The organism is Chryseobacterium turcicum (genome assembly GCF_021010565.1).
Taxonomy (GTDB): domain Bacteria; phylum Bacteroidota; class Bacteroidia; order Flavobacteriales; family Weeksellaceae; genus Chryseobacterium; species Chryseobacterium turcicum.
Window position 1 is genome coordinate 807,400 of the sequence record NZ_JAJNAY010000002.1, and the last position, 57,671, is coordinate 865,070.

Consider the following 57,671-nt stretch of genomic DNA (forward strand, 5'->3'; position numbering starts at 1 on the left):
TCAGAATTTTTCGATGAAAAATGGAAAGTCATCAACGAGAAAGATATTATGATTTCCGAAAGAGGAATCAGTAAAATGTATCGTCCCGATAGAATTTTAAAAGGTGATGAAGGTTATATTATTGTTGATTTTAAAACCGGAATGGAAACTGAAAAGAATGATAAACAAATTGAAACCTATCAATCTGTTTTAGAACATCTGGGAATGAAGGTAATTAAAACACAACTAATTTATCTTTAATAACTATTTTTTAACCGCATAAGCGACAAAAGATTTTAGTATGATATAAGCTTTTCAAAAGCAAGCAAAACAAATGATAAAATGAGACTTTTACATTTTGTAAACTTTTGAATTTCTATTTTTCCAATCATTTCTTTTGATACTTTTGCAGTTAAAAGAATTTCGGCGACACTTTTGGTGCCGCCGAAATTTTATAATATTAAAAATATTTTAAGCTGTAGGATCTGCTACAAAAACTCTTTTCGCCAATTCCTGATCAAATAGGTATAATGCAGAAGGATTATCGCAAACCATTTTGATTTTCGTTACATACTGAGAAGCACTTGCCTCCTCTTCTACCTGCTCAATAATAAACCATTGCAAGAATGAAGTTGTTGCAAAATCTCCTTCTTCATTTGCATTTTTTACAATGTTAAAAATACTTTTAGTTACCGTCTTTTCGTGCGCCAAAGCTTTTTCAAAAATATCAGTTGCATTCTCAAACTCATGTGGTGGTTTTGCGATTTCACCTAAGATAATTTCGCCACCTACATCATTTAAGTAATCAAACATTTTGTCGGCATGCATCAATTCTTCTTTGCTTTGAACTCTGAAGTAATTGGCAATTCCGTCAAGATCTTTTGCTGAAAACCAAGCAGACATAGAAAGATAATATTGAGCCGCATATTGCTCGTGCGCGATTTGTTCGTTTATTAGCTGTGCAATTTTTTCACTTACCATAATAAAAAATTTATACTCAAAATTACGCATTAAAAGGCAAATTGAAAAATTTTCACAAAATTTAGATTTAGATTGAATATAAAAAAGGACAGAATTACTTCTGCCCTTCTAACATTAAAAATCAAAATTACAAATTTTCACATTTGCTTAAATTGAAGCTCCAGACTGAGGTTTCGCCATCATTTTTCTATCGTGTTTCATACCTCTTTCTTTCATCATCGCTTTTCTTTCTTCCATTTTAGCTTTTCTTGAAACCTGCCATTTATCATATTGTTCAGGAGATAAGATAGTTTTCATCTCATTATCCATTTGCTGTCTTTTGGCTTTCATTTTTTCCATTTTAGCCTTTCTTTCGCCTTTGTTTTTTTCAAACTCGGCTTTCATATCAGCTTTACGCTTTTCTTGTAGGTTTTTTATTTTTGCTACCTGAGCTTCATTCAGGTTGAGTTCTTTCTGCATTTCATTTATTCTTTCCTGCTGCTTCAGCTCCATTTTTTTATGCATTTCTTCTCTGTTGATTTTTTTATCCTGAGGATTTGCTTGTTGTGCCATTGCAAAACTTCCTGTTACGATAAAGGCTGCGGCTAGTACTAATTTTTTCATGTGCTTAAATTAATTAATTGTTTTGTTATATCTTTTTGATACAAAATCTCGCAACAAGTTAAAAGTGAAATTCATAAAAATTGTTAAATTTAATTATTAATTATTCGTTAATTTTTTAAAATAAAAAAGAGAGTAGATAATAAAATCTACTCTCAACACCACTCAAATATAATATATAAAAATTAATTTCTTACTAAATTCCCTCGGAACCCTGAATTTCTTCCTTCACTAGAATTATTCTGTTGTCTCGGTGCATTATTTTGCTGTCTCGGGCTCGAGTTTTCTCTTTGTGGCTGAGATCTGAAGCCTCCATTTCCATTATTTCTTGGGGAATTGCTTTCAGGTCTTGGTGACGCTTCTCTTGGTCTTTGGCTTCCCTCATTTCTTCCATTATCATTTCTGAATCCGCCATTGTTTCTCACTCCTCCATTTCCATTATTGTTTCTAATTCCGTTGTTCCCGTTATCATTTCTTACGCCATTATTAGAATCTGAATTTCTAAAACCGCCAGAAGAACTTCCTTTTCTTACACCACCAACATCTCTTGATCTTACAATATTCAATGTTGGGTTATCATTTCTGCGGAAGCTACCTCTGTCTACTCTATAAATATTAATATTCACATTTCTATATCGAGGCATTACCCTGTATGTCGGAACATAATGCGATCTTCTATAATTTTGGAAATATATAATCGGGCTAGAACCGTGATAATAATTGTTTTGGAAAACTACAAAAACTCTTGGCCCCAAAATTCTTTCCATTGCATAAAATCTGTCATAATACCATCTGTCTGGGTTGTAACGGTAAAAATTATTCCACGAAGCAAAACTTGAGTATAAATTATTCAGATACATAATCTGATCAATTTGCCAACGGTTTAATCTGTGTTGCGCAAAAAATCCGTTCCAGTTGATATTGATGATACTCTGTCTGTAATCGTTGTAATAGCTCTGATAATAATCTGTAGGATAATAATCCTGAGGATAATTGTAGTAATAATCATCTGGAAAATAATTTCTGTCATCATCATCATTGTAGTATCCATCATTATTTCCGTAAGATCCATCGTTACCCCACCCATTATTTGGGTACTGCTGAGCAAATGATAACGTTGCTAAACTTAGTGCAAATCCTATAAATATATTTTTCATTGGGTTAATCATTAATTGGGTTAATCTCAGAACTTTCATTCTTATCTTTTGGATGTAGATAAAAAAAAGAAGTTAAATCAAGGGATAAAACTTCTTCTTAAATATTTTTAATGAATTGATTTTCAGACCTATAATTTTAATTATTTTCTACCACTTTCATGAATCCAATTTGAAATATTTTGATTAAACTCTAAATTATCTGTTAAATTCTCAATATTTATATGCATTCTGTAACGCCAATAGTGTGGAAATACTGCAGGATTATTAATTCTCTCATTATCAATCTTTGGATTGACTAAATTCTCATCCATTGCAAAGAACTCCTGAATTGGAAAAATCGCCAACATCGCATCGTTGTAAAGATGCTGCTTCATGATAATTTCAGCCAAATAAGGCTCTAAATCATCAGGCGCTTTTCCCTGTTGATTCAATTGTTGGTTAAAATAAGTTTGCGTTACCTGGGGGTTTTCTTTCCACCATTGTCGAAGCGTAGAGCTATCGTGAGAAGAGGCCGTTACCACATTCAAATATTTTGCTTTTTTAGGATTATAAAACGGAATATTCCCTGAAGGCATTCTCTGAACTTTTAGCGCAACAATCGCCAATTCATCCATCACTTCAGGGATACAATCGGGAATCATTCCTAAATCTTCACCGCAAATCAACATATCTGTTGCATTTAAAATGACAGGAAGTTTTTCCATTGCTTTTTGTTTCCACAAATAGTCTTGTCTTTTAAAGAAATAATCCTGATAAAGCTCGTAAATAGACCTTCTTTCTCCATCAGAAAGATATTGATATGATTCTGTTTTAAAAGCATTAAATCTTGGATGATAAACCGTTTTCCCATTTTTTTCTTCAGTTAAAAACAAAACATTTGCACATAGTGAAGTCAATTTTTCAGAAATATCTTCAGGTTTATCTTTAAAATAATCAACTAATTTTCTTTGAGTATTAAACTGTTCTTTAAATTGATAATTTCCGTTAGAGTTTTTATTGATAAACTCTAAAGCTTTAAAGGTTTCTTCTCCAAAATATTTCCACAAAATCTCATCATTGATAAACGGGTTACAATATCTTTCAAAATCGAACGGAATATGTCTCGCTTTAAATTCATCAAAAAGTACCGGCACTGCAGGATAAAAATATCCTAAAATACCCTGAGTCGCAGAAATAGGCATTCTCCAAATTCTGAAAAACCCTAGAATATGATCAATCCTCATCGCATCAAAATACTGTTCTAAAGCTTTGAATCTGTTTTTCCACCATCTGTAATCGTCTGCTTTCATCGCCTCCCAATTGTAAGTCGGAAATTCCCAATTTTGTCCGATTTCTGTAAATTGATCTGGCGGAGCTCCAGCCTGAAAATCCATACCAAACAAATCTGGTTCTGCCCATGCTTCTACAGAATATCTGTAAATTCCGATTGGCAAATCTCCTTTTAACGAAATTCCTAAACGATGAATATAGTCAAGAGCATCTTTCAACTGTTTATGAAGCTGAAACTGTACCCATACATGCAGCATTGAAGCATCATAATCTTTATTTTTTGGTGAGAAAAATGGTGAAATTTTACCTGCTATATATTTTTTGTGGGTTTTCCATTCTGTAAAATTTGGGGTTTTATATTTGTCTCTCAACACACAAAACGCAGAATAAGGCAAAAGCCATTCTTCATTATCTTTTATGAATTTTTTAAAATTTCTGTCTTTATAAATCTTCTCTTTTTCAATAGTAAAAATAGTTTTAAGATATTTCCATTTTGCGGAAATCACCTTTTCGTAATCAATTAAATCTAAAGAATTTAATGCTAATTTTTCAGCTTGGTATTCTTCAACTAATTCATTCGGTAAACTAAAATATAAGCTTTCAATTGAAATATACTGCGGATGTAAAGCGTAAACGGAAACTGCGGCATAAGGATACGAATCTGTCCATGAATAATTAGCAGTGGTATCATTAATCGGTAAAACCTGAATAATTCCTAAAGAAGTTTTGCTTGCCCAATCTGCCAGTTTTTTTAAATCTGAAAATTCTCCTACTCCGAAACTATTTTCGGTTCGTAATGAAAATACAGGAACTGCAACTCCTGCATCGTGATACATTTGATAAGACTTAAACCTGAAATAATGATTGGCAACAATCTGCAAAACATCTTTCTGCAGATTAGGAATTGTTGATCTGTTTTCACCGTTTTCTATATCAATTATTTTTCCTTCTGTTTGATTGAAGATTGCATATTTATATTGAATCAACTGAATTTCCGGAATATCAACAGAGGCTTCCCAAATTCCGAAATCTGTCTGAGATAGATGAATAGCATTTTCATAGCTCCAATTCCCTAAAGAAGCCGTATTTCCTATTAAAACAATTTCCCAATTCGGATTATAAATAGGTGCTTCAATTCTGAATACATGAGTATGTTTTTTTAAAACTGCAATTTTTCGTGGAATGAATTGACTGAGTTTATTTCTGAGAATTTTATTATTCAAATAATTTTCAGGAAAATTTTTGTTATTCCATTCATCAAAAATTAAAAACTCTTTGTAGTTATGAGAAAAATTCAAATGATGCTGAACAAATTCTTCACGCAAAACATTTCCTCTTTCATCTTTGAGTTGATATTTATATACCATTGATTTCGAAAAAAAATCTACTTCACATTTCCATAAATCGTCAGCATAAAACATCATATAACTTCGATTGGCAGAATCTTTTTCATCAATAAGCAATTCTAGTTTTTCGCCGGGTTTTGCATGATATTCAATATTAAAATATAATTTCATCGATGTCTATTTTCCTTAAAAATACGCTTAAAAATTGAAAAACAAGCTGTTACAATATCAAATATTCATTAAAAAACCTTTCCTCAATATTGAGAAAAGGTCTTAAAATATTATAAAAAAGTGAATTTACTTAGTTACTAAAATTTTCTTAGACAATAAGTTTTTACCAGATTCTCCTGTAATGCTCACTACATACGTTCCGGTCACCAAATTTCTAAGGTGAATCTGTTGATTAAGGCTTCCATCTTTTACCAACAAGCTTGTATTCAACACCGATTTTCCGGAAACATCAAAAATATTCAGTTTGATATTTCCTTTTATTGCTTTATCATTTACATTTACGGTAATCGTCTGCTCATCAACTTTAGTTGGGTAGATATCAATATTTGCCAACGTATTGACAACGGCAACTCTATCATTCGCAAAATATTTACTTGCCAAATCATAAATATGCAGATTTTGCTCACCAAGAAGTTGTTTTGCTTCGAGATTATTAAGATTTAGTTCATACAAAGCAGCTCCTTTTGCACTTGCAATCACCACTTTTCCTTTAGAATTTACAGCAGCTCCATTCACAGAATATGCTTCGGGTAGACCTGTAATTTTTCCAACGAATTTTGCTTTTAATTCTTTAGTTGAAACTTTAAATACATTTCCAGATGCTGAAAAAACGTAGAAATTATTATCGGCATCGGCAATCATATCACCTCCAAAACCAGTTTCCATTGCCGTGAATGAATTTTTACCGTTTGAAGCATCATCCTTAATAATCCCAAGGTCATTTACCACATACTGATTATTCTTTTTACTTATTTGAATAAATTGTGTCCCTGAATTATTGATGGCGTAAATATTACCATCATAACCATTCGTCATTCTTGTAATATGTGAATTGATATCGCAAGATGTCACTCTCGCAACAGAATTTTCAACTAAAGTAATCTCTTTTGTTTTTTGATTTAAAACATAAATATTAGATGAAAACATAGGCATATACACCAAATTATTGCCCGAAGAATCATAAGCTAAAGCCGCCAAAGTCATAGCCTGAGCATGATTATATGAATTTTTGTCTTCAGTAATTGAAGCTTTTCTTGATTGAGAAACTACTTTTGCTTCTGAAGAAACATTAAAAATGCTTTCACCGGAAGTTCCATCTGAATTCATCGTACGGAAATCACTGAACTCAATTCTTGGAGAATTTTTACCTGTCAAAGCAAAAAAATCTTGCTGTGCATTGATTGTATTTCCAAGTAATAGTAAGATAATAGGGAATAAATGTTTTTTCATGTGTTAATTTTTATTTGTAATTGTTTTAGTCTTACTAAGTTAAATAATTTTCTTGAATAAGAGAATAAAAAAACTCTCAAAACAAAAGTAATGAGAGCATTATATTTTTCGAGCAAACCGAAAATAAGATTTTATCTTTTTTCAATACAACACATCATTCAAAATATTTATTCTTTAATGAATTTTCTATAATGAAGAACGCCTTGATGCAATACAGAAACAGAATATACTCCTTTGCTAAGTCCTGAAACATTTATTCTATTATCTGCACTTTTTCCCTGCCAAATTAATCTTCCGGAAAAATCCCAAATAGAAAATGAATCTAATAAAATTTTTGATTTAATATGCAGATAATCCCCTGTAGGAATAGGGTAAATGGCAAAAATATCAGAATCATTTCCTGTTCCTGGTTGAGGATTGCCCGGATTTTGGGGAGTTCCTGGATTCTGAGGAGTTCCTGGATTTTGAGGATCAATTGGTCTTCCAGCTAATTTTACGATTCTCCAATAATCATCCCATCCACCTAAACCATCCCATCCAAAAGCAAAAGTGGCATCAATTCCTTTTGACTTTACATTTCCTCTACCTATATTATTAATAAGAACCCATGTAAGACCACCATCAATACTATATTTAGACCCCCTTAAGCTTCCTGGATTATAGCTCCCAGATACAGCAATTAAAATATCAGTATTGGGGATTTTTTCCAAAAAGGTTTGTCGACCAAATCCAGGATCTCCTATGTATTGTTCTGTTAAAAAGCCATCCGTCGTTTTATATAGTTTTCCAGTATTGTAATCTGTAAAATATGCCGTATTAGCATCAATAATTGCAAAATGCCCTAAACTTTTACTATCAACATCATAATGAGATGAAGTATAAGGTGTTTGTGTTACCGTCCATGTTGTGCCCTTATCATTAGTTTTAATCATCTCACCATCACTAGAGCCAAACCAAAAAGAATCACCCAAATCATCTTTTATATATCTAGGAATTTGATTAGGTTTTGAATTCGTAAGCAAAGCACCTCCTTTCGGAATCCATGTCACTCCACCATCTGTAGTTTTAAATATCTCGATTTTTTTAGCACCATTAGTATTCATATCTGGATAACAAACCACAATTCCGACATTTACATCCCAAAAATGTACATAAGTTAATCCTGTAGCAAAGTCTTTTATTGGAATCCAAGAATTACCTCCATCAGTTGTTCTGTATAGACGGCCTCTTCCTATATTATTCTGGAAGGTAGTTCCTAAAAAGGCAACATTTTCTGAAGCTGCAAAAAAATCTGTAACTCTAAAATTATAGTCATTGTATTGAAATACTGCGGGTATCGCATTCCAAGTAGCTCCCCCATTCGTACTTTTTGTGAAGGCTACTTTGCCATTAGTATTCCAATAATTAGCCCAAATAACCTGCTCGTTAACAATACTGTAATGAATAGAAACATTGTCGACACTTGAAGGATATACTGTATTCATTTTCTGCCAACTAAATTGAGAAAACAATACCAGATATGAAAAGAGCAAAAGAATAAAAGAAAATAGTTTTTTTATCATAGTTAATAGTTTTAGTTGATATTTCTCAAAGCTAATAAAAAATCCCTTTCAAATGATTAATTTGAAAGGGATCTAAATTTTAAGAATAAGAAGACTAAGAAATAGAGTATGTAGTTCCCTCTCTTCCGTCTTTTAGCTCAATTCCTTCAGCCAGAAGTTTATCTCTAATTTGGTCTGAAAGGTCAAAATTCTTAGATTTTCTTGCCTGATTTCTCAACTCAATTAAGACTTGCAAGGTCTGATCTAATTTTTCATTATTATTTTCTTCAATATTTTGTAGTCCTAAAACATCAAAAACGAAAGCATTTATTGTTGATTTTAAATCTTCTAAATCTTGAGTAGAAATTGTCTCTTTTTCATCTTTTAAAGCAAAAATAAATTTCACAGCTTCAAATAAATGAGCAATCAGAACCGGTGAATTAAAATCATCGGTTAATGCATCATACGCTTTCGTCTTCCAATCCTTCAGATTAAAGCCAGATTGTTTTTCATCATTTGGAGTGATTGAATTTAATATTTTTAACGCTTCCATCAATCGGCTGAAACCTTTTTCACTTGCCAACATGGCATCATTAGAAATATCTAAAACACTTCTATAATGTGCCTGTAAAAAGCAAAAACGAACAATCGCAGGATGAAAAGATTTTTCAAAAAAATCATTTTCACCAGAAACCAACTGCATTGGTAAAATATAATTTCCTGTTGACTTACTCATACGCTGAGAATTCATTGTCAACATATTGGCATGCATCCAGTAATTTACCGGAGAAGCTCCATTGCAAGCTTTTCCTTGGGCAATTTCACATTCGTGATGCGGGAATTTTAAATCCATTCCCCCTCCATGAATATCAAACGTTTCACCTAAGTATTTTGTACTCATTGCAGTACATTCTAGATGCCATCCCGGAAAACCTTCTCCCCAAGGAGAATTCCAACGCATGATGTGCGCAGGAGAGGCTTTTTTCCACAATGCAAAATCTTGAGGATTTTTCTTTTCACCTTGTCCGTCTAAATCTCTTGTGTTGGCAAAAAGTTCTTCGATATTACGTTTTGATAATTCTCCGTAATTCAAGCCTCTTGCATTATACTCCAATACATCAAAATAAACCGAACCATTACTTTCGTAGGCAAAACCTGTTTCAATTAATTTTTGAGTTAGTTCAATTTGCTCTACGATATGCCCCGTTGCTGTAGGCTCAATATTCGGTGGCAATAAATTGAACATATCTAAAACCTTGTGAAAATCGACAGTATATTTCTGTACAATTTCCATAGGTTCTAATTTTTCTAAACGGGTTTGTTTAACGAAACGGTCATTATTCACATCTCCGTCATCGGTAAGGTGACCTGCATCGGTGATATTTCTTACATATCTTACTTTATACCCAAGATGAGTTAAACTTCTATAGATAAAGTCGAAAGAGAGGAAAGTTCTCACATTTCCCAAATGCACATTGCTGTAAACAGTGGGTCCACAAACGTACATTCCTATATTTCCTTCTAAAATTGGTTTAAATATTTCTTTTTCGCCTGTAAGCGAGTTATATATTTTTAATTGCATTTATTTTTAATTAAAAGATTTAATGATTTTAAGATTCAAAAATTAGATAAAACAAATTGTGTCACAACAAATAATGGTTGTGATGAAAATCTTGTTTGAAACTTTTTTAAATTTTATCATTATTTTATATTTTAATAATCCAGTTTTGCATGACTTCCTACGTAATGAAGGAATTCTTGTCTTGTAATAGGATTGGTTCTGAAAATTCCGCTTAATTCTGCAGTAATCGTAGAACTTGCTGTATCTTTTATTCCTCTGCAATTTACACAAAGATGTTTTGCATCAATAATACAGGCTACATTTTGTGTTCCCAATGCATCTTTTAATGCATCCACAATCTGCATAGTCAATCTTTCTTGTACCTGCGGCCTTTTCGCATAATAATCAACAATTCTATTAATCTTTGAAAGGCCTATTACTTCACCGCTAGAAATATAAGCAACGTGCGCTCTTCCTATAATCGGTAAAAAATGATGTTCACAGAATGAATAGACTGTAATATCTTTTTCCACCAACATCTGGCGATATTTGTATTTATTTGAAAAGGTAGAAATTCCTGGCTTATTTTCGGGAAGCAAACCTCCAAAAATTTCATTAACATACATTTTCGCAACTCTTTTCGGAGAATCTTTTAAAGAATCATCAGTCATATCAAGACCCAATGTTTCCATAATTTCACCAAAAAGCTCGGTAATTTTTTCTATTTTTTCCTGTGGCGATTTCTCAAAAGCATCTTCACGGATTGGCGTATGCTCTTTCCCTGTAAAAATATCATCATCGTTATCGGTAAAATCAACCATTTTAAATAATTTTTCAACAAAAATACGGATAAAATCTTTTCGGCTATTTCAATTTATGCTTAAAAATATTACCTTTCGGTTTTATTCTGCTAAAAAGTTATGATTACTGTTGAAGAAGTACAAAATACCCATCAAAAAAAGGAATTTCTCGATTTCCCCGCAAGACTTTATCAACACGACAAAAACTATATAAGACCTTTAGACAAAGACATTAACGATGTTTTTAATCCTGAAAAAAATAAGTTTTACAAAAACGGAGAGTGCATAAGATTTTTATTTAAAAATAAATCTGAAACGGTAGGAAAAATAGCTGTCTTCATCAATACATCCTACGAACAAAATCAACCCACCGGTGGAATTGGATTTTTCGACTGTATCAACCATCAGGAAACTGCAAATTTTATTTTTAATCATTGCAAAAACTGGCTTCAGGAGAGAGGAATTGAGGCAATGGATGGCCCAATCAATTTTGGAGAACGCGATAAATTTTGGGGACTTCTTATGGAAGGTTTTATCGAACCTTTATATTGCATGAATTATAATTTTCCTTATTACAAAGAGCTTTTTGAGAATTATGGATTTAAAATATATTTTGAACAGCTTTGTTTTTCGAGACCCATTTTTGCAGAAGTTTCAAGAGTTTTCACGGTAATGCATGCAAAACACAGCAAAAATCCTGAGATTTCAGCAAGACCGATGAAAAAAAATAATCTTGAGAAATTTGCAAAAGATTTTACCTTAATTTATAATAAAGCTTGGGCTTCACACGGTGGAGGAAAATGTTTGGAAGAAGTAAAGACCTTGAAAATGTTTAAAAGTATGAAACCCATCATCAATGAACATATTTCTTGGTTTGTATATGAAAATGAAAAACCAGTTGCCATGTGGATGAATATTCCCGACCTTAATCAATGGTTTAAGTATCTGAACGGAAAATTTGGAATTATTGAAAAATTAAAATTCTTATGGGTTAAAAAGTTCAAAAAGAATGAAAAAATGGTGGGTCTAGTTTTTGGAGTTGTCCCTGAATGGCAAAAAAAAGGCCTTGAAGGATATATGATTTGGGAAGGTACACAACATCTAAGAAAACATACCGATTTTACAACCACTGAGCTACAATGGATTGGTGATTTCAATCCTAAAATGATAAAAATAGCAGAAAATCTTGACACTACCGTTACTAGAAAATTGGCAACATACCGCTATTTGTTTGATGAGAATAAGGTGTTTGAGAGACACCCTATTTTGTGAAAATTTTCGGTAATACGTTTTGTTTGATACTACCGAAAATCTTGATGATTAACTCATACAACACGTATTAAATGCTGTACTAATACATTTATTTAAAATAGCTCACCCGCTACTTTCTTAATATTATCACTTTTTCCCATTGAGTAAAAATGCAAAACTGGCACTTGAAAATCTAATAATTCTCTGCATTGATTGATTGCCCATTCAATACCTATTTGTTTTACGGCTTCGTTATTTTTTGCGCTCTCAACAGCATTAATCAAATCTTCAGGTAAATCTATTTTGAAAACCTGTGGTAATAATTTCAGATGTTTTTTCGTCGCAATAGGTTTAATTCCGGGAATAATTGGAACAGTAATCCCCATTTCTCTTGCTTTAGTAACAAACTCAATATATTTTTTATTATCAAAAAACATCTGCGTTACAATGTAATCTGCACCTGCATCTACTTTTTGTTTCAGCCACTTTAGGTCATAATTCATTGAAGGAGCTTCCATATGTTTCTCGGGATAACCGGCAACACCAATGCAAAACTTGTTGTGCTCATCACAAATTTGCTCATCATTATGAAGGTATTTTCCGCGTCCTAAATTATTGATTTGATTGACTAAATCCATTGCACTGGCATGACCACCCAACGTTGGCTCAAAATACTGATGCCCTTTCATTGCATCACCACGAAGAGCCATAATATTGTCGATTCCGAGATACATACAATCTACCAAAAGATACTCTGTTTCTTCTTTTGTAAAACCTCCGCAAAGCAGATGTGGAACCGTATCTACATTGTATTTATGTTGAATAGCTGCACAAATCCCCAAAGTTCCGGGGCGCATTCTGGTAATTCTTCGCTCCATTAAACCATTTCCTTTGTCGATATAAATATATTCTTCTCGGGAAGTCGTTACATCAATAAATGGCGGTTTAAATTCCATTAAAGGATCAATGTTTTTATATAAATCTTCAATCCCGATTCCCTTTTGAGGTGGAACAACTTCGAGGGAAAATAAAGTTTTCCCATTGGCATTTTTTATATGATCTATGATTTTCATTTAATAAATAATAGTAAGTTTTAATTTTTTAAAAGAACTTTTAAATTCCGTCTGCTAAATTTGGAGAAAGCCATTTTTTTGCTTCTCTCAAAGAAATACCCTTTCGTGTGGAGTATTCTTTCACCTGCTCTTCTGTAATTTTTCCTAAACCAAAATATTTGGCATGTGGGCTTCCGAAATAGTATCCAGAAACTGCTGCTGTTGGGAACATCGCTAAGCTTTCAGTCAGATAAACTCCAATATTTTCTTTCACTTTCAACAAATCCCAAATCGCATGTTTTTCCAGATGATCAGGACACGCAGGATAACCAGGAGCAGGACGAATTCCTTTGTATTTTTCGGCAATTAATTCTTCATTACTTAAACTTTCCTGATTGGCGTAACCCCAATATTCGGTACGAACCTTTTTATGTAAAAATTCGGCGTAAGCTTCCGCAAAACGGTCGGCGATTGCTTTTACCATGATAGCATTATAATCGTCATTATCTTTTTCGTACTGATTCGACAATTCATCAGTTCCAAAACCTGTCGTCACACAAAAAGCGCCCATATAATCGGTTTTTCCGGTACTTTGAGGAGCAATAAAATCACTTAATGCCAAATAATCTTTTCCTTTTGATTTTTGAACCTGTTGTCTTAGCGTTAAAAATTTAACTTGCTCCTTATTATTTTCATCATAAATTAAAATATCATCCGTTTCATTGGAGTTAGCTTTAAAAATTCCGAAAATAGCTTTTGCTATTAATAGCTTTTCATCAACAATTTTCTTTAAAATTTTCTGCCCGTCTGCAAATAATTCTTTGGCTTGTTCACCCACAACCTCATCTTCAAGAATGTTTGGATATTTCCCGTGCAAATCCCAGCTTCTGAAAAACGGAGACCAATCAATAAAAGGAATCAATTCTTCCAAGTCCTGATTTTCAAAAACCTGAACTCCTAATTGATTGGGGGTAAATATTTCTTCGTTGTCCCAATCGATTTTAAATTTATCGGCTCTAGCTTGTTCCAGAGAAACATACTCTTTATCAACCTGCCTGTTCAGAAACTTTTCTCTAAAATCTGAGTAATCAGTTTTTAAATCTTCCACATATTCTTTATTACGGTCGCCCAACAAAGAACTCACCACATTTACCGCTCTGGAAGCATCATTCACATGAACGACAGCATTTTTATATTTTAAATCAATTTTAACTGCAGTATGCGCTTTTGAAGTAGTTGCACCACCGATTAATAAAGGAAAATTAAGGTTCTGACGCTCCAATTCTGAGGCGATATATACCATTTCGTCTAAACTTGGGGTAATTAAACCACTTAAACCGATGACATCAACCTGATGTTCAATGGCTGCCTGAATAATTTTTTCTGCAGGAACCATTACGCCCAAATCGACAATTTCATAATTGTTACAGCCCAAAACTACACTCACTATATTTTTACCTATATCGTGAACATCCCCTTTTACGGTTGCCATTAAAATTTTTCCGTTGGCTTTTTGTTTTTCGTCTTTTTCAGCTTCAATAAAAGGTTGCAGATATGCCACTGCTTTTTTCATGACACGGGCAGATTTTACGACCTGCGGAAGGAACATTTTTCCGCTCCCAAAAAGATCTCCTACAACGCCCATTCCAGTCATCAAATTGATTTCAATAACGTGAAGTGGTCTTTCAGCCTGCTGTCGTGCTTCTTCTACATCTTCTTCAATAAAACGGTCGATTCCTTTCACCAAAGAATGCGTAATTCTCTCCTGCAATGAATGAGTACGCCATTCTAATTCTTCAACTTTTTCTTTTTTTACCGACTTATTTCGTTCAGAATAATCTAAAAGACGCTCTGTAGCGTCATCTCTTTTATCAAGAATTACATCTTCAACGAGTTGTAAAAGTTCTTTATTAATTTCATCATAAACCTCAAGCATTGCCGGATTTACAATTCCGATATTCATTCCGGCCTGAATGGCGTGATAAAGAAAAACTGAGTGCATCGCTTCTCGTACTGTATCATTTCCTCGGAAAGAGAACGAAACATTCGAAACACCACCACTTACTGAAGCATAAGGAAGATTTTGGCGAACCCAACGTGTAGCTTCGATGAAATCGATTGCGTTTCTGCGATGTTCTTCCATCCCGGTTGCCACAGGAAATATATTTAAATCGAAAATAATATCTTCAGCAGGAAATTTAACCTCATCAACCAAAATATCATACGATCTTTTGGTGATTTCGAGCCTTCTTTCGTAATTATCAGCTTGCCCTACTTCATCAAAAGCCATCACAATAACGGCAGCTCCGTATCGTTTGATTGTTTTTGCGTGTTTTACAAACTCTTCTTTACCTTCTTTTAAACTGATAGAATTTACTACACATTTTCCCTGAACAACCTGCAGACCCGCTTCCAAAATTTCCCACTTGGAAGAATCTACCATGATTGGAATTTTGGAAATATCCGGTTCAGAACCGATAAGATTCAGGAATTTAATCATGGAAGCCTTTCCATCAATCAAACCGTCGTCAAAATTAACGTCCAGAATCTGAGCGCCACCATCAACCTGATCTCTGGCAATATCTAAAGCTTCAGAGAATTTTTCTTCTTTGATTAACCTTAAAAACTTTTTTGATCCGGCAACATTCGTTCTTTCACCAACGTTGATGAAATTACTTTCGGGAGTTATAATTAAAGGCTCTAAGCCCGATAATCTTAAATATTTCATAGTTTAATTTATCAATGTATCAATGTAACAGTTTACCAATTAGACTCTTTATTTTATTAAGAACAAAACTGATTGTTACATTGATAAATTATTAGATTGCTACATTAACTCTTCTTGGTTCATATTTATCAACCAAATCAGCGATTGCTTTGATATGTTCTGGCGTTGTACCACAACATCCACCGATAATATTGATTAATCCTTTTTCTACATATTCTCTGATTTGCTCTGCCATAAATTCGGGAGATTCATCATATTGCCCGAAAGCATTGGGTAAACCGGCATTAGGATATGCCGAAATATGGAATTCAGAATTATGAGCTAAAGTCTCTAAATAAGGCGTTAATTGGTTTGCACCCAAAGCGCAATTGAAACCTACGCTCAATAAATTAAGATGTGAAACGGAAATCAAAAATGCTTCAGCGGTTTGTCCGCTTAACGTTCTTCCTGATGCATCAGTTATGGTTCCTGAAACCATAATTGGAATTTCAATTCCTCTTTCTTCCTGAATTTCGTCAATGGCAAAAAGTGCTGCTTTTGCGTTTAATGTATCAAAAATAGTTTCTACCAAAAGAATATCTGAACCTCCGTCTAATAAAGCTTCGGATTGTTGTTTGTAAGCAAGCCTTAATTCTTCAAAAGTGATTGCACGAAAACCAGGGTCATTCACATCCGGACTTAAACTTGCCGTTCTGTTTGTTGGACCAATAGAACCCGCTACAAATCTTGGTTTATTCGGATTTTGAGCAGTGAACTCATCACAAACTTTTCTGGCAATTTTTGCAGATTCGTAATTCAGTTCGTAGACCAAATCTTCCATATGGTAATCTGCCATCGCAATTGTAGTTCCCGAAAATGTATTGGTTTCCAAAATATCGGCTCCAGATTCGAGGTATTTTCTATGAACTTCTTGAATAGCATCTGGCTGCGTTAAAGAAAGTAAATCGTTATTTCCTTTTACAGGATGTTCCCAGTCTTTGAAACGTTCGCCGCGATAGTCTTCTTCTTCAAATTTATATCGTTGAAGCATTGTTCCCATAGCTCCGTCGAGAATTAAAATTCTTTCGGATAATGCTTTGTATAATTGTTCTGAATTTTTCATTTTTTTCATTTTAATAGGATTGCATCCTATTCTGATTTAAATCGTCCTTTCAGGACTTTTTATTTATTTCAAACTTTTTATAAGCCTTGTCAAGGCTGGTTTTGCGCTGAATCTTTGCAGCCCGGCTTGAGCAGGAGTCCTTCGACAAGCTCAGGATAAATTCAGGCGGATAAGCTGCCCAAATTAATTTAAGTTTTGGCTAAAGCCTTTCTTTATACATCTTCTAGAATGGGCTAAAGCCCATCCCTACTGAATTAATCTAATGCCTGTTTTAAATCTGCAATGATATCATCCACATTTTCTAAACCTACCGAACAACGAACCAAACCTGCTGTAATCCCGACCTCATTTCTTTCTTCATCAGAAAGTTTGGAATGCGTTGTGGAAGCAGGATGTGTAACGATTGTTCTGGTATCTCCCAAGTTTGCAGAAAGCGAACACATTTTTATTTTATCTAAAAATTTTCGTCCGCCTTCAATACCACCTTTGATTTCGAAAGCCACGATATTTCCGCCCAGTTTCATCTGCTTTTTTGCGACTTCATAGCTTGGATGAGATGGCAAAAAAGGATATTTCGTTAATTCTACATTCGGATGGTTTTCTAAGAATTGAGCAACTTTTAATGCATTTTCACAATGTTTTTCTACTCGGATTGCCAAAGTCTCTAAACTTTTAGACAAAACCCAAGCATTAAAGGGAGACATTGCAGGACCTGTATTTCTTGCGAAAAGATAAATTTCACGGATTAAATCTTCTCTTCCAACTGCTACTCCACCTAAAACACGACCTTGACCGTCAATTAATTTTGTAGCGGAATGCACCACGATGTCGGCTCCATATTTTATCGGTTGTTGTAAATATGGCGTTGCGAAACAGTTATCCACAATGAAAATAAGATTATATTTCTTTGCAATCTGTCCGAAAAATTCTAAATCTAATACTTCAATCGCCGGATTGGTTGGCGTTTCCAAGTACAAGATTTTTGTATTGGGTTGAATGTATTGTTCTACATTTAGGGCATCTTCTGCTTTAAAATACGTTGTTTCAATATTCCATTTTGGGAAATATTTTGTAAACAATGTATGAGTAGAACCGAAAACCGACTGACAACTTACGATATGATCGCCTGAATTTAACAACGCTGCAAATGTTGAATAAATCGCCGCCATTCCTGTAGCGAAGGCATAACCAGCTTCTGCGCCTTCCATTTTTGCAATTTTATCTGTAAATTCTGTAACATTGGGATTTGAAAATCGGCTATACAGATTTTTAGATTTTTCATCAGCAAAACTTGCTCTCATATCTTCGGCATCTTCAAAAACAAAGCTTGAGGTAAGGTATAACGGCGTAGAATGCTCATCAAACTGAGTTCTTTCGGTTTGGGTTCTTATAGCAAGGGTTTCGAAATTTTCCATATTTTTTGAAAATGTAACAATGTATCAGTCTAGCAATGTAATAATGAGATGCTTCGACAAGCTCAGCATGACAATTGTAATAAATATTGGTAAACTGCTACATTATTAAATTGTTATATTAATTATTATTTTGTTTCACTAAGTCTTAAAATATCTCCGAAAACTCCTCTGGCTGTAACTTTTGCTCCGGCACCGGCTCCCATGATGACGATTGGGTTTTCGCCATAACTTTCGGTGTAGATTTCAAAAATAGAATCTGAACCTTTCAGTTGTCCTAAAGCGGAACTTGCAGGGACAGAAATTAGTTTTACATCGAGATTGCCTTTTTCTTTTTGTAAATCTCCGTGCAAGTCTCCTACATATCTTAAAACGTGACCAGGCTCTTGGTTTTTCTTAATCTTATCGTATTCTTCATCCAACTCTTCCAATCTCGAAAGAAATTCTTGTTTTGATACGGAAAGTAAAGCTTCAGGAACTAGATTTTGGATGTTGATATCATTAAATTCATTAATTAAATCTAATTCTCTCGCCAAGATTAATAATTTTCTTGCTACATCATTTCCTGATAAATCTTCCCTTGGGTCTGGTTCTGTAAAACCTTTTTCTAAAGCTTCGTTAACGATGGTTGAAAACTTATCATCTCTCAAAGAGAAGTTATTAAAAACATAACTTAATGTTCCTGAAAAAACACCTTTTATTCTCGTAATATTTTCACCGGAAAGGTGTAAAAGTTTTATGGTATCTATTAATGGCAAACCTGCGCCAACATTGGTTTCATAAAGATAACGCTTGTTATTTTTGTTCAACGTATATCTTAGTTTACGATATTCTTCAATGGGAAGTGTATTGAAAATTTTATTGGAAGAAACCAAATCAAAACCGTTTTCTGCCAATGCATGATAGTTTTTCACAAAATCTTTACTCGCTGTATTATCAACAACAATAAGATTTTCGAGCTGATTTTCTTTAGAGAAATTAATTAACTCTCCTACTTCAGAAGTTTTTTCAGAAGCAAAAACCTCATCGCTCCATTGATTATCAAAACCTTTTTTGTTAAAAGCTATTTTTCTTGAATTGGCTACCGCAACAACTTTAAGATGTATATTTTTTCTGCGCTTAATTTCTTCCGAAGAATGTAAAACCTGCTCTATTAAAGTCTTTCCTACATTTCCGTGACCAATAATTGCCAAGTGAACTGTTTTTGGTTTTTTGAAAATTTCAGACTCAATGATATTTTTAGTTTTCTCATCCTGAGAAGAAGTCACAACAATATTAATACGTTTTTCACTTGAGTTTTGGTTTAATAACAACGGAAAAACGTTATTTCTTGCCAATTCTGAAAGTATTTTATTTAAATCTTCTGCCACAAAACCGATGACAGAAACATTATTGATGCTGTAAATCTGAGTAACTTTTCCTGATTTTCTTTCTGTTGCAAATTCTTCAATCAGACAGTTTACTGCTTTTTCAGAATCATCTTCATGTACAAGAATTGACAATCCGTTTTCTACTGCCTGCTGAGAAATTATTCCTACACTGATACGGGCAAATGTAAGGGCTTTGAAAACTCTTCCATCGATTCCTATTTCACCCAAAAAATCTTGTCCTTCAAATTTGACAATTGACCTGTTTTTTAAAAACTTTATTTCGTTTGCATTACTTTTCATCTGTAACCTTTTTTATTTCTTCGTAAGACGGAATTACCTTAAACTCCTTTTATCTTACAAAATATTATTTATGATATTATTTAATTGACTGTATTCCATTAAGAAGGCATCATGCCCGTGAACTGATTTGATCTCGTGATAGAAAACATCATCTTTATTCTCCCTTAGCTTTTCAAAGCATTGTCTGATTTCAGAGGCAGGAAAAAACAAATCTGTATCTACAGAGATCATGTGCATTCGTGCCTGAATTTTCTCCAATCTATTTTCGTTTGCATTAATATTCATCAGTAAATGATTCATCAGTTTGTAAGATTTTAAACTAAATCTTTCGGCAAGAGATTCTCCATGATAATTCAGCCAATCTTCAGATTCTAGCTGTTGCTTTTCCGCATTGTATTTATTTTGAAATCTATTGTTTAAAGATTGAGGTGTTCTGTAGCACAACATAGCATGAATTCTGGCTTTTTGTAGCGGCTTATCATTTCCATTCAATAAAAATTTTTGAACGAGACATTGAGCATGTAACCAATCATGAGTTTTAGAATCACAAGCAATTGGAATAAAAATTTCGGCTAAATCTGGCTTTTTCGAAAGCATTTCCCAGCCGATTCCACCACCCAAAGAGCCTCCAATCAGAGCGTATATGTTTTTAATGTTTAAAATTTCAAGACCTTTCAGAAATACATTTGCAATATCTGAAGGTGTAAAATCTGAATATTCGTCAATAAAAAAATCATCATAACCGTTTCCGGGAATATTGAAACAGAGTATCGTATATTTATTTGTATCAATCACCTGATTTTCATCAATCAGTTGTTTCCACCATCCTTTTTCTCCGGTAACATTTGAGTTTCCAGTTAAGGCATGATTTACCAAGATAATGGGTGCAGAAAACAACTCTTTCCCAAAAAGCTGATAGCTTAACGGGATATGGTATTCTCTCTGAGAATCGGTTTTGTACAAAAAGTTAATATGTTGCAGTTCTGTTTTCAAATTATATATTATTAAAAATAAATTTGAAAATGCCATGAGAATGGCTGAAAAGAACTTCAGTAAGTTATCTGTCCAAAATAAATTATTTGGTAGAACGTAGCACCTTCTCTGCTTGCACAAAGGGTTGCTAAGGTTTCATAGGGTCTATATCCCTCAACCTTTCTTGATAACATTTTCAATATGTAAATGAACGAATGGTGCAAAGGTAAAACTTTTTCTTTTAAAAATTAAAAAAAATTAACAAATAAGATAAAACTTAATCCTAGTAAGGTTTTGAGAAGATTGTTAAGAATTATTCAGATTTAAAAAATTGGAAATAGTGAGCAAAAAAAATTAACTTAGCCATGAAAATGGCTGAAAATGAACATCGAAAAGCAAAGATTACAAGATAAAGATTGGAAAAACTGGGGCCCATATGTAAGCAACAGACAATGGGGAAATGTACGTGAAGACTACAGCCCCAATGGAGATGCTTGGCATTTTGCCAACCATGATATTGCAGAAAGCCACACCTATCGTTGGGGAGAAGAAGGCATCGCGGGAATCTCGGACCCAAAACAATTATTCTGTTTTGCGCTTTCATTTTGGAATAAAAAAGATAAAAGAATAAAAGAACGCTTTTTCGGATTGAGTAATCCTCAGGGAAATCACGGCGAAGACATTAAAGAAATTTTCTACTATCTTGATAATACACCTACTCACAGCTATATGAAGATGGTGTATAAATATCCTATCAACGAATTTCCTTATGACGATATCGTCGCAGAAAACGGTCGACGCACAAAAAACCAACCCGAGTATGAACTTTTCGATACCGGAATTTTTGATAAAGATGAATACTTTGACATTTTCATAGAATACTGTAAATCTGATGCCCATGATATTTTAATACGTGTTACCGTTTGTAACAGAAGCAATCAAGCTGCACCGATTGTTATTTTACCAACAGCATGGTTTAGAAACAATTGGAAATGGGGTTATAATGAGTACAAAGGCCAAGTAGCAGGTGGAAAAGAAGGCTGTATCGATGTTCTTCACGACAGTATTCCCATCAAAAAGTTTTATTCGAAAAATAAGAATGCAGAACAGGTTTTCTGTGAGAATGAGACGAACAATCCTAAACTTCATGGCGCTCCGTTTGTAGAAAACGCTTATTACAAAGATGGAATCAACGACTATGTTATTCATCAACAAAATACCGTAAATCCAGAAAAAAAAGGAACAAAAGCCGCGTTTATTATTGATGAAATTATCGAAGCCGGGCAGTCTGAAGTTTTTGAATTTAGATTGTCTCCTTACGATATGGATGATGCTTTTTATCAGTTTGATGACATCTTTAATGCAAGAATAAATGAAGCCAATGAATTTTACGACGAAATTCAACAAGATATATTTAATGACGATGAAAAGAATGTACAGCGACAGGCTTTTGCAGGTCTTCTTTGGAACAAACAATTCTATCATTACAATGTCGGAAAATGGCTGAAAGGTGACCCAAATTATGAAGCTCCGAGAGATTTTAATCATTATGTAAGAAATACGGAGTGGGAACATCTTCACAATAAAGATATCATCTCAATGCCCGATAAATGGGAATACCCTTGGTACGCGACCTGGGATTTGGCGTTTCACTGTGTTCCGTTTGCTATAATTGATGCCGATTTTGCTAAAAACCAATTGCTTTTGTTGACCAAAGAATGGTATATGCATCCCAATGGGCAAATGCCGGCTTATGAATGGAACTTAAGCGATGTCAATCCGCCTGTGCATGCTTGGTCATGCTTCAGAGTTTTTAAAATTGATGAAAAAACAAACGGAAAACCCGACCTTTTATTCCTTGAAAAAGTTTTTCAAAAGCTATTATTAAATTTCACTTGGTGGGTAAATCGAAAAGATAAAAACGGTAAAAATATTTTTGGCGGCGGGTTTTTAGGTTTAGATAATATCGGTGCTTTTGACCGAAATATGGAACTGAAAGATGGTGAACATCTTGAGCAAGCCGACGGAACAAGTTGGATGGCGATGTATGCACTCAACATGATGCGAATTTCTATGGAACTCGCTCAATATTATCAGGTTTATGAAGATATGGCCATTAAGTTTTTTGAGCACTACCTTTATATTGCTGAAGCCATGGAAAATATGGGAGAAGGCAAAGAGGGTCTCTGGAATGAGGAAGACGGCTTCTTTTACGACGTTTTACAGTTGGCAAACGGAGAAAGCGTTTCTCTAAGATTGAGAAGTATTGTAGGTTTAATTCCTTTATTTGCCGTTGAAATTATCGACCATCATTTGCTTAATAAAATGCCTAATTTCCGTGAAAGAATGGAATGGGTTTTAAAAAATAAGCCTGAACTGACGTCTTTAGTATCTCATTGGGATGAAGAAGGAAGTGGCAGAAAACATTTGATGAGTATTCTCCGCAAACAGAGACTTACAAAGGTTTTGACGAGAATGTTGGATGAAAAAGAATTTCTAAGTTCTTATGGAATTCGTGCGATGTCTAAAGTGTATGAAGAAAATCCTTTTGTTTTTACGGTTCACGGCAACAAAAATGTAGTTTATTATACGCCTGCAGAGAGCGACAGCAGAATGTTTGGAGGAAACAGTAATTGGCGCGGACCGATTTGGTTTCCTATCAATTTTCTGATTGTAGAAAGTTTACAGCGTTTCCATTTTTATTATGGAAATAGTCTAAAAGTGGAACTCCCTACAGGAAGTGGCGAAAAGAAAAATCTAGATGAAGTTGCCCAAAATATCAGCGGAAGACTCTGCTCTATTTTCCTGAAAGATGAAAGTGGACAACGGGCTTTTAACGGCGGGAATTATAAATTTAATTATGACCCACACTTCAAAGATTATATTACGTTTTTTGAATATTTCCACGGTGACAATGGTCGCGGTGTAGGGGCATCACACCAAACTGGATGGACGGCAACAGTGGCAAAACTAATGAAGCCAAGATTAGCCTAATCTATTGACCATACACGATTTAAATCCAGAGAAGATTCCCTCTGGGTTCTTTAATACAAAACAATAAATAATTACTATTTTAATGCTTTTTATTAAAATTCATCAATTTTAACAGAAAAAAACCAGCAAAACACTACTATTTAAGTATATTTACACCAATTACTAATAATCAACATATTTATTATGAAAAGAAAACTACAATCTGTTTTTTTGATGGCTTCACTTGCAATGTCCTTTAATCAAGTAAAAGCACAAGAATATCAAATAATACCTATACAAAGTGGATTTAATGCAGATGTGATTGCAAATGGTGTTGGAACGGCCTTAAGCTCTACCAACAACGACGTAGATGGTGTAAGTTATGCGTTTCTATCACGCGATTTTCAATTAACATCAACAAGTACAGCGCTAACGTACGGTTTACCCATCAATAGAATCATCAATACTGCTGTAGCTTCTACCAATGGATTAAGTTATCAACTGGCTCCCTACAACGGAAACAATTCTCTTCGCCTTACCAGCACCACAACTTCCGGAACACTTACTTTTGCAAATCCTACGCCCGCAATTAATTTATATATGCTTGCAACCGGAGGAAGTGGAGCAACAACTGTAGACGCTGTCGTTAATTTTTCAGATACTACAACCCAAACATTTACCGGAATAAGTATCTCTGATTGGTATGGTGGAAGTAATTACGCAATACAAGGAATAGGACGTATTAACCTCAACAACAATAATCTAGAATCAGGAAGTGGAACTAATCCCAGGTTATACCAACTTCCTTTAGCAATCAGCACAGCAAACCAATCAAAAAATATTACTAGTGTAACGATAACAAAAACGGGTACAGGAGGATTGCCAAATATTTTTGCTTTTTCGGCAGATGTATACAATTCTTGTCAATCGCCTACAAATATCACTTCTACAACCACCCCTACCAGCGCCACATTGAGTTGGGTACCTCCATCAAGTACTCCTTCGTCAGGATATGAATATTACTACTCTACTTCTTCAACGGCACCTACCGCTACGACAACACCTACAGGTTCTGTGGCAACAGGAGTAACCTCTGCTCTTTTAAACAGCTTAACAACGGGGCAAACATATTATTTCTGGGTAAGATCAAACTGTGGCTCTATAAAAGGATTCTGGAAAATGAAAGAATTTATTCCCGGACAAGTTTCTGCCACGTTTACTTCTAACGATATCAACACCGCATTTGCAAGTAACGAACCCACAGTATCGTCTACATCAAGTTGCTCAGGAACATTATCTTTAACGATTCCTAGTGGTTATAAAATTGCGTCCACAAAAGTTAATTATACAATGACTGCTCTGGCAGGTGCTTATATGTCTGAGCAAAAAAGCTTATTGATATGCACTACAAACAATACTACAGAATCTACAATATCATCTGCTTCAGGGTCTTCGGGAGGAACTTTCACCTACGAAAGAACAGGTCTAAATTTAGCCAATGATCTTGTAGGAACAGTAGATTTCCAATTGCACGCATGGAGAACTTGGGGTGATGAAAATTTAGGATGTAATGCCTCTTATAATAAAGTTAATAATGGTACTTGGACTGTAACAGTTACTTTAGCACCTCTTAATCTATCAACAAGTGAAATAAAGGCAGAAAAGAAGAATCTAATCTCACCAAATCCTTTCAGCCAAGCTATAAACATTAAAAACTATGAAAAGGTAAAACAGATTGTTATAACAGACGTTTCTGGAAGAAATATAAAATCTATAAACAATCCATCATCTTCAATTCATTTAGGTGATTTAAGATCTGGACTTTATATTTTAAATATGACAATGACAGATGGGACAGTTGAAAATGTAAAAGTCATTAAAAAATAATATTTAACATTCATTAAAAAAGGCTGTACATTTTATAATGTACAGCCTTTTGTTATTAAAATAGTATTTAAACTTTCTCTCCGTTTACAAAAACTTCGTAAGCAATTTCTACATTGGGCTCTAAGGTTTTTGATACAGAACAGTATTTTTCGAAAGATAATTCTGATGCTTTCAATGCTTTTTTAGGGTCGATATTTCCTTCCAACAAAAACTTTACAGTAATTGATTTGAATGGTTTTGCATCATCCACAACAATTCTTTCCCCTTCTACTTCAGCTTTGAAATCTGTAATTTCCTGTCTCTGTTTTTTCAGAATAGAAACTACATCAATTCCACTGCATCCTGCGACTGCCATCAAAACGCTTTCCATTGGTGACACCCCTTTTGCGCCTGGTTGAGATGTATTATCTAATAAAATTGAATTTCCCTGAGCATTGGTACATTCAAATAAAAAATCGTCGTTGAGTCTATTAAGTGTTATTTTCATTGTTGCTTATTTCTTATTACAAAGTTATAAAAAGCTTCTATTCTAGCTAATAAAATTATATTTACTTATCAAATTATAAACTATTGAGCTTCTTTAAAGTGACCTTATTTTTTCTAATGAAAACTTGATAATCACCATTTTTCCTCCTTTCCCAGTTATAAATTATTATGTTTTCAGGATTAATACCGTTTCTAAAAGAAAGTTCTTTATTTTCCCAATTGTTAAAAAACACAGGCTCTCTTAATATAAAATTATTGTTATTTTCTATTTCATTATAGATATCAAAATCTACACAAATAACCCCTTTATCTATTTTATTATTATCGAGTTCAACCTTAATCGTTTTAAAAATATTATTATTAAAATCATTTGCATAAATCCACGAATTTTTAACGCCTAAATTGCTTATCATTAAAACTAAACTGGAAATAGAAAATACAAGAGCTATCCCATTTTTTTTGACTTTAGTTTGCCCTAAGAAATACAGAAGAAAGCATATGGCTGATGTCGTTAAAAACAATCGTACAGCGCCTAAATTGCGATTCTCAAACCCGAATAAAGTCGGCATATAAGTTGAAAAAACAAAAATTCCAAAACTAAAGATAAAACCACAAAATGTTACCATTGCAACTTTTTTTAGTTTTTTTGAATTGAGATGGAAATCAAAGGATTTTAATAAATTAAAAACACCATAAGAGATGAGTAAAGCTATAGCCCACTCAAAAACATTTATCTTCCCAATATTGATAAAACTTCTATAAATTGCAACAAAGTAATCTCTAAAAATCATTTTTCCTGACCAGATTATAATTTTGAAGTTTCTTTGCATATCAAAAATACTAGAGACCGAATCTCTTTGATATGAATTTGTAAAAAAGTAAACCTGTGCAAATTTTCGATAAAAAAAGAGTAATCCTAAAGTCAATAAAGCATATATTATTTTCTTTTTATTTTCTTTAATCAATAAAATATTGATTAAAATTCCCATAAAAAATATCTCATACGATAATATGGAAAGTATAAATAATAGTGAGCTGAGAACTAAATTTTTCTTAACTACGATAAAATAAATACTCAATACATAAAAAATTGTAGCCACATTAGAATTCAACATGATGGGTGAAAACTGTATCGACGTTCCAATAATTGAGACTGCATAAAACAGAATGATTAAACAAGCAACCTCTTTGGATAAAATTTTGCTTAAGACAAAATAAATAGTGAATATAGACAAAGGAAAAAAAAGCAGCCCTAAGAAATATATCTGATTATTATTTTTTGAAAAAAAAGCAATGGTACCCGTTATAAAACCAGATACAGGCCTTGCAGACATTGTAGAAGAATCGATATACGAAATAATGTATTCAAAATAATTCTGGTGTATGTCTTTGGATGAATATAAAATACTTAAATCGTCTGCCAATATAACATTTGAGCTATAGATTGCGTACAATGTATAAAATACATAAAAAAAGAGCATAAAAAACAAGAGTATAAAACTCTTTTCATAATTAACTTTATTCATTCTTCAATTTTTGTGTTTAAACTATATTGGCTACAAAATCCCTCGTGCTTTTATCTCAAGATATTTATTAATTACATCAACATTTAGATTTTCGGGAAGAGTGTAAACTGAATAAATACCGTATTTTCTTAATTCTTGAATAATGAGCTTTTTTTCAAACTCAAATTTTTCGGCGATAATTTCATCATAAATCCCCTGCGTAGTTTCCGGATTGGAATGGATGAGTTTTTGAATTTCAGTATTTTTAAAGAAAACTACCACCAGCAAATGGTTTTTGGCAATTCCTCGAAGATATTTCATCTGTCTGTTTAGTCCATCCAAAGTTTCAAAATTGGTAAAAAGCAAAACCAAGCTTCTCTGATTAATCGAATATTTTACATCTTGATACAACCTGTTGAAATCACTTTCAAAGAAATCAGTTTTAATATTGTACAAAGATTCTGAAATTTTTCTTAGTTGCCCAGATTTATTTTCGGCAGGAATTTTATTTTCGGCTTTCTTTGAAAAAGTCATCATTCCGGCACGGTCTCCTTTTTTCAGAATAATATGAGAAAGCGCCATCGTGGCATTGATAGAATAATCGAGAAGACTTAAACCGTTGAAAGGCATTTTCATCGTTCTTCCCTTATCAATTAGCATAAAAATACGCTGTGATTTTTCGTCCTGAAACTGATTCACCATCAAACGATTGGTCTTTGAGGTTGCTTTCCAATTGATTGTTCTTACATCATCACCGGGAACATATTCTTTAATCTGCTCAAATTCCATCGTGTGCCCAAGTTTCCTGATTTTTTTGATTCCGCCTAATAAAAATTCGTTCTGAAGCGCCATCAACTCATATTTTCTTAAATGAATAAATGACGGATATGAAGCTAAAGAAATATCTTTTTGAAATATAAATCTTTTAGACACGAAACCAATTGGCGATGAAGCATAAATATTTAAGGCTCCAAAATTATACTCTCCTCGTTCTTTTGGTTCTAAAAAATATTGAAATAATGTATTTTTTCCGGACTCAATTTGCTTTCTGATTAAAAAATCTCTCTTTTGAAACTGAAACGGAATTTCATCAATAACCTTTACATTGATTTTAAAACTGTAATTATTTTTAATATCAACTTTCACCGCATTTTCATCACCATTTGATAATTTTTCAGGTAAAATTCGCTGTGCTAAAACAGTATCTTTCTGTCTGAAAACAAGTAAATAATCAATAAAAGTTGTAAGGAAAATCAATAATAAAAATATATGACCCAAAATCATAAAAAATGGAAAGAAAAATCCCAAAATATAAAGCATTCCTACACCGATGAGTGCGAAAAAAAAACGGGTATTGATGTATAGGTTTTTCAAGGTTTTAGGTTTTTTATTTCTCTAATTTGTTAAGCCTTTAGTATTTAAAATTAATCTAAGTTTTTGTAATTCCGGTAGGAATCTCAATAAATTTTGTAGAGATGCTTTCAGCATGACAAACATTATGTTTATTGATATTCTGAAATTATCATTCCTTGGAACCTACCTGGGAATCTCTATTCCTTCCAAAATCTGACGAATAATTTCATCAGCAGTTAAACCTTCCATTTCTCTTTCAGGCGAAACGATTACTCGGTGTCTTAAAACTGCATAACTTGCTTCTTTAATGTCTTCCGGTGTTACAAAATCTCTGCCTCGCAATGCTGCAAAAGCTTTTGAGGCTGTTAATAATGCCAGACTTGCTCTTGGCGAAGCTCCTAAATATAAAAACTGATTTTCTCTCGTATTAATGATAATTTTAGCAATGTATTCAATCAGTTGAGATTCAACAATGATTTCTTTCACTAACTTCTGGTAATTATTGAGCTGTTGCGCTGTAATTACTTTATTAACGGCTTCAGTTTTATCTTCGAGTCTGTTATCGTGTTGATTTTTGATAATCGCAATTTCCTGTTCAAGATTGGGATATCCTACATTAATTTTGAATAAAAAACGGTCAAGCTGAGCTTCCGGAAGTCTGTAAGTTCCTTCATGTTCGATAGGGTTTTGAGTCGCAATGACAAGAAAAGGCTCATCCATTTCATAGCGTTTTCCGTCTATGGTAATTTGCTTCTCTTCCATTACTTCAAACAAAGCCGCCTGAGTTTTTGCAGGAGAACGGTTAATTTCATCAATCAGAATAAAGCTTGAGAAAATAGGTCCTTTTTTAAACTCAAATTCAGAATTTTTCATGCTGAAAATCGAGGTTCCCAAAATATCTGAAGGCATCAAATCTGGTGTAAACTGTATTCTGCTGAAATCTACATCAATTGTTTTTGCCAATAATTTTGCGGTAATTGTTTTTGCAACACCGGGAACTCCCTCAATCAAAACATGTCCGTTAGAAAGCAAAGCCGCCAAAAGGTGCTCAACCATATTTTCTTGACCTACTATTACTTTGGCGATTTCTGTTTTTACTTTATTTAAACTCTCACGAAGCTCTATCATATCGATTCTCGATTGAAATTCTTCCTGAGTTTTTTGTTCTTTATTTAAATTAATAGAATTTTGATTTTCTAAATTTTGTTCTTCGTTATTTTCCATTTCTTTTGTTTCTATTTTGAAAATAGTTTCGCTCCTACGGAGCTTATACTTTGTGTGGTTGATGTTTTTCTACAAAGGTCAGACTCCTACGGAGTCTTTTTATTCACCTAATTTTCTATTTTACCGTTTCAGTCTATATAGGTAACGAACTCCGTAGGAGTTCAACCTTTGTAGCAAATATTACAATAAGATTATGGAAGCTCCGGAGGAGCGACACCTTTAATCATCATAAAATTCAAAAACGTATTCATCTTTATAATCAATTTCAAATTTTGTTAAAAACTCGATATATTCTTCTTTAAAAGACTGTTTCTCGTGATGCTTTTTCTGATTCAAAATATATTTCACAACAGAATCAACCTGACTTTTGGAATAGGAAAATGCACCATACCCTTCCTGCCAATGAAATTTTCCTATAAACCAATTTTCTTCATTAATAAGTTTTGAAGAATTAGATTTAATATCTCTCACAAGATTAGGTATCAAAACATTCAGATTATTATATCCAACTAAAATATGAATATGATCAGGATTTGCATAAATAGCTAATAGCTTTTGATGATTATTCTGAATAATTCCTGTAATATATTTTTCTAAATGTTCCCGAAACTCTTCACGAATCTGCCTTTCTCTACCCTTTACGGCAAAAATTAGCTGAATAAAAATTTGAGAATAGGTATTCGCCATTATTGAAAATTTTAATATTATAGATTGTTTTTAAGGTTTCACTCCTACGGAGCTCTTTTCATATCTCTCAATTTTTTCTACAAAGGTTAGACTCCTACGGAGCCTTTTCCTATTCTAAATATTTTTATACATTTAATTTTATCTAAAAGCGACCAACTCCAGAGGAGTTTAACCTTTGTAGAAAATGTTACCCAACATGAGCGAAGCTCCGTAGGAGCGACACCTTTACCCATCATAAAATTCAAAAAAGCAGCCATTTTTATAAATTTAATATCCCATTTTTTTCCAGATTTCTATTCTACGGAAAATTCTCTATCAACAAATCATTTCAAAATATCATCTAAAAGACTGTTTATTCTTGCTAAATCTTCTTTGACAACACTTGCGTAAGGGTCTTGTGCTTTTTTAATCAAAACGATTGCTTCATTAATCATTTCTTCAGATTTTCCCGTTTTTAGCTTAAGTTTTTTCGCAAACTCTTCATCCAGATGTTGTGTATCAATTAAAAAATCTAGTCTTACTTTATTTAAAAAATATTGCGCTTTTTTAGCCATCATATCGTGAAAATCTCCTTCTTGCAAATAAAGATTCCCTATACTTTTCACAAAATCAGCGGAAGTATTTTTCAATGGCTCAATGATGGGAACGATTCGCTGTTTTCTTTTTACATTAAAGAAAATAAATAAAATCAATCCTCCTAAAAACACCCACCAAGCGTATTTCAAAGACTGATTAGAAAGTATAAAACGCAATAACGAACTAGATTCTTTGGTATTACTTTCTACAAACCACAAAGTTTCTCTGTCACTTAAATATGAAAAAACACTTTGGGCATATCGTACATTTCCTGATTGTAAAAGATAATAATTCGTTAAAAAAAGTGGCTCACAATGCACATAAACGTTTCCCTTTCCGAATGGTGCTTTGATGAAATTTGCCTGGTCTTTATTATTTTCTTCAACTGTTTTTCCTAAAACCTGAACATTGAGTCTGATATAAGAAAAACCTCTTCCCGATGGAAATTTATCTAATCTAATAAAATCATTCTGATATTTTTTGTCGGTCAGTTTCAAAACATTTTGGTCTTCATAAGAAATTTTTGAACCATAAAATCCAATTGTATCTGAAATATTTTTTGGAATTCGGTTGGCAATAATCATTGCATCAGAACCTTTAGAAACCTCATCCAAAATCTTAGCCCATGATTCCTGGTCCATTTCGCTTTCTATGATAAGAATATTGTGTGGCTTTTTGTCTTTTTCTGCATAATAATTGTAGGGAGCAACTTCAATTTTCGTCAGATTATTTTTAAATAAATCTTTTATTTCTTTATTAAAAACAAAGAGCCCGAAAGGTGATTTCTGATTGACATCAAAATTTTTTCGCCAGTCTACAACTTCCTTTTTATTAACTTCAAACAATGCTATAATCACCATGATAATGATGAAAATAAGAGCATATATTTTGAACGTTTTATTCATTTTAAGAAGTTTTAATTAAGGTTTAAATCCTTGAAACTGGTTTTTAAATTTACTGTAACTTTGCTCATCAATACTGAATTCACCATACCAAACGTAATCGAAAATATACGAAAGGTCATAAAATTGGTTTTTCAAATGTGCAGCTTTAAGCTCCGCAACGTAATCTTTATTTGTTTTTTCGGGATTCCAAATGATGAGTTTTTTATCACTTAATTTTTTAAGAATAAATAAGAACTGATATCGAACTGCAGAACGGTAATCTCCGCTATTTTCAAATTTTGCAATACTTTGGGGAAAATTGATTTCGTGAATATTTTCATGAAGTTCTTCTTCAAGAATCTCTACTTTTTTATTCTTTTTGCCAAAAAACAAACTTCCATTGGTACTAATTATATATTTAACGATGAAATAAAGTAAAAAACCAACCAATATAATAGCAAAAAGACGGATAACAACCCATGTAATTTGCGAAGAAGTCTCTAAACTGGTATCTCCGAAAATACTTTGCAATAGTCTAGCTAATTTTCTTTTAAGCTTGTCAAAAAATGATTCTTTAGGTTTTGAGGTGGTATAATCAAACTCCTTTCCCTTGTATCTTGAAGGTAGATTTTCTTTAAATTTCTTTGGAAAAACAGTATTTTCAGTTTGAGGATTAGCATTTAAAACAGAATCTGCAACGTACATATTTTTGTAATGAGAAGTCTCTACAGAATCTTCTACATACATTTCAGAAATATCATCATCTTCGTATTCCTGAGACTTAAAGGTCGCAAGATTTAGAAAAATCAATAAAAAAAATAGAAATTTATTCATTGATACCGATTGTTTCAATTTCTTCCAACTCTACTTTTTGATGAAAATCTCTTCTGCTGTCGTAATACATTAATCCTGAATTTACATAAAGCATATTCGACAAAAAGAAAGATACCAACATCGAAATTCCATACATTACAAACATCATGACTCCAAAACTTCCAGCGAATGGATTTTGCTCAAAATTGGCATCTGGCGCAGTCGTAGTAATTTTCAGCATAAAGAAAATCATTGGTATTGCCGTAAAAATAGTGGTAATCACATACAGAATAATTGAAATAACAACCGTAGAGCCCCAATATTTCCAGAATGGAGATTTTTCTCTTCCATTTGTATATGAAAATTGTGACCGAATAGAATAGCTTAAGCTTTCAAAAAAACCTCTTTTACTATTAAAATAATCATACATCAAAAATGTTATCACATTAAATAAAACCGGGTAAATAAGTAAGATGAGAAAAAATCCGATAACAATTAATATCATCGCATAAGAGATTCCCATTATAATAAATGAGAGCGGTGTCACAACGAAAATCATTCCCAGACAAAGCTTTCCTATTTTACCGGCATTTTTCTTAAAATCACCGAGAATATCATCCGTTTTTATTTTCAATTCTCCTTCTGCTAATCTTTTAAGATAAAAAACCGGGAAAAGATAATTGACAATCATCATGATTAAAAAAAGTAAGAAAGTAATCACTCCCATCACCGCAAACATTCCGATATTTTCTTCAAAATAAGATTCAAAATAATAGCTTTCTCCGCTCATATTTGACCCAAAAATCGGCATCAACAGTTCCCTGTAACCAAAAACAAATAGGGTAACCATCAAAATAAGCAAAAGCCCATTTAGCAAAATGTAGTTTTTGAAATAGTTTTTCCCATATAATTTGAAAAACGTAAAACTGTCACTGATAAATGTTCCGAAATCTCTTTTTTTATAAAATTGCATCATTGATAGTGTTTTTTACTCTTCGGTTAACAATATGTGGATAGATAAAATAATAAAAGCCGATAATTCCCAAACAACCAAAAATGATGAAAAGATTAAGCGACAAAGGCATATTTAAAGCATACCTCGTAACATAACCTTCAATAATTCCGGCACAAATGGTAAAAGGAACTGTACTTAAAAATATTTTGAATGAATTTTTAAATCCGTTTTTAAAAGAATTAAATCTTGAAAGTGTTTTAGGAAAAAGAATCGATGTTCCGAGAATCAAACCACACATTCCTTCTACCACCATACTGAAAATCTCAAACACACCATGCAGCCAGATTCCTCTTGCACTGTCTCCTAAAGCGCCATGCTGATAGAAAAAATATTGAAAAGTTCCTACCATGATAGAATTGTGCATAAGAAGATATAACGTTCCGAGTCCACCAAAAATGCCGTAGATATATAATTTCGCTCCAACAATAATATTGTTAAAAGTAATTCCTATGGTACTTCCCCAAGTTGAACCATCCTGATAAACACCTACTGCATTTCCGTTTTTGATATTTTCGATGGTCATATTCACGTATCCTTCACTTAAGATAAGATTTGCAAAATCATTGTCATATCTCGCCGAAAGAACACCAATGAGCATAAAAAATATAAAGAACAAAAATGAGTAGATTAAATATCTTCTGTTTTCGTAAACAATTAAAGGAACTTCTGTTTTAAAGAAATAAATCAGTCTGTTTTCTTCAACTCTTTTTGTTTTATAAATTTTCTGAAAAATCTGAGACGAAAGATGATTAAGATAAACCGTTGTATTACTTTTGGGGTAATAAGTCTGAGCAAAAGAAAGGTCGTTGACAAGGTTGATGTACAACGAAGACAGGTCATCAGGATTTTTTTTAATTTTCCCTTGAACAACCTGCTCAATTCCCAACCATTTTTCTTTATTTTGTTTAATGAAATAAACTTCTCTCATAATTGTAAGGCTAAAATAATAAAAATTATGTCTCAAATTGCGATAAATACCTCCCAAAATGTAAATATTAATTTTATCACCGCAAGTATCGGAGAACGAATGATAGCCTACATTATAGATACTCTCATCAAAGTGGCTTATCTTATAATAACGTTCTATTTATTTTTTAACGTTTTCAATTTAGGATATATTTTAGATGGTTTAGATTCCTGGTCTCAAAATGCTATTTATATTGTTCTCACTTTACCTGTTGCACTTTACCCACTAGTTTTGGAAAGCTTAATGGAAGGACAAACGCCCGGAAAAAAAGTAATGAAAATACGGGTGGTAAAAATTGATGGTTACCAAGCGAGTTTCGGAGATTATCTGATTCGTTGGGTTTTCAGATTAATTGATACAACTTTTGCGGGAGTTGTCGGTTTAATTTCTATGATTGTCTCTAAAAACAACCAGCGTTTAGGAGACATTGCTTCCGGAACAGCCGTAATCTCCCTTAAAAACAATATCAATATTTCTCATACGATTCTTGAAAATATCAACCACGATTACATCCCCACTTTTTCGCAGGTGATTGGATTAAGCGATAATGACATGAGAATTATTAAAGATAATTATTTAAAAGCTCTCAGGATTGACGACAGGCAGGTAATTACAAAGCTTTCAGACAAAATAAAAAACATTCTCAAACTAGAAGTCGACCCCACAAAAATGACCGAAAGACAGTTTATTGGAATTATCATTAAAGATTATAATTATTATACTGGAAAAGACAGTTAGTTAATTGTTAATTGTCAATTATTAATTGTCAATTAACAATTACTCTATTATTGCAAAAGAGACCAAATTCCGACACCAATACCTGCATAAACAGCAATTGTAATAATATCAGCAATAGGCTTTGAAAAGCGTTTTTCAGCAATTTTTTCGCTGTCGATTTGATTCTTATGAAATTTCAGAATTTTTTTATGGCTATTTGCCGAGTGTGCCACTAAGCTATCACCTTCCCAACGGTCAACTATTATCTTATAAGCCTTACCATCAACATCAATTCTAAAATTTTTATTCGGTACAAGTTTCTCCTGAACATTTATTGGAGCTGGCGCTTGAGGTGAACTCAGCTTTTGGGATTCAGCTTTTGTACTTTTCATTTCTAGTGGAGTAACATCAACGCTTGCTAGATTCTTTTTAGATTCTTTCTTGGTGTCGATTGTGTTATCCACAGGTTTTTTAACTTGGTAAGTATAGCAACTCACAAGAGAGAATAGTATAATGATAAGGTAAAATTTCTTTTGCATGAGTCAAATTTAAGAATTAAACGGAATATTCAGGATTTTCTTTTACAAGTTCTGTCTTTAAAAATTGATTCATAATAAATTTTGTGTGTTTTATTTTAATACAAGACAAAAAATCTAAAATTTCTTTTAACCGCAAAAGTATCAAAAGAAATGATTGAAAAAAGTAAAATTCAAAAGTTTACAAAATGCAAAACCTTCATTATTTTTTGTTTTGTAAGCTTTTGAATAACTTATCCAGCATAAAGTCTTTTGTTTCTTTTGCGGTTTAAAAAAATGTCATGTACTAAAGCAAAAAGATGAAGTGAAACAGATTGACAATTCACTTAAATCTATTTCTTAATAGACATCAAAATATTCACGGTGCAGTTTTTGTAGTTTTAAATTCAATTAAAATATAAACTATGAAATTCGTAAACAACAAATCTGGAAATGGCGGTGTAATAACACTCAACAACGAAATAAAAGAAGTAGGTAGAGTAACTTATACCATTTTCCCTGACGAAAATAGACTAATCATTTCTTTCGTACTGGTACATCCCGAATTTGAAGGTCGCGGAATGGGAAAATTCTTAGTAGAAGAAGCCATTAAATTTTCAAGAGAAAACAACTGGAAAGTTTATCCACATTGTTCTTACGCAAGAGCTGTAATGAGAAGGATGAATGATGTAGAAGACATTTTTTTACAGGATTAATACGTCATTGAGCAAAATATCTTCGATATCATCGGGATAATTAACCTGAAAATGAAGGTCTGATGCAACCCAGTTTGTAATTTCTTCTCTATCTAAAATTTTAGAATTTGGAATTCCCATTTTGTCTAAAGCACAGGCGTTACACTCTTGTTCGTACTGATTATGAATGGGAATTACAAACAGTTTTTTGTCCATAAAAAGTGCTTCTGCCGGAGTTTCAAATCCTGCATTGCATAAAATTCCATCACAGTTCTCGAAATATTTTAAATACTGAATTTCATCAATCGGAAAAATCTCAACATTTTTCACTTTTCTCTGAAGTTTACTGTGTTTAGAAAAAACTTTCCATTCTACAGGAACTTCACTTAAAATCTTAATGATATTTTCATCTGAAAAACTAGGAAGATAAACCACATAAAATCCTTTTTTATCAGGATTAAGATTTCTTATTTTTTTTCTGATAACGGGTTTTTTAATTTGCGGATGATAATTTTCAAAATGAAAACCTATTTTTCTTTCACTCGGAACATAATATTTTAAAATTAATTCTCCGAAAAAATCTTTTTTTGCAGGTTTTGGAGTTTCTTTAAAACTCATTGAAGCCTGATGACTCAGCTCAATCATATTGAGATTTTTTGTTTTGCAAGCCCATCCTGTCAATGGTTCATAATCATTGATGATTAAGTCGTATTTCGTTAAATCAATTTGTTTAATCGTTTTAAAAGCTTCAAGGAAGTTATTTTCTAAAAGGATTTTTTTATAGGAAATTCCGCCTGTTTTATTGTAAAGCAGAGAAATCCCTTTATGTTGAAAGTTAATCGGAAAATCGGCCTTTAATTGAGATTGATGCCCACTGATAAAAGTATCAACAGAAGCATATTTTTTAAGAATAGGAATAATTTCCTGCGCTCGTGCAACATGACCGTTGCCTGTTCCCTGAAACGCGTATAGAACTTTCATTTTTTAAGTAAATTGAGTTACAATTTTCAAAAGATCCGAATTGTTGATATCTTGAATTTCTTCTGTTTCATCATCTTTCAACAAATGCTTGTGTTCTTCATAATAAAAGATTTTCCATTCGTTATCATGATATTCCAAAGCTGAAAGATTTTCAATCCAATCTCCGGAATTTAAATAAGTACAGGAACCTTTTTTATTGACTACTTCGCGCATTTGAGGTTGATGAATATGACCACAAACTACATAATCATAACCGTTATCAATAGCAAGCTCAGAAGCTGTTAACTCAAAATCGCCAATATACTTTACTGCCTTTTTCACGTTATTTTTGATTTTCTTTGAAAACGAATATTTTTCTCTACCCATTTTTTCCAAAAACCAATTGACCATGTTATTGATGACAATGAGAAGGTCGTACCCTTTCCCTCCTAGTTTAGCAATCCACTTTGAATGTTGAACTGAGGCATCAAAGACATCTCCGTGAAAAATCCATGTTTTTTTATTATTGATATCAAGACAGAGTTTATTGCAGACCTTTAGCTTCCCCAATTCAAAATCGGTAAACTTTCTGAACATTTCATCGTGATTACCGGTAATATAATAGACATTTGTGTTTTTTGTAGCTAATGAAATAATCTTCTTGATTACTTTTAAATGAGGCTTAGGGAAGTAAGACTTTTTAAACTGCCAAATATCAATGATATCACCATTTAAAACTAACGTTTTCGGTTGAATAGAATTTAGATATCGTAGAAGTTCTTTGGCCTTACATCCGTAAGTTCCCAAATGTACATCCGAAATAACGACAAGTTCAACGTTTCTTTTCAATTGCAGATATTTATCTTACTAATGATCAAATGTGATCGCCATATCAATTAGTATTTATATTGACCAAGGATGGCGATTTCACAATTGATTCTTATGCAAAGAAACTAATTGAAAATGAACTGTATATGAATGCAATATTATTTTTTATAAAGACTCTAGAAGTTCATCTGTAATTTCCATGTTATGATAAACGTTTTGTACGTCATCATCCTCTTCGAAACGGTCTAGCATTTTCATATTTGCTTTAAACTGATCTAAAGTAACCTCTTTCGTATTATTTGGAATTCTTTGTAATTCTGAGCTCTTAGCTTCAATTTTAAGCTCATCTAATTTGTGAGATAACGATCCAAAATCTTCAAAAGCTGTAGTAATCATTACTTCTTCGTCATCTTTTTCTACATCTTCTGCACCACCGTCAATCATTTCCATTTCAAATTCATCCCAATCCATTTTAACTTGAGCTAAATCGATTGTGAAAATTCCTTTTCTGTCGAAGATAAATGCCAATTCACCATTCTTGCCAAGATTACCGTCAAACTTATTGAAAATAGCTCTTACATTAGCAACGGTTCTTGTTGTATTGTTAGTCGTACATTCCACAAAGAATGCTACACCACCTTGCCCATAGCCTTCATAAGTGATTTCTTCGTAGTTTTCAGCGTCTGCACCACTTGCTTTTTTAATGGCTCTTTCAACATTATCTTTAGGCATATTAGCCCCTTTTGCATTTAGAATACATCTTCTCAATGCCGGATTGGCTTCTGGATCCGTACCTCCTGCTTTTACTGCTAAGGCGATATCTTTTCCTATTTTAGAAAAAGTCTTGGCCATTTTATCCCAACGTGCCATTTTTGAGGCTTTTCTATATTCAAATGCTCTTCCCATTTTATAATTTAAATTTTGACAAAATTACTCAAAATCAACAACAAAAAAAATACCCCCAGAAACCTGGAGGTATTTATTATGTAGAAAAATTAATTATTTTTTCTTTTTAGCTGGAGCTTTTTTCTTAGCTGGCTTAGAAACTGTGATATCATTTTTCTTCATGGTATCCCATTCAGAACCTGATACAGCTCTTACAATAACTTTTCTGTCTGCTTGTCTTTCAGCATCAGAAGCAGTTTCTGGAACTTTAGCATCTTGCTCACCAATACCGATAGATTTCAATACTGATGGGTTTACACCTCTAGCTTCTAAAGCAGCAACTACTGAAGCAGCTCTTTGCTTAGAAAGGTTTAAGTTATAAAGATCGCTACCTTTTTTGTCAGTCATACCAACAATCACAAAGTTTTGAGCTGGAGCATCTTTAATGATTTTCGCAGCAGTATCTAATTTACCATTAGACTCTTTTCTGATTGTAGCTTTGTTGAAGTCAAATAATAGATCTTTGAATTCTCTTGTGATAGTTTCTTCAATTGGAACTATAATTACTGGAGGAGGACATCCGTTGAATTCTGGAACTCCAGGAACTGTAGGACATGCATCATCTTTATCTAAGATACCATCACCATCTGTATCTGGCCAAGGGCAACCGTTGTTTTCTGCAGGACCTGCAACTGTAGGACAAGCATCATCTTTGTCAATAATACCATCACCATCAGTATCTGGCCAAGGACAACCACCGTTTTCAACTGGACCAGCAACATCTGGACATTGATCGTCTTTATCTGGAACTCCATCACCGTCAGTATCAGGACATCCTTGGAATTCTGGTAAACCTGGTGTATCTGGACATAAATCGTCTTTATCTAAGATACCGTCCTTGTCTCTATCTCTGTTTCCGAATCTAAAGTTCAAAGAAGCAGAAGCTTGCCAAAAGTTAGCATAACTCGCTTTATCAGTAGGGCTAGAAACATAATCTCCTTGAACACCTAAACCGAAGTTCTTAGTTAACCAGAAGTTAACACCAGCACCAGTAGCTACCATAAAGTGATTAGCTTTACCATTTTGAGCTGTCCCGTCGATACCAGTCATTTCCGCAGGGTTTCCATTGATGAAAGTTTGTCTTGGGAAAGCAAGAGCAGTGTAATCATGTCTCAAATAGTTTGCACCTACTCTCAAGTAAGGATCAAACCAAGACTCTTCGTCCCAAATTAAACCAGCAGCTTTAGCTTGGAAACCAAGACCAGTCATTAGCATGAATTCTTTACCCATGCCAAGTCCTTTGTTCTCAACATTTCCAACAGAAGTTTGCCAGTCAATAACTAAACCTTTACCAATGTTTCTAGCAACTGTTAATTTAGAAAGTGGTGGTGTAACAGAAAAATTGTTCATATTGAACATATTCTTCGTCAAATTAGTAGCAGAAAACGTATTACTAAAAGTACCACGCTGTGCTGTATGGTTTTCCGCATGAGCACCAACCCCGATCATCCACGGATTGTTGGTAGTCTGAGCGAAAACAGTAGAGGCAACTGTAAGCGCCAATGCTGAAATTCCTAATTTTAGATTTTTCATAGAATTAAATGATTAAATAATTGATATTGCAAAATAAATATAATTTTTCTTTATAAACAAAGTTTTCAGGATGATTTTTAACTTTTCTTTAATATTCTGTCGAGGTTTCTTTTGTTTTCTCTATCTTTTATTGCTTCTCTTTTATCAAAGAGTTTTTTACCTCTCCCGAGTGCAATAATAATTTTAGCCTTACCTGCATCATTAATATAAAGCTTCAAAGGAATCATCGTATTCCCTGCATCCTTAAGTTTTTTTTCAAATTTTAACAATTCGCGTTTGTGCAAGAGCAACTTCCGTTCCCTTTTTGTTTTATGATTATAAAAAGTACCCAATTTATATTCATCAATCATCATATTAATGATATACAATTCACCATCGATGAATTGACAAAAAGACTCCGTAATAGAAGCTTTAGAAGAACGTAACGATTTAATTTCGGTACCTGTCAACACCATTCCCGCTTCTATTTCTTCGAGAATTTCATATTCAAATCTAGCTCTTTTATTAAGTATCCTAACTGTTTTTTCAATCTTCATTATGTTAAATTTTGTTACTAAATATACAAAATTTGCTTTCATATAAAAACTTGAGTATTACATTATTATAATTTACCCAAATTCTTTTCGTAATTTTGCGCCAAATTTACAAAACTATATGTTAACAGTATCTAATTTATCGTTACAATTCGGGAAGAGAATACTTTTTGATGACGTAAACATTATGTTTACCAAAGGAAACTGCTACGGAATCATCGGAGCAAATGGTGCAGGAAAGTCTACATTCCTTAAAATATTAACCGGAAAGCAAGATCCAACAACGGGACATGTATCTCTAGAACCAGGGAAAAGAATGTCAGTTTTGGAGCAGGATCACTTTGCATACGATCAATTTACTGTTCTTGAAGCTGTATTAAGAGGAAATACAAAATTATTTGAAATAAAAGAAGAGATGGACGCTTTGTATGCCAAAGAAGATTTCTCTGATGAAGATGGTATAAAAGCTGGTGAACTAGGTGTCGTTTATGATGAAATGGGTGGATGGAACTCTGAATCTGATGCCCAAACAATGCTTTCGAATGTTGGCATCAAAGACGATATGCATTGGCAGACAATGGGAGAACTTGAGAATAAAGATAAAGTAAAAGTTCTTTTGGCTCAGGCTCTTTTTGGAAACCCTGATGTATTGATTCTGGATGAACCTACCAATGATCTTGATATTGAAACAATCGCTTGGTTAGAAAACTTCCTTGCAGATTACGAAAATACAGTAATCGTTGTATCTCACGACCGTCACTTCTTAGATACCGTGTGTACGCACATTGGAGATTTAGATTATGCTAAATTAAACCTTTATACAGGTAACTACTCTTTCTGGTACCAAGCTTCTCAGTTAGCAACAAGACAAAGAGCTCAGGCTAACAAGAAAGCGGAAGAAAAGAAGAAAGAACTTCAGGATTTTATCGCAAGATTTAGTTCAAACGTTGCAAAAGCTAAACAAGCAACTGCAAGAAAGAAAATGATCGACAAACTAAACATCGATGATATCAAACCTTCTTCAAGAAGATATCCTGCTATTATTTTCGAAATGGAAAGAGAAGCCGGAGATCAGATTTTGGATGTAAAAGGTCTTGAAAAAACTAAAGACGGAGAATTATTGTTCTCCAACATTGATTTAAACCTTAAAAAAGGAGATAAAGTTGCTGTTTTATCTAAAAATTCATTAGCAATTACTGAATTTTTCGAAATTTTAGCTGGAAATAATACTGCAGACAAAGGAAATGTTGCGTGGGGAGTTACTACAAACCAGTCGCACATGCCTTTAGATAATACTAAATTCTTCCAAGAAGATATCAGCTTGGTAGATTGGTTGAGACAGTTTACTAAAAATGACGAAGAGCGTCACGAAGAATTCATGAGAGGATTCTTAGGAAGGATGCTTTTCTCAGGTGATGAGGCTTTAAAATCTTGTAAAGTACTTTCAGGAGGTGAAAAAATGAGATGTATGTTTAGTAGAATGATGCTTCAGAAAGCAAACGTTCTTTTATTAGACGAACCTACCAACCACTTAGACCTTGAAAGTATCACGACTTTGAATAACTCATTGTCTAACTTCAAAGGAAACCTTTTATTGGCATCTCATGACCACGAAATGCTTTCAACAGTTTGTAACAGAATCATCGAATTGACTCCAAACGGAATTATCGACAGAGAAATGACTTACGACGAATATCTTGGTGATAAAAAGATTAAAGAATTAAGAGAAAAAATGTATTCTTAATTTTAGAATAACATTTATATCATAAAAAAATCCTCAAATAATTGAGGATTTTTTTATGATTATTCAATTTAAAACTACTTTGTTAATTTTGTTTTAGGTAAAGTTACTACTCCTGGATCTTTTCATAAACCATCTTTTTCAGTCCGTTTTTTCACAGCTTCTGCCCTTTTATTACTGTCAGGATGCGAATTAAACATTTTCTGAAACCCTGACTGAGCCATTCCTTCTTCTGATAATAAAGCAAGCTTTTTAAATGCTGTGTACGCTCCTACAACATTATAATTATTGACTTTCATAAAATCATATGAATAAGTATCTGCCTGAGATTCTTGTTTTTTACTGTGTAAAGCATCCAAAAATTCATTTGCCATCTTCCCAACCTGACTTTCGTTTAATGTAGCAACCGTACCAGAAGCAGCTGAACCAGCTTCCAAAGCTGCAGCTTTCAGATAAGCTGATTTAATTACATCTTTTGTATCTTCATTTTTAACGTGATCAATTTCATGACCAATTACAGCCAATAATTCATCATCCGTCATAACATCCATTAAAGAAGAAAAAAATACGTACACTACCGTCAGCGCATGCAAACGCATTGATATCAGTCACTTTATAAACTTTATAATTTAAGTTTAAACCATCCTGAGATTTGTGTTGTGAAGATAATACTTTTCATTAAAACAAAATCCTTTCTCGGAAATCTACCGAAAAAGGACTCAAGAATATATGAGAATTTATGTTTTAAACAATAAACAAACCTGCAATTGTCGCTGCATCCGAACCACTGAGAACCTCATCATAAGCAGCAGATCCCGCCGCTGCTCCAAAAGCCGTTGCAGTATTAAACCCAGCCTGAATCGTTAAATCTTCCCCTGCATAGACCGCATTGGTTGCAGCAGGCATATTTCCACCATCTGCTAATTCTATCCAGCCTTTATTAGCACGCATTCTTCGCACTTGTGAAGCATGTCTCGCTTCTACAGAATGAATCTGTAAAGCAGCCTGAAGAACAGCTTTATTAGACATTACATTTCCAGCCTGTCCTTTATAAGCTCTTACCCCAGTATCTTCAAAAGCTTGTGACAAAATCAAAAACTGCTGGTAATTTGTAAATGGGGCAAAATTTCCTCCGGCTGTAAAATCAAAAGTAGGTTTTGCTTTAGGAGTTTCCCCTAAAGAAGTGAGTGTTGCTTTTAAAAATGCAACGTGAGCTGCTTCATGTTTAGAAATCTGCATAAAAACAGTACGGTCTGCGGTAGGAATTAAAGTTCCTGCATTAAGCCCCAATCTGTAATATTCATCTTCTAAATATTCCAGCGTTAATGCTAGCTGAAGAGCATCTGTCAATGCACTTTTCATCGCTGTTCCAGGAACATTATCGGTATAAGTTTCTGCTTTTACAGTGGTAGTCATTAGCCCAGCCAAACCTAAAGGCAGAGCTGCAACTGCTGCTTTCTTTCCAAATGCTGAAATATCTGAAAGCGTACCTGATCTAGACGTTTGTCTTGTAAAAAAAGAATCGTCAGAAAGTTTATCTAGTAATTTAAGAATATTCATAATAATAGATTTAAGTTGGTTAATTGATACCTTGTTCTTTCCAAGTGAATGGAGTTTTTATAAATCCTCCAGCAGCCATTACCACATCTTTTGGTTCTTTGGCAACATCTAGTCCGTTTGAATTGATGACATCATCTCCTGAAAATGCTGCAGTTCCTGGATTAATCAAATCTCGAATCGCCGAAGCATGTCTTGCTTCCACAGAAACAATTTTCCCTGCAATAACCAAATAAGCCGGATTAGAAATATACTTTCCAGCGGCATTATATGCTGCAACACCAGTATCTTCTAATGCTTTTGCAGTAGCCAAAACTGAACTTCTATCATTAAAATTTACATTCGGATACTGAAATTCTAAAGTAGGTAAAACATTATTCGTTGCTCCGGAAATAGCAGCTTTGAAAAAATCTCTGTGGATAACTTCATGGTGATAAAGATCTGTAAGTACTTCTTTTTCAGTATTTGAAATACCAGAATAAAAGTTATTAACAACTTTGGTATAAAAATCTGCTTCTAACTGCTCAAGTGCATACGCATAATTGAGAACACCTACATCACCTGCTCCCAAATCAAATATTTTGTTAGGTTCCATATATTCGAAATTGTCGTCATCGCAGCCTATCAAACTAAGGCCAGCAACGGCAATACCAATACCGCTGAGTTTTAGAAAGTTTCTTCTACCGGTATCCAGAGTTGCTCCCTGGTTAGAAACTTGAATTGGTTTTTTCATAATATAATTTTTAAATGGGTTTAGTATTTAAAATCATGTACGAGACTCTCAACGCTTTGGTTTTATATAAATATTAAAAAAAAGACAAAATTCATTAACAACTTCATCAGACAACCCTATTTACATTGAAAATAATTTAAAATTACGAGAAGAATGAATTTGAATTTGAGTAGACATTTCCATAGCTTTTAAAATAAATTTTACCTATTTTTGTGACATGAGCCAAAAATGGATTTATAAACCCGAACCTGATGAAGAAATTGTAGATAGATTGAGTTCGTCGCTTGGTTTTGGAACTTTTGAATCCAAACTATTAGTTCTCAGAGGAATTGACAATTATCAAAAGGCGCGAGAATTTTTCAAGCCTAATATGTCCGATATCCACAATCCTTTTCTGATGGCCGATATGCAAAAAGCGGTAGAACGTATTGCAACCGCTATAGAAAACGGAGAAAAAATCATGGTTTACGGAGATTATGACGTAGATGGAACGACTGCCGTTGCATTGATGTATCTTTATCTCAGTAAAATTGTTCAAAAAAAATATTTAGACTATTATATCCCAGACCGTAATTCTGAAGGATACGGAATATCTACCGAAGGTATTGACTTTGCCAAGCAAAATGGTTTTTCGCTGATTATCGCATTAGACTGTGGAATCAAAGCGATTGACATGATTAATTATGCCAAAAGCAAAGACATTGAATTTATCATTTGTGATCACCATTTACCGGGAGACGAAATACCCGATGCAGCCGCAGTTTTAGATCCAAAAAGGGTTGACTGCAGATATCCTTTTAAAGAACTTTCAGGGTGTGGTGTCGGTTTTAAACTATGCCAAGGTCTAAATACTATTTATAAAATTCCTGAATCTGAACTGTTTGAATTAACGGATCTACTGGCAATTTCTATTGCGGCAGATATTGTTTCGATGACTGGAGAAAACAGAGTTTTGGCAAAAATGGGACTTAAAATGCTCAGAAAAACCCGAAATATGGGACTGAGGCTTTTGATTCCTGAAGACAAGCTTTCTCATTTTGAAATTTCAAATATTGTTTTTGAAATCGCTCCCAAAATTAATGCTGCCGGAAGAATTTCTCAAGGAAAAGCAGCGGTAGAGTTGATGGTTTCTGACAACCTGAAACATGCTCACCAAATCGTAAGCGACATTATGAACCTTAATGATGAAAGACGTGAGCTCGACATGAACTCTACCCTTTCGGCGCTTAATCAAATTATAGAATCACAACAGGAAACCAAGTTTTCTACCATCGTTTACCATCCAGAATGGAACAAAGGTGTTATAGGAATTGTTGCCTCAAGGCTTACTGAAACCTATTATAAACCTACCTTGGTTTTTACAGACGGTAATAATGGTGAGATGGTAGCTTCTGCACGGTCGGTCTCAGATTTTGATGTACATGAAGCTTTAGATTTATGTTCAGAATATTTCTTAAAATTTGGTGGACATCATGCTGCAGCAGGGCTTTCTATGGAGAAATCGAAGTTTGAAGATTTCAAAATTAAATTTGAAAGAATTGTCGGGGAAAAAATAAAAGACCATCAAAGGGAGCCTTCAATTACCGTAGATGCAGACCTAGATGCAGATGAAATCAATAGAGATTTTATCAATTTCCACAGAAAATTGGCTCCTTTTGGACCTCAAAATATGAAACCAAATTTGGTTTTAAAAAATCAAAAAATTTCCGGTTACTTAAAAACGATGGGTAAAGATAATAATCACCTGAAGTTTTACATCAAACAAGAATCTACCGGAAGAAACATAGAATGTATCGGTTTTAAATTAGGTCAATTTGCAGATGATTTTAGAACTAAAAATTTCGATATCGCCTTTACATTAGAAGAAAATCACTGGAAAGGAAATGTAACACATTGCTTGAATATTAAGGATGTTAAATTTAGAGATTAGGTTTTAGGAGTTAGGGATTAGAAAAGCTCATGGGAAATTATAAAGAATTAATTGTTTGGCATAAATCTGTAGATCTTGTTACAGAAATTTATTCTTATACTAAATATTTTCCAAAAGAAGAACTCTATTCTTTTAGCCGAAGTTCAATATCTATCCCCTCAAATATCGCTGAAGGACATTCGAGAAGATCACAAGCAGATTACATACAGTTTTTAAAAATTGCAAGCTAACCCATAAAAAGTCTAATTCCTAAGTCCTAAACCATGAAAAAAATCGGTTTATTTTTCGGATCATTTAACCCAATTCATATTGGGCATTTGATATTGGCGAATTATATTCTTGAAAATTCAGATATGAATGAATTGTGGTTTGTAGTAAGCCCTCAAAATCCTTTTAAAGAAAAGAAATCGCTTCTGAACGACCATAACAGACTCGATATGGTAGAGCTCGCTATCAAAAACTATCCAGATATGCGTGCTTCAAATGTAGAATTTTCTCTTCCTACACCTAGTTATACGATTGATACGCTGACTTATCTGAAAGAAAAACATCCAGACTATTCTTTTAGTTTAATAATGGGTGAAGATAATTTGGGAAGTTTACACAAATGGAAAAATGCTGATTTATTGATTAAAAATCATCACATCATTGTTTATCCCAGAGTTTCTGAAGGAGATAAAAAAGATTCTGAATATATAAAAAATGAAAATATATCGCTTATAAAAGCTCCTGTTATTGAATTATCTGCCACTGAAATTCGCAACATGCTTAAGCAAGGCAAAAACGTAAGACCGATGCTTCCGCCCGAAGTTTTTGAATATTTGGATGGGAGTAGTTTTTATAAATAGAAGTTAGAAGTTAGAAGTTAGAAGTTAGAAGTTAGAAGTTAGAAGTTAGACAAAATTAGTTTTAGTTATCATGGAATTCATCGAAAATTTTTTCTCAAAATATCCTCAGGAAAAAGTCATTAAATGGTTTAAGCAAATCTGTTTGGCTGAAGCCATCTCGTGGTTTTTCCTTTTTACAGCAATGATTTGGATTAGAGTTGACCCAGAAGGTATTTTACCCATCGTGTACATCAGTACAATTGGAAGTATTCACGGGTTGTTTTTTACACTTTATCTATTGTTTCTTCCCGCCATCAGAAAAATATATGATTGGGATGATGAAGATTACGTCTTCGCTTTAATATCTGCCTTCTTTCCTTTTGCGACCATTTGGATTGATAAAAAACTAGCTCGTTTCGATAGAGAATAAAATAAAAAAAGGACTTTTTCAAGTCCTTTTCTGTTATAATTTATTTTAAGTAGTTTACAAGTCTCTTTTCACGTGTCCAGTAACCGATAAAGTTCTGGTCACCGGTACTCCATTTACGTTTTCTGAATACGTTCCGTTTACAGTAAAATCAATATAATTGTTAACCGTTCCAAACTGGCTTATCTGAAGAGTCAGATTATTTCCTGCTGCCGGAATCGGGTTATTTGGTCCGTTATAAACTGTAAATCCGGATGTATAAGTTCCTACAGAGCCTATTCCAGGAGCATAAAGACGGAAATGAGGAGAAGCCCCTGCTGGAGATTGAATATGTGTAATGTTGAGATTACCTGCTTCCAGCATTGCGCTGAATCCTAAAAGACAATTCACAATAGGCTGTGTATCGATTTGATAATTTACAAATTCAGTAACACTTGTACAAACCGTTATATTACCAAGATTGGTCACAGGGCTTACTCCTGTAAAATTAATGCCGCCACTTGTTTGCATGTTTGTAATATCAAAACCTTCAAAATTAAACTGTTGATTAGCATTACATGACAATGTATTTATAGAAAACGTTCCATTGGTGACGATTACTGTCCCGCCTTGAAAATAATTGGTAGAAGCTTGCCCAAACTGTAAAATAGCAAGTCCATCAGTTACATTTCCTCCGGCACAATTTTTCAGTGTTCCATTTATACTGAATGAAACAGCTGTATTTGACTGTATAATTATATCTGGTAATGTATGAATATTTCCTGCAGTAAATGGCCCTACATTAGCAGTATGCAATACAGTTCCGCATTCACTATACACTTTTAAAACCAATACTTCATTAGCAGGTATCAATCCTGAAACAGTTCCATTTACATCGGTTACTCCATAGGTTTCATATACCTGGCTGCTTCTTTTTAAACCAATTTTAATATTACTTAAAGGTTGTCCGTTTTGATTTTTGACAGTCGTTTTTAGGGTGCAAACCGGAAACTGCACGTCATAATTCCACCAAGAAAAATGGCTTACGTTTCCAACGTAGACGTTTCCAACTTTCGTTGCTGTGCCTTCTTCCTGCCAAATACCTGTCGTCTCGTTAAAAGACCATAACGGAATTGTAGCTGGAGAGGTCGACATTTGAGTTGCATCGATAGCCACAGTCATCTCTGCGGTATGCCCGTTGGCAATCTGGAGATTTTGCCCAGCAGCTCCTGTTAATTGTACATGAAGCATCCCATAAGTTTCCATAATTCTTGAGTTTCCGCTAGAATTATTAGCAAGAAAAGAACCCGGCATTAATTCATTAAGATACTCATCCGAAGGCTTTAGATGAAACATGGCAACATTTACGTTTCCAGTATATGCACTTCCGTTTGCATCTTTGAAACTTCCGTCAAATTTCACTTTTGTACCATTGGGTAAAGAAACCGTAGAAGTTGTACCCGAAGCAATTGTCGCTGTGTTGGTTACAGGAATCATCATAATATTGATTCTATTGCTTCCATTGGTAGGAATCATCGTACGAGAACCATTCACAAAACCCGATTTTGTTGTTTTTACATAGGCAAAGTTTTCTTTCACGTCAGCATTTTTAATTACAAAAACACCTTTAGTATTTGTTTGTACTGTTGCAGAACCAATGGTTACGGTTGCACCCGAAATAGGACTTCCATCTGTAGAAAGTACAAGACCATGAAAATTTCTCTGGGCACTGTTCCCAAAATTAAAATCGGTAGCTGGGTTTTCTTGGCTTTCAAGATTAATAAAAGAATCATTTTTGCACGATATAAGAAGCGCAAGAATGAAAAATAAAGAATAGATTTTTGTCATAAATTATTAATTTTTTTGTTCGTTCTAAATTAATCAAAAAAAAGTGAATTTAAATATTTTTAATTTATTTGTAACAAAACTTAGGTTTCAGTTGTCTAATTGTATAAATAGCTAAGCACAGAGAATTTTGAACTAAAATTTTAACAATTGATAATCAATACGTTAATTTTAATTCTAAAACATTCACACTACTTTGTATTGCATGATACTAAATTTATTACATATCTTTGCAATGTAAAATAATAAGGAATACAAGCTTCTAAACTAAAAAATATAATTATGAAAACTCAAATATTCATCGCAGCACTGTTTTTAAGCGGATTTACTTTTGCTCAGGAAAAAAAATCTGATACTTTAAACACAAAAAAAATAGAAGAGGTTGTTATAAAAAAGCAGGTTTTCAAAAAACAAAGCGACCGTTTTGTATATGATGTTGCCGCTTCGCCTATAACAAAGGGAAATACAACTTTCGATTTGCTAAAGCAAACTCCTCTCCTTTCTTCTACTGATGATAAAACACTGAAAATAGCAGGAAAAAATAATGCGCTTATCTATATTAATGGAAGAAAAACCAATATGGATGCAGAATCTTTGACGCAGCTATTGAAGAATACACCGGCAGAAAATATTCAGAAGATAGAAGTCATTACCGTACCTGGAAGTGAATTTCAGGTAGAATCTTCAGACGGAATCATCAACATTGTGATGAAGAAAAAAATGAGTGACGGTCTCAACGGAAATATGAGAATGGCTAATTCTCAGAATAAATACAATGCAAGCTCAGCAAGTTTTTCTGCAAATTACCGTAAAGACAAACTGGGAATCAGTGCTAATCTAAATGGTGGAGAAAATATTCAAGCACAACAATATACTCTCCGAAATGGAAATGCCACTTCCTCTAATGAATCTGTAGGAAAAATAGACGATCCCAACCAAAGTATTGGTGGTTATATGAATATTGATTACCAGCTGACTGACAAAAGTAACCTTGCTTTAACTTGGAATACCTCAGCCAACAAAAGCTATAATTCTACGGTTAATTTATTCAACACGATTAAAACAGGAAACGATACTGATTATACATGGTCAAAAAATAAAGAAGATGCTCGGTCTTACAACAATTCGGTGAATTTGAATTACGAACTGAAAACAGACTCTTTAGGAAGCAAGCTAAATGTAAATGCCGCATATCTTAACTATAAAAGATTTCAGTTTACTGATAACAAAACCTTAGATTCTAATATAAACAGACAAGAATTAGGAATTACTCAACAGGTTTTTCAAGAACTTCCACAGATTATCAATAATTTTTCGGGAACTGTAGATTACATCAAAAAATTTAAAAACGATTTTACTGTTTCAGTTGGAGGAAATTATAATAAAACAAAAACGGATAATGACACTAAAAATGATACATTCAGAAAAAACCCAACACCTCCTTTAAAAGCAGAAGAACATAATCCCAATCATTTTATCTATGATGAAAATATTTACGGATTTTATATTACCGCAGAAAAGAAATTTTCAGATAAATTCTCAGGAAAAATAGGAACTAGATACGAGATTACCAATAGCTTAGGAACTTCTGATAATGCTCCAGACGAGAGTTTAAAGAGAATTGAAAGAAAGTACAATAATTTCTTGCCTTATCTGAGCGTTAATTATGCTCTTAATGATAACAATAACATCTCTTATGCTTTTTCGAGCAGGATGAGAAGACCAAGTTTCTGGGAAATTAATCCGGTGAGAAATATATTGACAGAGGATAATTACACCCAAAATAACCCATTTGTAAAAGCTTCTTCTACCTACAATCAAGAATTAACATATATGTTTAAAAGTTCTTATTTCTTGATTCTAAGCCACTCTTATTTCAAAGACCAGATTACTCAGGTTCCTTTGCAGGGCTATCCTGTAAGCCCGAACGGAGTTGTAGGAAAGCAAAATCAACTGAGATATATCAGAACTAATTTTGGAGACAAACAAGAAATGTCTGCCATGGTAGGAATGCAAAAAACTTTCTTTAAGCAATATTTAACTACAAATTTTAATATTGGAGCTCAACATAATATCAACAACGGAACGTTAGCCATTGACCCGACAACAGGCGACAGCTTTCAGGATATTGACGGAAAACCTGTAGTATATTCTAACAAAAGAAGCTCTACAAGTATTGTTATACAAACCAACAATACCCTTCGCTTAGATAAAAAGAAAACTTGGTTTTTAGGCGTAAATTATTTCTTTGTTGATAAGCAACAGATAGAATTGGGAGTGCTGAGAAACTTGATGAGTCTTGATTTAAGTTTAAAGAAAAACTGGAACGATTGGACTTTTGCCCTTAATGTAAATGATGTATTAAATACCAATATCATAGAAATTGAGGATTACCAAGCCAATGGAAATTACAACTACATTCATCAAAACAGATACAACAGAGGCGGAACATTCAGTATCACTTATAATTTTGGAAATCAAAAAGTGAAAAAAGTAAGAAACATCGAAGGTGCTTCAGACGATATTAAAAGCAGAACACGTTAACATTCAATCTTCATATATTTTATTTTGTACAGAAACCCGCCAAGTAATTGACGGGTTTCGTTTATTTTTTATGTATGAATTTTTTGAAACCTTATAGGTTTCGTTCTTGTAATAAAATGACATTTTATTCAGATTTTACAATCTCTGTTCTCTCAGACATTCCATTTGCATTGAATGCTTCAATTTGGAAATAATAAGAATCTACTCTATCGGCTCCGGTGAAGAAATATTCATTTTTTCCGTATACCATAATGCTTCCGTATAATTTATCCGGAGATTTTCCCCAATAAATAACATAGCCATCGGCATCAGAATTTTGTTGCCATTTCATCCAGATGCTTCTTCTTTCTCCAAACTTTTTCGGGTCTGCTCTCAATGGAACAAAGTTTTGAACTTTTGCAGGTTTTGTACCCGCTCCTTTACCAAAAACTCTGAAACCACTTAATGCAAACTTTCCGGTTGGCATTTTAAGGTTTTCCATTTTTAAATATCTTGCTTCAGCAGGTTTTTCAAGCTCAATATAATCATGCGGAACATCTTTCGTATTTTTGCTTTTATCAACAATAACTTTCCATTTTTTTCCATCATTCGAGCCATACACTTTATATTGATGCATTTTACCTTCTGTTTTGCCCATAAATTCAACATCTTGGTCGGCATAATTGATTTGTATCGCATTGATGGTAGAAACTTCTCCTAAATCAGTCTGAAACCACTCGCCAGAATTTCCGGTTTTGGCACTCCAATACGTTTTGATATCTTCATCTACGGCATAATTAGGATGATAACCTCCCAAAGTAGACGAAACCTGAACCGGTTTGTTATAATTTAACAACATCCAACCGGTAAAAAGCCCTTGAGAGAAATCTTTTCCTTGGGCAAACTGCGGAAGTAAAGTCGGATAATCGCCGTAAGCCGTGTTGGTATACATCACATCATCTTTATCGAAACCTGCAGGCCAAATCCCTAAACGTCTTTCAAAATTATTTTTGGTGGAAATAAAAATCGTAGAAACGTGCCACCAGTTTTTAAAATTATCTTCGAAAGTAGCGCCGTGACCAGCTCCTCTTGCAAAACCTCCTGGTTTGTAAGAAAAAGGATTGTGCTGTTGGTATTCATAACCTTCTAAAGGGTTTTTAGAAACATACACTCCATCAGAATATCCACTAAATTCTGTTGCAGGAGCACCATATTGCATGTAATATTTGTCTTTATATTTGGTTACCCAAGCTCCTTCCACAAAAGGTTGTAAGAAAACATTATCGTTATATTCTCCAAATCTTTCCCAGCCATGGTCTTCGGGTTTCAATCTTAAAATAGGCTTTACAAAACCTTCAGACTGCAGATTTTTAACCTTAACTTCTGTTCCTAAAAGTGGCCATTCGTTGCTTGATCCCCAATATAAATAGAGTTTATTTTTATCCTCATCATAATGAAAAGCTGGGTCCCAAGCTCCGACTTTCAAAGTATCTACAGCAATTTTCCAGTCGTCTTTTGTAGGATTGGTAGATTTCCAAATCGGAAAATCTTGTTCCCAGGTTGAACCATACACATATAAAGTGTCTTTCATCGCCCAAACTGCAGGAGCATTCAAATCGTGGGTATATTTATTGTCTCTCAGGAACTTTCTTTTAATAAATTTCCAGTCGAGCATATTGTCGCTGTACCAATATCCTTCCTGATTGGTAGAAAAAAGGAAAAGCTTTTTTTGAAAATTAACAATCACAGGATCGGCAGTAGCACGATGCTTTCCTTGTTTTGAAAAAACTTCAAAAGGCGTATAGCCATAATCGATATTAATAGGATTGCAATACGTTTTTTGCTGTGCATTTGAAAAAAAACACAAAAGTATTACCATGCTCAAATATAATCTCTTACTCATAATCAAACTTTATATTTCTACAAATTTAAAGTTTTTAAAACAGTTTGCTTCTTATCTAAGCATAAAAAAACTTCTGACCTTTAAAAAGCCAGAAGTAATCTTTTATTTAATGTGAAATATTTTATTTTTTAGGCAAGAAAACCTCAGCTAGCATACAACGTGCGCTTCCGCCTCCGTTTACTTCAATTGTATTTAAATCTGAATAGATAATCTCACAGTATTTTTCGATGTTTGCGATTTGCTCGGCATTCAAAGATTGATAAGCGGTCTGGCTCATCACCAAATACTTTTTGCCCTCTTTATTTTGTACCTGAAGCATATTTCCTGCAAATTGTTGCATTTGCTCTTCAGAAATTTCGATAATCTCTTTTCCTGAATTTTTAATAGTTTCAATGACTTTACTTCTCTCCAGTTCAGAATCAATACAGTCAAGACAAATTACGACGAACTTGTCTGCTACACACATCATTACATTGGTGTGATAGATTGGAAGTCTCTCTTCACCAACGGTTTGAAACGAATGGAAAACCACCGGTGTAAATCTATATTTGGTACAAAATTCTCTAAATAAATTTTCGTCAAGCCTCAAAGAAACCGAACCGTAAGCAATTTTGTTATCATGATCGAAAATCATACTTCCTGTTCCTTCCAAAAAGTGCCCCTGAATTTCAGGTAATGACCAATCATCAATTTCGGAAACTTCAAAACCTTGATTTTTGATGCTCTCGATAATATCTTCTCTTCGCTCTACCCTTCTGTTTGAAGCAAACATAGGATATAAAACCACTTTCCCGTCTTTATGGAAACTTACCCAGTTGTTTGGGAAAATAGAATCTGGAGTGTGAGGATCGATGGTATCCTTAATCGTGATAACATTAACCCCTTTACTTCTCAGTTTTTCAACAAAAACTTTAAATTCTGCTAAAGCTTTTGACTGTATATCTGCATCTTTCTGCTCTATCTGAAAATAGTTGTTCTCAGCTGTTTCTGCATTGTAACCGAATGCAATCGGCTCTATCATTAATACGGTATCTGTTGTCTGCATTGTTGTTTTGTTTAATATTCTTCTTTTATTAAAAACGTATGAATTGGAAAAGATAGAAGAGAGGTATTTTCAGTAAGATTAATATTATACTTTTTCCCTGAAATTGTTTCAGCTTCTACTTCCAAATCGTTAAAATATTTTAAAATCCTTCCGTTTCTCGTCATTGACTTGGATGTTCTTACAAGTTCGTTTTTCACATCCGTTGATACGGAATAATTATCTCTAATTTTGGCAGTACCATTAGCACTAAAATCTAACATTCCATAGACAAGTTCTTCATCTTCTTCTATGCTATATGTATCAAAATTATCTGTAAAGTTTTTAGCCCATTTTATACTAAATAATATCGATGTGGAATAGCTTTGTAAATAATTAAATGAAGAATTTCTTTTAAGAGAGCAAGTAATGGTATAAGTTCTTACTCTATTCATATTTTTTCTGTAAACCAAAGTTCCATCTTTCAGTTTATAAGTATCTTTATTGGGAAATTTTCGGCTCAGCCGTTTGCCTTTTCCGTCATATTTTATTTCTTCCCACAAAACCCATTCATTAAAGGAGTTTTGATAATTTATATAAATAATTTTCTCTTTTACCTTCTCATGTTCATCGTATAAAATTTCTCTGAAAGGAACTGAAGCATATTCTAATTTTTCACTAATCATCTTTCCCATTTTTTTATGAATAGTTAAGATAGAGTCGTTTTCGATTTCTATATTTTGATGGTTGGGATAATTTTCAAAATGATACTTCGTAACTTTATTATTTTTCTGTAGAATGGAATCTATGGTATAATAATCAGTAAATATTTCTTTCTTTACTTCAGTATTGTTAAAATATTTTTTATTCCAAACTTTTCCGTTTTGGTATGTTTCCTTATAACTTAAATCAGAGTTTTCTTTATTAAAAAAATATTTTTCTCTGAAAACATTTAAAGAATCATTCTTATTCTTATCAAAACTATAAGTTTCTTTCTCTTCATAAGAAAAGTTATTGAAGCTAACTTTTGACCATTGACTGTAAAATTTTATTCTGTTTTCATCAACTAACCTTGAAATTCCATTGATAAAATTATCTTTAAAGATTAATTTAAATTCTTGTTTCTGTTTATTTCGAAAAGAATTTATAGAAAACAATCGATTTTGATGGTTAAATCTAAAGTAAACTTCAGTTAAAGAGTCTTTTA

General features: G+C 33.3%; 47 protein-coding genes, 1 pseudogene and 1 riboswitch (2 of these 49 only partly in view). Of the genes and pseudogenes, 12 read left to right on the forward strand and 36 right to left on the reverse strand.

Going from position 1 to position 57,671, the window contains the following annotated elements; all coding sequences use genetic code 11:
• Positions 1-240 carry the 3' portion of a UvrD-helicase domain-containing protein gene (locus LO744_RS18430; protein ID WP_230672033.1) on the forward strand. Its footprint begins 2,901 nt before the window's first position, so the window shows 240 of its 3,141 coding nt (coding positions 2,902-3,141); the start codon falls outside the window, past its left edge; its stop codon occupies positions 238-240.
• 210 nt (positions 241-450) lie between these two features.
• Here the strand turns inward: LO744_RS18430 and LO744_RS18435 are convergent, their stop codons facing one another.
• The 8 genes from LO744_RS18435 to folE form a co-directional block, all read right to left on the reverse strand.
• Positions 451-960, reverse strand: coding sequence for a ferritin (locus LO744_RS18435; protein WP_066678431.1), 510 nt, complete (start codon positions 958-960; stop codon positions 451-453).
• A gap of 147 nt (positions 961-1,107) precedes the next feature.
• Positions 1,108-1,563 carry a hypothetical protein gene (locus LO744_RS18440; RefSeq protein WP_230672035.1) on the reverse strand — a complete coding sequence of 152 codons (456 nt, stop codon included), beginning with the start codon at positions 1,561-1,563 and terminating at the stop codon, positions 1,108-1,110.
• Between the two features lie 182 nt (positions 1,564-1,745).
• Positions 1,746-2,756 (reverse strand): hypothetical protein, encoded by a 1,011-nt coding sequence (locus LO744_RS18445; protein WP_230672038.1) that lies wholly within the window; start codon positions 2,754-2,756, stop codon positions 1,746-1,748.
• A 101-nt stretch (positions 2,757-2,857) separates the two neighbouring features.
• Entirely contained in the window at positions 2,858-5,503 is a 2,646-nt protein-coding gene (locus LO744_RS18450) for a 4-alpha-glucanotransferase (RefSeq protein WP_230672040.1), read from the reverse strand.
• A gap of 126 nt (positions 5,504-5,629) precedes the next feature.
• Positions 5,630-6,793, reverse strand: a complete 1,164-nt coding sequence (locus tag LO744_RS18455) for a T9SS type A sorting domain-containing protein (RefSeq protein ID WP_230672042.1) — start codon at positions 6,791-6,793, stop codon at positions 5,630-5,632.
• A 167-nt stretch (positions 6,794-6,960) separates the two neighbouring features.
• On the reverse strand, positions 6,961-8,355 hold the full coding sequence (locus LO744_RS18460; RefSeq protein WP_230672044.1) for a T9SS type A sorting domain-containing protein: 1,395 nt from the start codon (positions 8,353-8,355) through the stop codon (positions 6,961-6,963).
• A 94-nt stretch (positions 8,356-8,449) separates the two neighbouring features.
• Positions 8,450-9,916: a cysteine--tRNA ligase gene (gene cysS / locus LO744_RS18465; protein ID WP_230672046.1), complete on the reverse strand. Its 1,467-nt coding sequence runs from the start codon at positions 9,914-9,916 to the stop codon at positions 8,450-8,452.
• A 131-nt stretch (positions 9,917-10,047) separates the two neighbouring features.
• Positions 10,048-10,716 carry a GTP cyclohydrolase I FolE gene (gene folE, locus LO744_RS18470; protein WP_066678416.1) on the reverse strand — a complete coding sequence of 223 codons (669 nt, stop codon included), beginning with the start codon at positions 10,714-10,716 and terminating at the stop codon, positions 10,048-10,050.
• A 99-nt stretch (positions 10,717-10,815) separates the two neighbouring features.
• Between folE and LO744_RS18475 the strand changes: the two genes are divergently transcribed.
• The gene (locus LO744_RS18475) at positions 10,816-11,967 is read left to right on the forward strand and encodes a hypothetical protein (protein WP_230672048.1); all 1,152 of its coding nucleotides are present in this window, start codon (positions 10,816-10,818) and stop codon (positions 11,965-11,967) included.
• 92 nt (positions 11,968-12,059) lie between these two features.
• Here LO744_RS18475 and metF read toward each other — a convergent pair whose 3' ends face one another.
• From metF to LO744_RS20505, 6 genes are all read right to left on the reverse strand, one after another.
• Positions 12,060-13,019, reverse strand: a complete 960-nt coding sequence (gene metF, locus LO744_RS18480; RefSeq protein WP_230672050.1) for a methylenetetrahydrofolate reductase [NAD(P)H] — start codon at positions 13,017-13,019, stop codon at positions 12,060-12,062.
• A gap of 40 nt (positions 13,020-13,059) precedes the next feature.
• The gene (gene metH / locus LO744_RS18485) at positions 13,060-15,726 is read right to left on the reverse strand and encodes a methionine synthase (RefSeq protein ID WP_230672052.1); all 2,667 of its coding nucleotides are present in this window, start codon (positions 15,724-15,726) and stop codon (positions 13,060-13,062) included.
• Positions 15,727-15,817: 91 nt separating this feature from the next.
• Positions 15,818-16,828, reverse strand: a complete 1,011-nt coding sequence (locus LO744_RS18490) for a homocysteine S-methyltransferase family protein (RefSeq protein WP_230672054.1) — start codon at positions 16,826-16,828, stop codon at positions 15,818-15,820.
• 254 nt (positions 16,829-17,082) lie between these two features.
• Positions 17,083-18,243, reverse strand: coding sequence for an O-succinylhomoserine sulfhydrylase (locus LO744_RS18495; protein ID WP_230672056.1), 1,161 nt, complete (start codon positions 18,241-18,243; stop codon positions 17,083-17,085).
• 125 nt (positions 18,244-18,368) lie between these two features.
• Complete coding sequence (locus LO744_RS20500; protein ID WP_230672059.1) at positions 18,369-19,910, reverse strand: ACT domain-containing protein; 1,542 nt, start codon at positions 19,908-19,910, stop codon at positions 18,369-18,371.
• A gap of 54 nt (positions 19,911-19,964) precedes the next feature.
• Entirely contained in the window at positions 19,965-20,903 is a 939-nt protein-coding gene (locus LO744_RS20505; protein WP_230672061.1) for an alpha/beta fold hydrolase, read from the reverse strand.
• Positions 20,904-20,964: 61 nt separating this feature from the next.
• Positions 20,965-21,076: riboswitch (SAM riboswitch) on the reverse strand.
• Positions 21,077-21,263: 187 nt separating this feature from the next.
• On the opposite strand from LO744_RS20505, the gene LO744_RS18510 reads away from it, so the two are divergent.
• A complete protein-coding gene (locus tag LO744_RS18510; protein WP_230672063.1) occupies positions 21,264-23,876 on the forward strand; it encodes an MGH1-like glycoside hydrolase domain-containing protein in 2,613 nt (870 codons plus the stop codon).
• A gap of 183 nt (positions 23,877-24,059) precedes the next feature.
• Positions 24,060-25,742, forward strand: a complete 1,683-nt coding sequence (locus LO744_RS18515; RefSeq protein WP_230672065.1) for a T9SS type A sorting domain-containing protein — start codon at positions 24,060-24,062, stop codon at positions 25,740-25,742.
• 67 nt (positions 25,743-25,809) lie between these two features.
• Here LO744_RS18515 and LO744_RS18520 read toward each other — a convergent pair whose 3' ends face one another.
• The 9 genes from LO744_RS18520 to LO744_RS18560 form a co-directional block, all read right to left on the reverse strand.
• Positions 25,810-26,229 carry an OsmC family protein gene (locus tag LO744_RS18520; RefSeq protein ID WP_230672067.1) on the reverse strand — a complete coding sequence of 140 codons (420 nt, stop codon included), beginning with the start codon at positions 26,227-26,229 and terminating at the stop codon, positions 25,810-25,812.
• 73 nt (positions 26,230-26,302) lie between these two features.
• Positions 26,303-27,217 (reverse strand): hypothetical protein, encoded by a 915-nt coding sequence (locus LO744_RS18525; RefSeq protein WP_230672069.1) that lies wholly within the window; start codon positions 27,215-27,217, stop codon positions 26,303-26,305.
• Positions 27,218-27,784: 567 nt separating this feature from the next.
• A complete protein-coding gene (locus LO744_RS18530) occupies positions 27,785-29,107 on the reverse strand; it encodes a DUF58 domain-containing protein (RefSeq protein ID WP_230672071.1) in 1,323 nt (440 codons plus the stop codon).
• 162 nt (positions 29,108-29,269) lie between these two features.
• Complete coding sequence (locus LO744_RS18535; RefSeq protein ID WP_230672073.1) at positions 29,270-30,310, reverse strand: AAA family ATPase; 1,041 nt, start codon at positions 30,308-30,310, stop codon at positions 29,270-29,272.
• 219 nt (positions 30,311-30,529) lie between these two features.
• Positions 30,530-30,997 carry an IS200/IS605 family transposase gene (gene tnpA, locus LO744_RS18540; protein WP_230672075.1) on the reverse strand — a complete coding sequence of 156 codons (468 nt, stop codon included), beginning with the start codon at positions 30,995-30,997 and terminating at the stop codon, positions 30,530-30,532.
• 323 nt (positions 30,998-31,320) lie between these two features.
• Positions 31,321-32,478, reverse strand: a complete 1,158-nt coding sequence (locus LO744_RS18545; RefSeq protein ID WP_230672077.1) for a DUF4350 domain-containing protein — start codon at positions 32,476-32,478, stop codon at positions 31,321-31,323.
• Between the two features lie 15 nt (positions 32,479-32,493).
• Positions 32,494-33,291, reverse strand: coding sequence for a DUF4129 domain-containing protein (locus tag LO744_RS18550; RefSeq protein WP_230672079.1), 798 nt, complete (start codon positions 33,289-33,291; stop codon positions 32,494-32,496).
• On the reverse strand, positions 33,284-34,246 hold the full coding sequence (locus tag LO744_RS18555; RefSeq protein WP_230672081.1) for a DUF4013 domain-containing protein: 963 nt from the start codon (positions 34,244-34,246) through the stop codon (positions 33,284-33,286). Before LO744_RS18555 ends, LO744_RS18550 begins: the two co-directional genes overlap by 8 nt.
• Complete coding sequence (locus LO744_RS18560) at positions 34,230-35,213, reverse strand: stage II sporulation protein M (RefSeq protein ID WP_230672083.1); 984 nt, start codon at positions 35,211-35,213, stop codon at positions 34,230-34,232. Before LO744_RS18560 ends, LO744_RS18555 begins: the two co-directional genes overlap by 17 nt.
• Before the next feature lie 27 nt (positions 35,214-35,240).
• Between LO744_RS18560 and LO744_RS18565 the strand changes: the two genes are divergently transcribed.
• On the forward strand, positions 35,241-35,990 hold the full coding sequence (locus tag LO744_RS18565) for an RDD family protein (protein ID WP_230672085.1): 750 nt from the start codon (positions 35,241-35,243) through the stop codon (positions 35,988-35,990).
• A 47-nt stretch (positions 35,991-36,037) separates the two neighbouring features.
• Here LO744_RS18565 and LO744_RS18570 read toward each other — a convergent pair whose 3' ends face one another.
• Positions 36,038-36,508, reverse strand: a complete 471-nt coding sequence (locus tag LO744_RS18570) for a hypothetical protein (protein ID WP_230672087.1) — start codon at positions 36,506-36,508, stop codon at positions 36,038-36,040.
• Between the two features lie 401 nt (positions 36,509-36,909).
• Here LO744_RS18570 and LO744_RS18575 point away from each other — a divergent pair, with 401 nt between their 5' ends.
• Positions 36,910-37,200: a GNAT family N-acetyltransferase gene (locus LO744_RS18575; RefSeq protein ID WP_230672089.1), complete on the forward strand. Its 291-nt coding sequence runs from the start codon at positions 36,910-36,912 to the stop codon at positions 37,198-37,200.
• Here LO744_RS18575 and LO744_RS18580 read toward each other — a convergent pair.
• The 5 genes from LO744_RS18580 to smpB all read right to left on the reverse strand — a co-directional run bounded on the left by LO744_RS18580 (position 37,189) and on the right by smpB (position 41,981).
• The gene (locus LO744_RS18580) at positions 37,189-38,160 is read right to left on the reverse strand and encodes a glycosyltransferase family protein (RefSeq protein ID WP_230672091.1); all 972 of its coding nucleotides are present in this window, start codon (positions 38,158-38,160) and stop codon (positions 37,189-37,191) included. The genes LO744_RS18575 and LO744_RS18580 overlap by 12 nt on opposite strands.
• Before the next feature lie 3 nt (positions 38,161-38,163).
• Positions 38,164-38,988 (reverse strand): UDP-2,3-diacylglucosamine diphosphatase, encoded by an 825-nt coding sequence (locus tag LO744_RS18585; RefSeq protein WP_230672093.1) that lies wholly within the window; start codon positions 38,986-38,988, stop codon positions 38,164-38,166.
• A gap of 144 nt (positions 38,989-39,132) precedes the next feature.
• Complete coding sequence (locus tag LO744_RS18590; RefSeq protein WP_230672096.1) at positions 39,133-39,873, reverse strand: YebC/PmpR family DNA-binding transcriptional regulator; 741 nt, start codon at positions 39,871-39,873, stop codon at positions 39,133-39,135.
• A 93-nt stretch (positions 39,874-39,966) separates the two neighbouring features.
• Complete coding sequence (locus tag LO744_RS18595; protein ID WP_230672097.1) at positions 39,967-41,445, reverse strand: OmpA family protein; 1,479 nt, start codon at positions 41,443-41,445, stop codon at positions 39,967-39,969.
• A 77-nt stretch (positions 41,446-41,522) separates the two neighbouring features.
• Complete coding sequence (gene smpB, locus LO744_RS18600) at positions 41,523-41,981, reverse strand: SsrA-binding protein SmpB (protein ID WP_230672099.1); 459 nt, start codon at positions 41,979-41,981, stop codon at positions 41,523-41,525.
• 118 nt (positions 41,982-42,099) lie between these two features.
• Between smpB and LO744_RS18605 the strand changes: the two genes are divergently transcribed.
• Entirely contained in the window at positions 42,100-43,722 is a 1,623-nt protein-coding gene (locus LO744_RS18605; RefSeq protein WP_230672101.1) for an ABC-F family ATP-binding cassette domain-containing protein, read from the forward strand.
• A 122-nt stretch (positions 43,723-43,844) separates the two neighbouring features.
• On the opposite strand, the pseudogene LO744_RS18610 reads toward LO744_RS18605, so the two are convergent.
• From LO744_RS18610 to LO744_RS18620, 3 genes and pseudogenes are all read right to left on the reverse strand, one after another.
• Positions 43,845-44,379: pseudogene (locus LO744_RS18610) on the reverse strand (M48 family metalloprotease); the annotation flags it as partial.
• Between the two features lie 84 nt (positions 44,380-44,463).
• A complete protein-coding gene (locus LO744_RS18615; RefSeq protein ID WP_230672103.1) occupies positions 44,464-45,279 on the reverse strand; it encodes a ferritin-like domain-containing protein in 816 nt (271 codons plus the stop codon).
• A gap of 19 nt (positions 45,280-45,298) precedes the next feature.
• Positions 45,299-46,009: a ferritin-like domain-containing protein gene (locus LO744_RS18620; RefSeq protein ID WP_230672105.1), complete on the reverse strand. Its 711-nt coding sequence runs from the start codon at positions 46,007-46,009 to the stop codon at positions 45,299-45,301.
• Between the two features lie 217 nt (positions 46,010-46,226).
• On the opposite strand from LO744_RS18620, the gene recJ reads away from it, so the two are divergent.
• The 4 genes from recJ (at position 46,227) to LO744_RS18640 (ending at position 49,196) form a co-directional block, all read left to right on the forward strand.
• Positions 46,227-47,939 carry a single-stranded-DNA-specific exonuclease RecJ gene (recJ, locus tag LO744_RS18625; protein ID WP_230672107.1) on the forward strand — a complete coding sequence of 571 codons (1,713 nt, stop codon included), beginning with the start codon at positions 46,227-46,229 and terminating at the stop codon, positions 47,937-47,939.
• A gap of 29 nt (positions 47,940-47,968) precedes the next feature.
• Positions 47,969-48,169 carry a four helix bundle protein gene (locus LO744_RS18630; RefSeq protein ID WP_230672110.1) on the forward strand — a complete coding sequence of 67 codons (201 nt, stop codon included), beginning with the start codon at positions 47,969-47,971 and terminating at the stop codon, positions 48,167-48,169.
• Between the two features lie 33 nt (positions 48,170-48,202).
• Complete coding sequence (nadD, locus tag LO744_RS18635; protein WP_230672112.1) at positions 48,203-48,787, forward strand: nicotinate (nicotinamide) nucleotide adenylyltransferase; 585 nt, start codon at positions 48,203-48,205, stop codon at positions 48,785-48,787.
• 70 nt (positions 48,788-48,857) lie between these two features.
• Positions 48,858-49,196 (forward strand): DUF3817 domain-containing protein, encoded by a 339-nt coding sequence (locus tag LO744_RS18640; protein ID WP_230672114.1) that lies wholly within the window; start codon positions 48,858-48,860, stop codon positions 49,194-49,196.
• A 54-nt stretch (positions 49,197-49,250) separates the two neighbouring features.
• On the opposite strand, the gene LO744_RS18645 is transcribed toward LO744_RS18640, so the two are convergent.
• Complete coding sequence (locus LO744_RS18645) at positions 49,251-51,020, reverse strand: hypothetical protein (RefSeq protein ID WP_230672116.1); 1,770 nt, start codon at positions 51,018-51,020, stop codon at positions 49,251-49,253.
• Between the two features lie 279 nt (positions 51,021-51,299).
• Here LO744_RS18645 and LO744_RS18650 point away from each other — a divergent pair, with 279 nt between their 5' ends.
• Positions 51,300-53,561: an outer membrane beta-barrel family protein gene (locus LO744_RS18650; RefSeq protein WP_230672118.1), complete on the forward strand. Its 2,262-nt coding sequence runs from the start codon at positions 51,300-51,302 to the stop codon at positions 53,559-53,561.
• Between the two features lie 124 nt (positions 53,562-53,685).
• Here the strand turns inward: LO744_RS18650 and LO744_RS18655 are convergent, their stop codons facing one another.
• The 3 genes from LO744_RS18655 to LO744_RS18665 all read right to left on the reverse strand — a co-directional run.
• Complete coding sequence (locus LO744_RS18655) at positions 53,686-55,443, reverse strand: discoidin domain-containing protein (protein ID WP_230672119.1); 1,758 nt, start codon at positions 55,441-55,443, stop codon at positions 53,686-53,688.
• Positions 55,444-55,564: 121 nt separating this feature from the next.
• Entirely contained in the window at positions 55,565-56,488 is a 924-nt protein-coding gene (ctlX, locus tag LO744_RS18660; RefSeq protein WP_230672121.1) for a citrulline utilization hydrolase CtlX, read from the reverse strand.
• An 11-nt stretch (positions 56,489-56,499) separates the two neighbouring features.
• Positions 56,500-57,671, reverse strand: the 3' portion of a protein-coding gene (locus tag LO744_RS18665; RefSeq protein ID WP_230672123.1) for a hypothetical protein. The gene runs 130 nt beyond the window's last position; the window shows 1,172 of its 1,302 coding nt (coding positions 131-1,302); the start codon falls outside the window, past its right edge; it ends in the stop codon at positions 56,500-56,502.

Bases quoted from the DNA above. Each gene is read 5' to 3' on its own strand.
- ctlX (WP_230672121.1), bottom strand. From the start codon at position 56,488: ATGCAGACAACAGATACCGTATTAATGATAGAGCCGATTGCATTCGGT.
- smpB (WP_230672099.1), bottom strand. From the start codon at position 41,981: ATGAAGATTGAAAAAACAGTTAGGATACTTAATAAAAGAGCTAGATTT.
- LO744_RS18560 (WP_230672083.1), bottom strand. From the start codon at position 35,213: ATGAGAGAAGTTTATTTCATTAAACAAAATAAAGAAAAATGGTTGGGA.
- LO744_RS18550 (WP_230672079.1), bottom strand. From the start codon at position 33,291: ATGAATAAATTTCTATTTTTTTTATTGATTTTTCTAAATCTTGCGACC.
- recJ (WP_230672107.1), top strand. From the start codon at position 46,227: ATGAGCCAAAAATGGATTTATAAACCCGAACCTGATGAAGAAATTGTA.
- LO744_RS18440 (WP_230672035.1), bottom strand. From the start codon at position 1,563: ATGAAAAAATTAGTACTAGCCGCAGCCTTTATCGTAACAGGAAGTTTT.
- LO744_RS18615 (WP_230672103.1), bottom strand. From the start codon at position 45,279: ATGAATATTCTTAAATTACTAGATAAACTTTCTGACGATTCTTTTTTT.
- LO744_RS18455 (WP_230672042.1), bottom strand. From the start codon at position 6,793: ATGAAAAAACATTTATTCCCTATTATCTTACTATTACTTGGAAATACA.
- cysS (WP_230672046.1), bottom strand. From the start codon at position 9,916: ATGCAATTAAAAATATATAACTCGCTTACAGGCGAAAAAGAAATATTT.
- LO744_RS18595 (WP_230672097.1), bottom strand. From the start codon at position 41,445: ATGAAAAATCTAAAATTAGGAATTTCAGCATTGGCGCTTACAGTTGCC.
- metH (WP_230672052.1), bottom strand. From the start codon at position 15,726: ATGAAATATTTAAGATTATCGGGCTTAGAGCCTTTAATTATAACTCCC.
- nadD (WP_230672112.1), top strand. From the start codon at position 48,203: ATGAAAAAAATCGGTTTATTTTTCGGATCATTTAACCCAATTCATATT.
- folE (WP_066678416.1), bottom strand. From the start codon at position 10,716: ATGGTTGATTTTACCGATAACGATGATGATATTTTTACAGGGAAAGAG.
- LO744_RS18520 (WP_230672067.1), bottom strand. From the start codon at position 26,229: ATGAAAATAACACTTAATAGACTCAACGACGATTTTTTATTTGAATGT.
- LO744_RS18650 (WP_230672118.1), top strand. From the start codon at position 51,300: ATGAAAACTCAAATATTCATCGCAGCACTGTTTTTAAGCGGATTTACT.
- LO744_RS18460 (WP_230672044.1), bottom strand. From the start codon at position 8,355: ATGATAAAAAAACTATTTTCTTTTATTCTTTTGCTCTTTTCATATCTG.
- LO744_RS20500 (WP_230672059.1), bottom strand. From the start codon at position 19,910: ATGAAAAGTAATGCAAACGAAATAAAGTTTTTAAAAAACAGGTCAATT.
- LO744_RS18450 (WP_230672040.1), bottom strand. From the start codon at position 5,503: ATGAAATTATATTTTAATATTGAATATCATGCAAAACCCGGCGAAAAA.
- tnpA (WP_230672075.1), bottom strand. From the start codon at position 30,997: ATGGCGAATACCTATTCTCAAATTTTTATTCAGCTAATTTTTGCCGTA.
- LO744_RS18575 (WP_230672089.1), top strand. From the start codon at position 36,910: ATGAAATTCGTAAACAACAAATCTGGAAATGGCGGTGTAATAACACTC.
- LO744_RS18435 (WP_066678431.1), bottom strand. From the start codon at position 960: ATGGTAAGTGAAAAAATTGCACAGCTAATAAACGAACAAATCGCGCAC.
- LO744_RS18640 (WP_230672114.1), top strand. From the start codon at position 48,858: ATGGAATTCATCGAAAATTTTTTCTCAAAATATCCTCAGGAAAAAGTC.
- LO744_RS18490 (WP_230672054.1), bottom strand. From the start codon at position 16,828: ATGAAAAATTCAGAACAATTATACAAAGCATTATCCGAAAGAATTTTA.
- LO744_RS18495 (WP_230672056.1), bottom strand. From the start codon at position 18,243: ATGGAAAATTTCGAAACCCTTGCTATAAGAACCCAAACCGAAAGAACT.
- LO744_RS18605 (WP_230672101.1), top strand. From the start codon at position 42,100: ATGTTAACAGTATCTAATTTATCGTTACAATTCGGGAAGAGAATACTT.
- LO744_RS18620 (WP_230672105.1), bottom strand. From the start codon at position 46,009: ATGAAAAAACCAATTCAAGTTTCTAACCAGGGAGCAACTCTGGATACC.
- LO744_RS18555 (WP_230672081.1), bottom strand. From the start codon at position 34,246: ATGATGCAATTTTATAAAAAAAGAGATTTCGGAACATTTATCAGTGAC.
- LO744_RS18590 (WP_230672096.1), bottom strand. From the start codon at position 39,873: ATGGGAAGAGCATTTGAATATAGAAAAGCCTCAAAAATGGCACGTTGG.
- LO744_RS18535 (WP_230672073.1), bottom strand. From the start codon at position 30,310: ATGGAAAATAACGAAGAACAAAATTTAGAAAATCAAAATTCTATTAAT.
- LO744_RS18510 (WP_230672063.1), top strand. From the start codon at position 21,264: ATGAACATCGAAAAGCAAAGATTACAAGATAAAGATTGGAAAAACTGG.
- LO744_RS18655 (WP_230672119.1), bottom strand. From the start codon at position 55,443: ATGAGTAAGAGATTATATTTGAGCATGGTAATACTTTTGTGTTTTTTT.
- LO744_RS18445 (WP_230672038.1), bottom strand. From the start codon at position 2,756: ATGAAAGTTCTGAGATTAACCCAATTAATGATTAACCCAATGAAAAAT.
- LO744_RS18545 (WP_230672077.1), bottom strand. From the start codon at position 32,478: ATGAATAAAACGTTCAAAATATATGCTCTTATTTTCATCATTATCATG.
- metF (WP_230672050.1), bottom strand. From the start codon at position 13,019: ATGAAAATCATAGATCATATAAAAAATGCCAATGGGAAAACTTTATTT.
- LO744_RS18515 (WP_230672065.1), top strand. From the start codon at position 24,060: ATGAAAAGAAAACTACAATCTGTTTTTTTGATGGCTTCACTTGCAATG.
- LO744_RS18645 (WP_230672116.1), bottom strand. From the start codon at position 51,020: ATGACAAAAATCTATTCTTTATTTTTCATTCTTGCGCTTCTTATATCG.
- LO744_RS18475 (WP_230672048.1), top strand. From the start codon at position 10,816: ATGATTACTGTTGAAGAAGTACAAAATACCCATCAAAAAAAGGAATTT.
- LO744_RS18570 (WP_230672087.1), bottom strand. From the start codon at position 36,508: ATGCAAAAGAAATTTTACCTTATCATTATACTATTCTCTCTTGTGAGT.
- LO744_RS18525 (WP_230672069.1), bottom strand. From the start codon at position 27,217: ATGGGAATTTTAATCAATATTTTATTGATTAAAGAAAATAAAAAGAAA.
- LO744_RS18565 (WP_230672085.1), top strand. From the start codon at position 35,241: ATGTCTCAAATTGCGATAAATACCTCCCAAAATGTAAATATTAATTTT.
- LO744_RS18630 (WP_230672110.1), top strand. From the start codon at position 47,969: ATGGGAAATTATAAAGAATTAATTGTTTGGCATAAATCTGTAGATCTT.
- LO744_RS18580 (WP_230672091.1), bottom strand. From the start codon at position 38,160: ATGAAAGTTCTATACGCGTTTCAGGGAACAGGCAACGGTCATGTTGCA.